Origin of the sequence: Pseudomonas sp. NBRC 111139 (assembly GCF_001753955.1) — a bacterium.
Lineage (GTDB): Bacteria > Pseudomonadota > Gammaproteobacteria > Pseudomonadales > Pseudomonadaceae > Aquipseudomonas > Aquipseudomonas alloputida.
Window position 1 is genome coordinate 1 of sequence record NZ_BCBP01000050.1, and the last position, 55,547, is coordinate 55,547.

Consider the following 55,547-nt stretch of genomic DNA (forward strand, 5'->3'; position numbering starts at 1 on the left):
TTCGATCTCACACGCACTACAACCCTCAAGGCATGCGCCAAAAGGCCTCAATCCGCATCCGAATCAAACAACCTTTCCAACTCCACCCGCGCCTCCTTGGCCGTCTGCATCACCTTGGCCCGGTCATCACGCACTTGCCCCTGGGCCTCCAGCACCTCTTCGTCATGCTGGGTGAACCGCGCAATACGGTCTGCCGCCTGTTCATCGCTCAGGCCCAACCCCACCAGTGCCCGGCGAGTCATTTCCAGGCTGGAATAAAACGTCTCGCGAATCGGCTCGGCGCCCACATCCGCCAGTTTGTGCACATGCTGGCGGTTGCGCGCCCGGGCCAGCACCTTCAGGTGAGGGTACAGACGCTTCACCCGTGCGGCGGTATGAATGGCGGCTTCAGGGTCATCAATGGTGATGATGAAGTACTCCGCTTCACCCACCTTGGCGGCATGCAACACCTCCGGGCGCAGCGGGTCGCCGTAGAACACCGGCACCTGTTCGAACATACGGGTCATCTCGATGGTGTCCACCGAGGTTTCCAAGGCAACGAACGGGATCTTCTGTGCCCGCAGGATGCGCGCGACGATCTGGCCCATGCGGCCCATGCCGACGATCACCACCCGCGGCGTATCCGTCTGGATCTGCTTGTATTGCTCGGGCACTTCACGCGCCGGTTGCGGGCGTTTGAGGGCGCGGGCGCAACCCAGCATCAGCAGCGGGGTGATGGCCATCGACAGGGTAATGGTCATCAGCAGCAGGTCGTAGGTCTGGGTGTCGAACAGGCCCTGGTCCTTGCCCAGCTTGAACACCACGAAGGCGAACTCGCCACCGGCCGCCAGCACCATGCCCAGGCGCAGGGCGCTGGCGCTGTTCAGGCCGCCGACCAAGCGGCCGACGCCTATCAGCAACAGCAGCTTCACGGCCACCAGCAACAGGGTCAGGCCCAGCACCACCAGTGGCATTTCCAGCAGCAGGCGCAGGTTGGCGCCCATGCCCACGCTGATGAAGAACAGCCCCAGCAGCAGGCCCTTGAAGGGTTCGATCTGCGATTCCAGCTCGTGACGGTATTCCGAGTCGGCCAGCAGCAGGCCGGCGAGGAAAGCGCCAAGGGCCATGGAGATACCCGCTTCTTCCATCAGCCAGGCGGTGCCAATCACCACCAGCAGTGCGGTGGCAGTAGACACTTCCGGCAGGCCGGTGCGGGCCACGGTGCGGAACACCGGGCGCAACAGGTAGCGACCGCCGATGATCACCACGGCGATGCTGGCGAATACCTTCAGGCCGTGTTGCAGGCTGTCGCCTTGGCTGGTGTCCGGGCCACTGGCGGCCAGCAGCGGTACCAAGGCGATCAGCGGGATCGCGGCGATGTCCTGGAACAACAGGATGGCGAACGCCAGACGGCCGTGCGGTGCATTGAGCTGCTTGCTCTCGGCCAGGCTCTGCAGGCCAAGGGCGGTGGACGAAAGCGCCAGGCCCAGGCCGAGCACGATGGCTGCTGGCAGCGTCTGGCTGAAACCGAACAGGGCGATGGCGCCGATGACTGCACCGGTCAGCACCACCTGGGCAGTGCCGACACCAAACACCGACTTGCGCATCAGCCACAAGCGTTTGGGCGACAGTTCCAGGCCGATGATGAACAGCAGCAAGACCACGCCCAGTTCGGAAATGTGCGCCACGCTTTCTGTGTCGCGGATCAGGCCAAGTGCTTGCGGGCCGATGACCACACCGGCGAGCAGGTAGCCGAGCACGGCACCCAGTTGCAGGCGCTTGGCCAGGGGGACGGCGAGGACGGCGGCAAGCAGGAAGATCACCGCGGTTTGTAGAAGGCTGCCTTCGTGTGGCATTGGCTCGTACTCCATGAGCTGCCGGGGCAGCGTTCGAACAGTTTGACGGACAATTCTGAGGGGTGGGGTGGGGTCAGACAATCATCTGACGGGAAGAAACATTGTCCTGTTCAGGGTGACAATCGGTGCCGGCGCCTACCCAGGCTTCAAGGCCTGTGCTGTCTCTGTGGGAGCGGGCGCGCCCGCGAGGAAGGCAGCGCTAATCCGACTGTTCACCGCCACCAAACTGTGCCCGATACTGCGCCGGCGTCATGCCAATTCGCTCAAAGAATACCTTGCGCATGTGTCGGTCACTGCCAAACCCGCACTGCGCCGCCACCACCTTCATCGGCAGGTCACCGCATTCGAGCAGCTTGCGTGCGCGATCGATGCGCGCATTCTGCAGGTACTGCAGCGGCGTAATGCCCACCTCACGCTGAAACGTCCGGGCAAAGTTGCGCCCGCTCATGGCCACCAGTTCGGCCATTTTCTGCACGGTGAACGCCTGCTCGATGTGGTCGACGATATAGGCCTGTACCCGGGCAATCGGCGAGTCATCGCGTGGTACCGCAGCCAGCAACGGCCCGTAGGGTGTCTGCCCGCCCTGACGGTGGCGGGCAACCAGCAGTACCTTGGCCACTTCCAGGGCCAGCGCCTTGCCATGGTCCTCGGCCACCACCGCCAATGCCAGGTCGATCCCAGCAGTGATACCGCCCGAGGTGATCAGGCAGCGGTCCATCACGTAGATCTGCTCGGTCTCCACCTTGGCCTCGGGGAACGCCTGTGCCAGGCGCTCCACGTAGTTCCAGTGGGTGGTACAGCGATAGCCATTCAGTAACCCGGCCCGCCCCAGCAGGAACACCCCGGTGCAGATGGCGCCGAAGCGCTTCGCCTGGCGTGCGGCCTTGGGCAGCCAGCGCTCGATCCCTGGCAGGGCGGTGTCATAGGCCCCTGGGCCGCCCGGCACCAGCAACAGGTCGACGGCCTCCGGCAAGTCTTCCAGGCGCTGGTCTGCCACCACCTTCAGGCCGCATGAGCCGCGCACCACTGCTTGCCCCTCGGCCAAGGTCAGCAGCCGATATTGCCGTGCTGCAGGCAAGAACCGGTTGGCGATGGCGAATGCATCCATGGGGCCGGTGACATCCAGCAGTAGCACATCGTTGAACAGCACCATGGCCACGGTGCGGTGGGCGGGTTTTTCCTGCATGCCTCTGTCGCCTTGAATGCCGGCCGCAGGTAGCGGCCAGAAGCTGAATACGAAACGCATCTTAAGATATCGGCAAAACGCCCAGGGCCAGCAGCGCACAATTAACAACAATTCAGGTTTGGCTCAGGACTTCGTCATGTGCCGGGGGCGAGACTTTCTGCATTGAACAGGAGAGTCGCCATGTACCCTGGGACGCCCGAAGCGCCGCTGCAACCCCCCGGCGCACTCACGCCCGCGCGGCTGCGCCGGGCCAAGGAGCTGATGTTGCACAGCCCGTTGTCGATCATTGAGATCGCTGCGGTATGCAACCTCACACGCAGCCACTTTTCCCGCGCCTTCAAAGTCAACACCGGCCTTTCGCCGCAGGCCTGGCGCCTGCTGGCGCGCATGGAAAAGGCCAAGCGCTTGCTCACCACCGAGGCGCCTATCACCCATGTGAGCCTGGAATGCGGTTTTTGCGACCAGGCCCATTTCACCCGCGCTTTCAGCCGCCTGGTCGGCCAGCCACCCAAGGCCTGGCGGCAGGCGCAGGTACTTTCTTAAGCCGAAGCTATCCACCGGTATAACCCCCTGCGGACAGTGCCGGCCCGTTATCCCAACCCAAGGAGTCACCCCATGAGCCAACCCGATTACAAGCGCCTGAACAAAGACGACGCCGTGGTGCTGCTGGTCGACCACCAGACCGGTCTGATCTCGCTGGTGCAGGATTTTTCGCCCAACGAATTCAAGAACAACGTGCTGGCCTTGGGCGACCTGGCCAAGTTCTTTGGCCTGCCGACCATCCTCACCACCAGCTTCGAGCAAGGCCCGAATGGCCCGCTGGTGCCCGAGCTGAAAGAAATGTTTCCGGATGCGCCGTACATTGCCCGTCCGGGCCAGATCAACGCCTGGGACAACGAAGACTTCGTCAAGGCAATCAAGGCCACGGGCCGCAAGCAACTGATCATCGCCGGTGTGGTGACCGATGTGTGCGTGGCATTCCCGACCCTGTCGGCGCTGGCGGAAGGCTTTGAAGTGTTCGTGGTGACCGATGCCTCGGGCACCTTCAACGAAACCGTGCAGCAAGCGGCTTGGGTGCGCATGACCCAGGCGGGTGCGCAGATGATGAACTGGTTCTCGGTGGCCTGCGAACTGCACCGCGACTGGCGCAACGACATCGAAGGGCTGGGCAACCTGCTGTCGCAGCGTATTCCCAACTACCGCAACCTGATGAACAGCTACGCGGCGCTGGCCTCGCGTTGATGTAATCCTGAATCGGCCTCTTCGCGGGTAAACCCGCGAAGAGGCCGGCACAGGCTATGCGTGACTCACAGGCAGACTGAAACGAATCCGGCATCCACCCAACTGCGACACCAGCGCCTGCAACTGCCCGCCGTGGGCCTGGGCCACCGAACTGCAGATCGCCAAGCCCATCCCCATGCCACCGGTCTTGGTGGAGTGAAAGGCATCGAATACACGCTCCCGCTCGTCCGCCGCGATACCCGGCCCGTTGTCGTCCACGCAGACCTCCACCCCATCCTCGACCACCGCCGACGCAATCTTCAGCACCCCGTCACTGCGATACCCCGACAACGCTTCCAGGGCATTGGTAATCAGGTTGAACACCAACTGCTGCAACTGCACCGGGTCGGCTGTCACGCACACCCCGGCCTTCAGCTGCGTCTGCACATCCACCTTGCCCTTGGCGGCGTCGGCCGAGGTCAGGCGCACCACCTCGCGGATCAATTCGTCCAGCTTCACCGCCTTGAGTTGCATCGGTGACTGCTTGGCCAGGGACCGCAGCGCCCGCACGATGTTGCCGGCCCGTTCGCTGTCGTTGCGGATGTCTTCCAGGCCGGCAATTGCTTCTTCCAGGTCGGGGTTGGGGCGTTTCAACCAGCGCAGGCTGGCCGCGGCATTGGAGGCGATGCCCAGTAGCGGTTGGCTGATCTCGTGGGCGATGGACGCTGACAGCTCATTCATCGCCTGCAAGTGCGCACTGCGCGCCAGTTCCGCACGCGAGCGGCGCAACTCAGCCTCCATCTGTGCGCGGATCTGGTTTTCTTCGGCCAGGCGTGTGTAGAACTTGGCCGTTTGTAGCGACACCGCTGCCTGTGAGGCGAGGATTTCCAGCATGGCCAGGCGCTGACCGCCGAACAGGTGGGGCACAAGGCGGTTTTCCAGGTACACCAGGCCGATCAGCACGCCCTGGATCACCAGCGGCAGGCACAGCACCGAGCGGGCGTTGCGCGCTTGCAGCTGTTGGCGGAAGGCCTCCGGGCACTCACTGAGGGCATCGTTGAGCACCAGCGGTTTGCGGGTGCGCATGGTGGTGTTGATGACTGACAGCGGTGCCTGGGTCATGAACTTCTGGCAGTTGTCCATGCTCACGTGCAGCCCGGCATCATCGATGTAGGCCAGGGCGGCCATCTGGAATTCGGCGCCGCTTACAATCAGCAGCGCGCCATGGTCGGCGCCGGAGTGCTGGGTCAGGTGGCCCATCAGGGTTTCGATCAGGCCTTCGAGCAGCACTTCCTCGGACAGCGCCCGCGCGGCTTCGATGCCGGCTTCGAGGTCCAGCCTGGCCTGGTGGGTGGCACGGTAGGTCTCCTGAATCGGCTGGGTGCGCAGAAACGGATGCAACGTCTCAAGCTGGTGCACCTTGCCGGTCGCGCCCCAGATATGGAAGCAGTCGCGGGCGATACGCAGGTGCAGGTTGGCGCCGGAGATCAGGCCGCTGGGGATGCACACCTCGGCCAGCTGTTCGTGGGCCAGTGCCTGCTCGTGGATGAAACCGGCAGCGGTGGCGGCGATTTGCGCCTGGTCAAAGCAGCGAATCGCGGCCAGGCCGTCGCCTTCGAGCTTGGCGATGACGCCCTCGATCAGCAACTGCTTGTTGCGGAAGGTGGCCGGGTTGAAGCCGGCCCAGCGGCTGAAGCGCTCGCGCAGGGCCTGCAACTGGCGCAGCTTGTCGGCAAGACTGCCCGGGGCCTCGGGGCTGCCCAGGGCCAGGGCGCGGAACAGATGATAGTCAGCCAGGTTGATGTGCGCCGGTGCCGCCCAGCTGTTGTCACCGGCCAATGCCAGGTCGCGCATGGCCTTCGGGATATTGCCCATGTAGAAGGCGCACATGGCGGCGAACAGGTGCTGGAAGAACCGCGTGGTGGGCGACCTCGAGGCGGTGGCCGGGGCGGGGCAGGGCGTGCCGCTCAGGTTGGCGACGAACGCTTGCTGGGCCAGCAGGATCTGCTCGATATCGCCGTAGCCGTGGCGACGCACAGTGGCCAGGCCTTGCGCCACTTCCTCGACCACGTCCGGCAGGTAGCGGCCCATGAACAGCGAATCTGAAACCAGGTGGTTGCAGGCATAGCAGCTCATCGCCAGGTCACCGCTCAGGCGCGCCGAGTCGACCGCGTCCAGCGCGGTACGTCGGGCGAATTCCATGGGCGAGGTCCAGGCGCTGACCTGGTCCAGGGCCAGCAACGCGCTGGTCAGATCAGCGTCGAAACCGTGCCGCTCGATCAGCTTGAGCGCGGCCAGGCAACAGGCATGGCCATCATGGTAAGCGCCAAAACGCTCGGCAATCATCACGCCGTACCAGGCCATGCCGTAGGTGCTGCCAGGGGCAACGCCGTGCAGTAGCGACATCTCCATGAGCTTGGCCAGGTGCAGGAAGCAGATGTCGTCCTTCACGAAGAAGGATGATGACAGAGTGGCCAGCAGGCTGATGGCAACCGTCACTTCCTCCGAATCGGTGCGCGGCAGTGACTCCAGGCAATGCCGGTCCTTCTGTTCGATCAACGCCTGCACATGGGCATGACTGGCCTCGACCTCTTGCCAGTCGATGCCCCGCACCGGGCTTATGCCCAGCAAGTCCAGGCCGTCCAGGGCGCTGTCGATAGCCGCCTGATAGTCACCGTGCAAGGTGTACAGCAGTGCCTGCAGCCGGCACGCCCGCGCCTGGTCCAACACCGAGCGGGCACGCTGGCGGCATTCAGTGAGGCGGGCCTGCGCTGCGATCGTTCGCGACAGTTGCATGTCGCACTCCGTCGCCATGCAGGCGACGGCAAAGCCATGCGTGGCGCGGCTTTCCAGCGTGGCGCTGTGGTGCAGCAACTGCTCGGCGGTGTGCAGGTAGCCAGCGGCCTGTTCGAAGGCGCCGGTGTCGCGTGCGCGGGATGCGGCTTCGCGTAAAAGCTGCAGGAACGCTTCGCAGTCATCCGCTGCAAACCCGCATGGGCTGGCGCGTTGCAGCTGGCTGGCGAGCTCGAACAACACCTCGTGCGTTCGCCCTGGCCAAGCCTGGCGCATGGCCAGGGCGATGCGTGCATGCAGCGAGGCGCGCTCGTGCACGGGCGTGAGTGCATAAGCGGCCTCCATCACCCGGTCATGAGTGCAGCCTAAGCCATTCTGGCCCGGTTGCAGGAAACCGGCGCGAATCAAGGCTTTCAAGGGTTCGCCTGGCGGTTGGGCGAGCACTTGCCGAAGCAGGTGTTCATCGCAGTGGCTGCCCGCCGCGCTGACGACCCGCAACAGGTCGCGTTGCGGTGCCGTCAGGCGCTCCAGGCGGTGGACCATCAGGTCGGCGACATTGTCGGAGTAGCAGTGCCGGGCCACGGCCTGCAGGCACCATGACCAGCGCATGGCCTGGGTGTCGAAGATGAACAGCTGGTCTTCGACCATGGCCCTGAGAATCTGGTTGATGAAAAACGGGTTGCCCGCCGTCTTGCCGTGCACCCGCTCGGCCAGTTGAAATGCGGCCTCGGGGGCAACATGGAAGCGCTCGCCAATCAGCTCGGCCACCGCTCCAACGGCCAGCGGCCGCAGGTTCAGCGTGGTGCTTCGCACTGTTGCGGGTATGGCCAACGGTGCGCTGGTGGTGGGCGTATCGTTGCACTGGGTGACAATCAGCAGCAGGTTAGCCGGCACGTTAGCCAGCAGTTGGGCCAGCAGTTGCCGGGTGGCGTCGTCGGCCCATTGCAGGTCGTCGAAGAACAGCACCAGCGGTTGGCCAGGCCGGCTGAAAACCTGCAGGAATTCAATGATCGCGTGCAGTTCCTTGTGCAACGCAAGGCGCGTGGGCTTGGCGGGTAATTGGGGCAAGGGGCCGAGAATCAGTTGCAGGTCCGGGGCCAGCTTGCCAAGCAGACGGCCATGACTTTTGATGCGGCGCTGGATTTCGCGACGCAGGGTGACGAGGTCCTGACTGTTCTTGGCCAGCAACTGGGTAGTCAGGGCACCGAGTACTTCGATCCAGGGCGTGTAGGGCACTGCTTGGGCGTGGCTGTTGCACGTGCCGACGGCCCAGTAACCTTCGGCGTTGGCCTTGAGAGCTGCTTTGACCAGGCTCGACTTGCCCATGCCAGCAGCGCCGTAGATGACCAGGGCTTGTGGTTTGCTGTCGCGATGCAAGGCCTTGAGCAGCAGGGCGATAGCCTTTTGCTCGGCGCTGCGGCCATACAGGCGTGCGTGGTCGGGCGCTACCGGGTCGGCGCAGCCTGGGGTGAAGGGTGCCATGGTTTTGTGGGCGGCCCACTGCCGTTGGCAGTGAGCCAAGTCCACTGCAAAGGCGCGCGCGCTCTGGTAGCGGGCGTCCGGCTCTTTGGTCAAGGCCTTTGCCAGGACCAGGCTGAGGGGGGGCGGCACCTTGCTGTCCACTTCGCCGGCCGCCCGCGGCTGCACACCAGCATGCAGCTGTCGCCAGTGCTGGGTGTCGCGCCCGGCCAGCGGCAGTTCGCCTACCAGTAACTGGTAGAGGATTGCCCCCAGGGCATAGATATCACTGCGTCGGTCGCTGCTGCTTCCGTGCGGGCAAACCTGCTCCGGCGCCAGGTAGGCCCAGTTGCCGAGCGGGGTGCCCTGTTCGCTGATCCGTTCTGCTGGGTCGGCGCGAAAGAAGCCCAGGCGCACCCGCTGGTGGGCACGCAGGCACACATGCTCGGGCTGCAGTGTACCGTGCAGCACATTGCGTTCGTGCGCTTGCGCCAACGCATGGGCAGCGTTCACCGCAATGTCGAGAAACGGCTCCAGCGCCGCAGGGCCTTCAGCAATCAGGTCGGCGACTGAGCGTCCGGCCGGGTACACCAGTAACGGGCCTTCGGCCGAGCGCACGAACGCCGAGGGGATCACCGCCCACTGCGGGTCCAGTTGCAGGCGGTAGTCACGCTCCAGGCGCTGACAGGCGGAAGGTGCCTCGAGCGGCGCGCGCACGGCGATCCAGGCTTGATGTGAAGCGGGGTCGCGCAGGCGGAAATAGCTGAGCTCACCTTCCTGGCCCAGCGCGCTGATTTCGCACCGGTTCAGCCAGCCCTCGTCGATTGACTGGTCGTAATCGATGGGCCTGTGGGCAAGGCGTTCATCGAGCATAAAGCACCCCCGCTAGCGACATCCTGAGGCGCGAGTATACGCAGCGGGCCCAGCGTGGATGCGGGTTACAGCCTGCTTGGCAGGAACGGGCACGCTGTTGTCCGTTATCGTCCCCTGAGGGCTGGCGGGCTTTTGTATAGTCCTTTGGCCAACCTATCCCTCGGGATAATTGTCTGAACGGGTACGCTGGCCTAGGCTGCCCAGGGCAGCGAAAACGCCTGTGCCCGCGCGAGGAAGCCATGATCCGAATAGGCAATGCCCAGGTGTCGCTGGAGCGGCGCGAAGTCTTTGTCGACGGCAAGCCGATCCTGTTGGGTGGGCGTGCTTTCGACGTGCTGGCCACGCTGATCAGGGCCAAGGGCCGCGTGGTCGGCAAGGACGAGTTGTTCAGCCAGGTGTGGTCCGGCACGGTGGTCGAGGACAATAACTTGCAGGTGCAGGTGTCCTTGCTGCGCAAGGCCTTTGGCGACCGTAGCCTGATCCAGACCGTGCCGCGCCGGGGCTATCGCTTGGCCGCGCAGATCAGCCTCGAGGTCCCTGGTCAGGCACTGGGCAGGTCATTGCTGCGCAGCCTGGCCGAGACTGTCGAGCCGCTCGATGAGCGCGTGAATGTGCCGGTGCTGGTGGTGGATGACGACCCGTCGGTGCGCACCGCGTTGGGCCGGCTGTTGCGCTCGCAGGACATCCCGCACCACTTGTTTGCCAGTGCCGAGGCGCTGTTCGAGGCCCGCCTGGAAACCCCCTGTGCCTGCCTGCTGCTGGACATGCACTTGCCTGGCACAAGCGGCCTGGAGGTACAGGATGCGCTGTGCCGGCTGGCGCTGCCCTGGCCGATCGTGTTCATGACTGGCTTCGGCACCATCCCGATGACCGTCCAGGCCATGCGCGCCGGGGCGGTGGAGTTTCTGACCAAGCCGTTCGATGAAGACCAGTTGCTGACCCTGTTGCAGGCAGTGCGCGCTCGGGCCGTGGCCGAAGGCCGCAAGTGGCTGCAGGCGCGGCAGGTCGAGGAAAAGTACCAGCGCCTGACTCAGCGTGAGCGCCAGGTCTTCTCGCTGGTGGTCGGCGGCTTGTCGCACAAGCAGATCGCCAGGCAGATCGGCACCAGCGAGGTGACGACCAAGGTGCATAAGAAGAACATCATGAACAAAATGCAGTCCCGCTCGCTGCTGGAGCTTGCGGCCATGCACAACCTCCTCGGAGCGCGGTCTGCGAGCCTGGGCGGCGCATGAGCAGAGGGGTGTGCATCGTCGACGACGATGCCTCGGTGCGCAAAAGCCTGGCTAACCTGCTGCGCTCGGCGGGGTTCGAGACCTTGTCGTTTTCCGCCGGGCACGCCTTCCTGGCCTCGCCACTGGCGGGCGAGGCGGGTTGTGTGTTGCTGGACCTGAAGATGCCGGGAATGAGCGGGCTGGAGGTACAGCGTGAGCTGGCACAGCGGGGGAGGCGCTTGCCGGTGATCTGCATGTCGGCACATTGGGATGATGGCTCGGTACGGGCAGCGATGGGCCTTGGGGCACTGGCCTGCCTGGGCAAGCCGTTTTCTGAAGAGGTGCTGCTGAAGGTGGTTGAAGAGGCTTTGGCCGGCGGTCAGTGAGGTATTGGCTGTGCCGGCCTCTTCGCGGGTAAACCCGCGCCTGCAGGGGGCATCACAGCCCTGGCAATCTAACTGCTCCCCGGCCGGTACTGCAGGGCCTCGGCCAGGTGCGTCCGGCCAATCGTCTCGCATCCCTCCAGGTCCGCCAACGTCCGCGCCACCTTCAACAACCGGTGCGCCGCGCGTAGCGACAAGGTCAGCCGCTCGCAGGCCCCTTCCAGCCAGACTTGGTCCGCCGCTACCAACCCACAGTGATGCCTTAAACCTTCAAGGTCGAGAAATGCATTCGCACACCCTTGTCGCCTGTGCTGCAGCTCCCGCGCTTCAGCCACCCTGACGGCGACATCGGCACTGGTTTCACCGCAAGGCTGGTTGTTCAATGTAGTGCTCTCGCGAGCCACGGTCAGGTGCAGGTCGATGCGGTCCAGCAGTGGCCCGGACAGCTTGTTGCGATAGCGCGCGATCTGCTCGGTGCTGCAACGGCAGCGGCCAGTGGGGTCGCCCAGGTAGCCGCAAGGGCAGGGGTTCATCGCCGCCACCAGCTGGAAGCGCGCGGGGAAACGCACTTTGTCGCGGGCACGGGCAATCACGATTTCACCTGACTCCAGTGGCTCGCGAAGCACTTCCAGTACGCGCCGCTCAAACTCCGGAAGTTCGTCGAGAAACAACACGCCGTGATGGGCGAGCGTGATTTCACCTGGTTGCGGTCGGCTACCGCCACCGACCAGCGCCGGGCCGGACGCAGAGTGATGGGGATGGCGAAAGGGGCGCTTTGGCCAGCTGTTCAGCGGCGCTTTCCCGCTGACCGACTGGATTGCCGCCACTTCCAGCGCTTCGTGCTCGTCCAGCGGTGGCAGCAGCCCGGGCAGGCGGCTGGCGAGCAAGGTCTTGCCGGTGCCGGGCGGCCCGGTGAACAACAGGTTGTGCGCCCCTGCCGCAGCCAGCAGCAAGGCACGCTTGGCTGCCAGTTGGCCCTGCACTTCGCTCAGGTCCGGGTAGGGGCGTTGCTGCAGGATCAGGCCGTTGGCTGCGTAGGGCGGCAGCGGCACCTGGCCGTTCAGGTGGGCGACCAACTCCAGCAGGTGGCCCACCGCATACACCACCAACCCGCCGGCCAGGCTGGCTTCCTCGGCATTTTCCCGTGGTACCACCAGCGCCCGGCCTGCTTCGCGTGCCGCCAGTGCCGCAGGCAGCACACCCTGCACCGGGCGCAATTTCCCCGACAGCGCCAGTTCGCCCAGGCATTCCATATCGGCCAGGGTGGCAATCGGCACCTGGCCGTCGGCGGCGAGGATGCCCAGGGCGATGGCCAGGTCATATCGGCCGCCATCCTTGGGCAGGTCGGCGGGGGCGAGGTTCTGGGTAATGCGCCGCTGCGGGTACTTCAGCCCGGAGTTGACGATGGCGCTGCGCACCCGGTCCTTGCTTTCCTTGACCGTGGTTTCCGGCAGGCCGACCAGGGTGAGATGAGGCAGGCCGTTGGCCAGGTGGGTTTCGACGCTGACCGCCGGTGCCTGCACGCCTACCTGGGCGCGGCTGTGGACGAGGGCTAGAGACATGAACACTCCGTTGTTGCTGGAAAATGCCGCTTCCTGCGGCTGGGCAAAGAATAGCCAGTGCTGCCATGGCAGGCGCAACAAGTGTGCGTCGTGGTTTTTCAGGGCAGGGGTTTTCCCTGCGCTTTCATGCGCTTCGGCAAAAATGGATCCAATAGGCTTTGCGCAGTCGTCAGGTATGACTTAGTGTTGTTGGGCAACCGCAGTTGCCATGGGATGGCACTGCGTCTTCTTTCAAATGGACTTGAGGTATTGCACCGTGCAAATGCTCACCCGCACGCACCAGGCAATTCGCGAACTGGTGCAGGCCAGTGCATTCGTTGAACTCAACCGCTTTTTCGACAAGCTTGAGGCTCAATGGCGCCAAGCCCCGCCCGGCGAGTTCCCGGCCTACCTGGCGGCCATTGAAGGGCACATGCTGCTCGACCAGGAAAACCAGGGCGACAGGGCCCTGAGCCAAGTGCTCAGAGCCTGGATTGACGCGTGCCCCAGGGCTTACCACCCACAAGTGGTAATGGGTATGCACTGCTTCCACCGGGCCTGCCAGGTGCAGGTTGATGGCCCACGCAACGCTGCACGCTTGCTGGCGGTCGCGCAAATTTGTGAATCCGCCACCGCGCACCTGTTGCGTGCAATGGACCGCTCTGCGCACCCCGTGGCAGCGGCCATTGGCATGCTGCGCATCAGTGCGCAGCTCCATGAGCCTGGTTGGTTGCTCCAACTGTTCCAGGGGGAGCCTGCACGCTTCAGGCCCAGTGCCCATGCCGATGTAGAGGTACAGGAAACTGCAGCGCCGTTGCTGGTGAGGCATGGGTTGTTGCCCTTGGCCGAGCTGCCACAGGCGCTACCGCACTACCTGGGCAAGCGGGTCGACCATGAAAACGAGGACCCTCGCTATTACTGGCTGCGCCATGCGCTGATCGCCCGCCCCGGTTGCTTCGAAGCGATCCAGGCCCTTGCTGTGTACTTGCTGCCCCGCTGGGGCGGCAGCCTCGATGCGTTCGAGCTGTTGGTCAATGGCCCGCTGTGCGCAACCTGGGACGAGCGTTTGCGTAATGCGCTGCGCTGGATGGCTGTCGAAGGCCGGCTGAAGCTGCCACAGGCTGACAAGGTGCAGGCCGTAGCCGACTGGCAGCACGTGTTCGAAGACTGGTCACAACGCCCGTTGAGGCCCAGGGAACGTGCTGTCGTTCTGGCATGGCGGGGGGCGCTGCACAGCAGGGCATTGGGCGACCATGCTGGCGCTATGCGCGACTTTGCCGCGAGCGTGGCGTGCAATGCCGATCTTGGCGCCATCCGCGCCATGGGCGTGCCGTTTCGCTGTTTGGTCGAGCTGATACTGCGCGATGGCATGGTAGATGAGAGGCAACTGCTACACGGCGCTATTGAGCGCCTGTGTGACGGCCGTTCACATGCTGCTGCCTGTGCATTACGCGCGGCCGGGCACCGTTTTGGGCTGTGGGCGCTGCCACGCTCGGCCGAGCAGGCAAGGCTATGGTTGCAACGGGCGGTGAATCGCCAGTGCGCGGGCCAGGCACCGGGGTTCGAAGTGCTTGAAGTGGCACGGGTGCTGTGGGCAGCCAACCGGCATGAAGTGGCCTGCTACCTGTACGAACGCTTCGCCGAACTGAACCTGCCGGGTGCTGCCCTGGCCTTGTACGAGCTGCACCATGGCGGCCTGGCCAACACCCCGGCGCATTACCTGGATGACGAGGCCGCCGGGTACTGGCTGCAGCGTGCGGTGGAGGCGGGCAGCAGGCAGGCCAAATACAACCTGGCCTGCCTGCGCATGGACGGCGATGAGGATTTGAACGAGCGCAGTGCCATGCTGGCGGTCAGGCGCCTGCTTGTCGACGCGCTGGGCAACCCGCAGATCAACGCGCGTGCGCGTTTGCATCTGGGGATTTTGTTGCGCCGGTTTGGTGAGGCGCAGGAGCGGACCGAGGCGGTTGCTTACCTGCTGAGCCTGGTCGAGCACCCGGACCCGTGGCTTGCAGGGCGTGCCAGCGCCGAACTGGGGCTGGCCTGGATGCAGGGGCGTGGCACCCGCAAGCAAAGCCGCTTTGCCGCCATCGAATGGGTCAACCGAGCGGCCAGCTTGCAACCAAGGGATACGGCCATTGGTGATATCCAGGCCCAGATCCTCAATTCGCACAACCGGGTGAAGACATTGTTTACTCAGTGCGGGGCGGCGTTGTTCCGCGGCACCTTGCATGCAAGCGAGCTACCACCGAAACAGGCCTTTACCCACGCCGAGTCGTTACGGGTTCAACCTGCATCGGAGGGGCTTAGGCGCGCACATAAACCCAGGCTGTCAGGCCCGATGCGAGGGTGACGGCGACACGCTTGTAGTCGGCAACTTCATAGCGGTCCGCCGCTGCCAGTTCGTCTTCGCTGATCTGGAAGACCATACCGGCCACGCTGTCGTTGGCCTGGCTGCTGGGGGAAACGATGGGGTGATGGGACTTGCCGCTGGTCGCCAGTACGTCCGGGTCAGTGATCTCGACCCAGTCCAGGCGGTAGCCCGGCATACGGTCGGCCTGGCCGTTCAGCTCACGGCCAAAGTTGGCCAGTTGCACGGCTTTATCCTGCAAGGTGCCGTAGGAAAACAACAGTACCGGGTATGCGCTGGAGGGCTGCATTCACTCATCCTGTGAAGTTGGGTTCAGCCGCGCTTCCAGCTCGGCTACCTGTTTTTCCAAGGCCTCGAGGCGTGCGCGGGTGCGCGCCAGCACGACCATCTGGCTGTCGAACTCATCGCGGCTGACCAGGTCCAGCTTGCTGAAGGCACCTTGCATCAACACTTTGAACTGGCTTTCCAGTTCCGCACGGGGCTGGGCGGCATCGCTGCTGAACAGGCGCGAGGCCTGGTCGCTCAGGGCATCGAGAAGGGCTTTGGGCGCGAGCATGGGGCTGTCCACTGAAACGGAGAAATGGCCGCCAGTGTAGCACGCACAAACCTGGCGCCTGAGTGCACATTGGCCTTTGTGGGAATGGCCTTGCGTGGCGATTGGGCTGCACAGCGGCCCCGGCAATATCGGCACCAAGGCACAAATCGTAGGGGCGCTTCGCAGCCCCATCGCGACGCAAGGCCGCCCCCACAAAGAGCGCGTGCGGTTTTCAATCAGTTGCACATTTTTCGCGCAGCTTGCCCCGCCTCGGCGCACCGAAACTGTGCATGTTTCCAATGCTGGCGACTGGCCAATCCCGACCAAATCACATAACGCTCTGTTTTTCGGCGCTTTGTCCGAACTGGCAAGGTTTCTGCAAAGACCTGTACGAGCCATGCACTGAAGCAGTTCCTTGTGACCAGGCAGTGCGCACGCGGAGCCGGATGCCGACGACGCGTTACAAAGCCAACCGCTGCGCTTAGACTTGAGACGGGTTTGTTTTCCTGGGGCAAGTCCACCAAATCGGGAGAGAGTTTCATGAAGCTAGTCACAGCCATCATCAAGCCGTTCAAGCTGGACGACGTGCGCGAGTCGTTGTCGGAAATCGGCGTGCAGGGCATCACCGTCACCGAAGTCAAAGGTTTCGGTCGGCAGAAGGGCCACACCGAGCTGTATCGCGGTGCTGAATATGTGGTCGATTTCCTGCCCAAGGTGAAGATCGATGTCGCCATCGATGACAAGGACCTTGATCGGGTAATCGAAGCCATCACCAAGGCAGCCAACACCGGCAAGATTGGTGACGGCAAGATTTTCGTGGTGAATCTGGAGCAGGCAATCCGCATCCGTACCGGCGAAACCGATACCGACGCGATTTAAGCAGCAACAAAGCCTCACCAAACCCAACGCCCCAGGAGAAAACAACATGACTCTGCGTAAGATCGCAGGGCTAGGAGCCCTATTGTCCCTCGTAATGCCCGGGCTTGCCCTGGCAGAGGAAGCTGCCCCAGCGCTGAACTCCGGCGACACCGCCTGGATGCTGACCGCAACGGCGCTGGTGCTGTTCATGACCATTCCAGGCCTGGCCCTGTTCTATGGCGGCATGGTGCGTTCCAAGAACGTGCTGTCGGTGATGATGCAGTGCTTTGCAATTACCGGCCTGATGAGCATTCTCTGGGTCGTCTACGGCTACAGCATGGCCTTCGATACCGCCGGTATGGAAAAGGGCGTGCTCAACTTCAACTCTTTCGTTGGCGGCTTCTCCAAGGCCTTCCTCAGCGGCGTCACGCCCAACAGCCTGACCTCGGCCACCGCGCTGTTCCCTGAAGCGGTGTTCATCACCTTCCAGATGACGTTCGCCATCATCACCCCGGCCTTGATCGTCGGCGCCTTTGCCGAGCGCATGAAGTTCTCGGCGATGCTGGTCTTCATGGGCATCTGGTTCACCCTGGTGTATGCGCCGATCGCACACATGGTGTGGAGCGGTGACGGTGCCCTGATGTGGGACTGGGGCGTACTGGACTTCGCTGGCGGCACCGTGGTGCACATCAACGCCGGTATCGCAGGCCTGGTCTGCTGCCTGGTACTGGGCAAGCGCAAGGGCTACCCGACCACGCCGATGGCCCCGCACAACCTCGGCTATACCCTGATGGGCGCAGCGATGCTGTGGATCGGCTGGTTCGGTTTCAACGCAGGCTCTGCTGCTGCCGCCAACGGTACTGCCGGCATGGCCATGCTGGTCACTCAGATCGCTACCGCCGCCGCCGCCCTGGGCTGGATGTTCGCCGAGTGGGTCGGTCACGGTAAGCCAAGTGCTCTGGGCATCGCTTCGGGCGTGGTTGCTGGCCTGGTTGCCATCACCCCGGCTGCGGGCACCGTCGGGCCGATTGGCGCGCTGATTATCGGCCTGGTATCGGGTGTGCTCTGCTACTTCTGCGCCACCACGCTCAAGCGCAAACTCGGCTATGACGATTCCCTGGATGCCTTCGGCGTGCACGGTGTTGGCGGCATCATCGGTGCCATCCTCACGGGGGTGTTCGCGGCCCCGGCGCTGGGCGGCTTCGGTACCGTCACCGACATCGGCATGCAAGTCTGGATCCAGGCCAAAGGTGTGATTTTCACCGTGGTCTACACCGCCATCGTCACCTACGTGATTCTCAAGGTGCTGGATGTGGTGATGGGCCTGCGGGTCAACGAAGAAGAAGAGTCGGTCGGCCTTGACCTGGCTCAGCACAACGAGCGCGGCTACAACCTGTAACTGCGACGCGGTAAAAACTTGCCCGGCTTGCCGGGCATTTTTTTGCCAGTTTTTCAGCATTTCCCGCACGGCAAACGGTTTATTCGACACGTTCGTGACGTAGGTAAAAAACTTACAAGCCATAGGGCGTTTATGGTGCTTTGCTTTTTCCACGGGCGCGCTAGAATGCGCGCCGAAGGGTGTTTGACGAGTAGTCCACACACTTCGCCAGCCTTTGCTAGGCTTGCCAATAGCGTGTGGCCAGCAGGGGCTAATGGATTTGTCAGGTCCTGCCAGGAGCAGGGCCTGCTGGGTGCCGCCTCCCATCAGGAGTGCCGACCCAAGGGCAGTGGCCTAACCCACGGCCAGTTGAATTTTCACTGGTGGCTGCCGGTCTACGGCTGCACTGGTCTATAACCAACCTGCTTTTCGCAAGTCATGAGGTAGAACATGAGCGACGACGATCTGGAAAATGATGACCTCGAAGTAGGCGACGAAGACGAGGGTGATGAGGTCCTTGAAGGGGCGGCTGATGACGGCGTTGAAGACGCTGGCGATGACGACAGCAGCCCGGCACCCGTTGCCAAGGGCAAATCCAAGGCCGCAGTCTCGGTAGACGAGATGCCGAGCATGGAAGCCAAGCAGAAAGAGCGTGATGCACTGGCCAAGGCGATGGAAGAATTCCTTTCTCGCGGCGGCAAGGTGCAGGAAGTCGAGGCCAACGTGGTCGCTGACCCGCCCAAGAAGCCGGACAACAAATACGGCAGCCGCCCTATTTGAGTGGCTGATCGCAAAAAAGCCCGCCGTCGCTGCGGGCTTTTTATTTATACAGGCCGCGCAGAATAAGGCTCCTGTCTTTTTGGCTAGATTTGTTCCCCCACTTGTTCCCCCACTTCGACGGCGACCACCTTGGGGTAATCTTGCTGCACCAACTACCCAGGGCTTGCCGTAATCTTGCCGACCATTGCCAGCGTCCAAAGCGATTTAATCTTAGGATTACTCAGGATTACTTAGCATTGGTTAACATGACGATTTCCTAGCGCGCATAAAAAAACCCGACACTAGGCCGGGCGGTGGGTATGTCTTTCCGTTGCGTCGATTGCGTCAGCGGTGATTGGCGCAGCGTCGATGATCGTTTAGCGCACTGACGCAAACTCCCTCCAGAGTGCGCTGCGTCGGCGCTGGGGGTATGGGGGGTGGCGCAGCGCACTATTTCAACTTTCCCCCTGTGGCATTTCAACTAGCTCAAAGCGCTCGCCAGCGTGGCGGTTGGGCTTACGATATGACACGCGCTGGATGCGTCCAGCACGAAGCAATGCCGAAATAGCCTGACCAGCCCGCTTACTGCCTGGCCTTCCCCCGAAAGATGTCCCGTACTCCGGCAACGGCTCTAAGGTTTTCATGGCGGAATGCGCACCAGCATTTAAGCTGCCGGACACACTAATGCCAGCCTCCCGTGCTGCTAGTAGCACACGAATCATCGCAGCTTGATCTGTATTCTCCCGCGTCTGCCCGTCGCTCTGCGCTTCGCGCTCAGGCATGGGAACACCATTCACGAATACGAAAGCCAACGGCTCAGCCTTCGCGCTCAGGTTGGCTTTCTCCTGCATCAGCATAATTCGCCCCTCCTGCTCCATTAGCGCCAGCCGTGAACGAGCACTGTTGTGCCAGGCAGTGCTACCGCTGTAGCTGTTCCCCCGTGCGCCCTCCTTCGCGGCACTCTTGTCGATATGAGCCAGCAGCACCACGGCGGCATTATGCTCGCGTGCGATATTGGCAAGCCCCCGCACAAAGGCGCGCACGGTTCGGCGGCTGTTCTCGTTTGCATCGAAGGCGTCAGAAGCATTGTCGATCACGATTAAGCCCGCGCCCTTGGCTGCCACTTCCAGTTCGTGGAAAGCCGGGGTAAAAATCGGCGCTGCGCTGTAGCCGTCGCTCTCGGTCATTAGTGCTGCGAAGGCTTGCGTACCATCCAGCACACGCAAGCCAGCCATCACGCTTTCGGCGGGCAGTTGGAATGCCTCGATTATGCCTCGAAGGCGAACGCGCACTATGCTGGCCTCATCCTCAAGACTAACGAACAGAACAGGCGATTGCTCAACCTCCAGGCCGGCGAATGGCTGGCCGCACGCAACATGAGCACCAATAGCCAGGGCTATGCTGGACTTGCCGATACCCCCGTGCCCACCTAACAGGGTTACATGACGGCGCGGCATCCACGGCTTCACGGCATAGCGCACCTGCTCCAGCGCAGCTCTCATCACGTCGCTCAGATCAATCGGTAGCAACAGGGGGCTGGCCCGCTGGTTTGTCATGGCAGGGAGCAGCATAACCGGCTCACCAGCAGCCGCGAAAGCTATCGCCGGATCGGGGGTTTGTTGCGCGGCAGTCAAACCGGCGTCATGCAGAAGGCTGCCCAAGGTACGAGCATTGGGCGCGCTGGAATTCCACGATTCCCACTTGTCAGCAAATGCGCCGTCATCATGGCGCGGATCTCCGGCGGACCACTCACGGCACAGCTCATAGCCCAGGCCGTCCGCCCCCTCGGTCGTGTCCTCCCAGTGCTTGATAGAAGCGATCACACCGACCCACTGGTGATACTCACAGTCCGGGCGGATGGCAGCCAGCGCCTGAGTAATGCGCGTTACGTCTGCCAGCGATCCGCCCCCACTCGCCACACGCTCGCGCACTGTCGCCTGTTTTACTAGGAATGTAGGGATTGGCCCCGGCGTGGCGTCGTGCCCATTGATCCACTCATAACGCTTGCCGTTGGGGTGCAGGCTCGGCGGCAGCACAGCATAGCCGTTATATTTGCCATCAATGCCGGTCGCCGGTGCGCCGCTGTACCCCTGCCCTGTATCTGCTGGCGCGGCAAAGTACAGGTGAAAGCCGCCACCGGGCGACTTAACATGCAAAGGGCTGGATAGGGGGCCATGCTGTCGCTCCAGTGCTGAAAAGCTGGCGTCGCCCCCATTACGAGGGTCCACGTCGAACACGTACAGACCGCCCATGCTGGCGCTGGGTTTGACTGCAATGTTGGCCTCGGGATGCGCAGCCCACCAGGCATCAATCTGCTCTAGATCGCAAGTGGCATCCTTGCTGCCAGATGAGCCAGCAAAAGGTGATTTAGTGCCCGGAACGAGGGGGAAGACCGCAAAGCCGCGACCGGCGTAGTGGCGAGCCCATTGGTGCATGTTGCCGTGCTCGCTCATACGCCCCCTCCCAGACCGATAACAGCTAGGTAATGCTTCACCTGATCGGGAGTAAAGCCGCGCTTTATCATCATGCGGCGCATGTTGCGTCGATCTTTAACGAGTGCCAGGGATGTAGCTGCGAAGCCGTACCCGGCGCGCAGGGATTCATCGACGATACGATGCAATATCGGGTCAAGAAGCGCATTCGCGGGAGTGCTAATATCAACCTTGCGCGGGCTGCTCTGTTCTTCGGGGCGGGCGGCCTTCATGCGCGGCCCTCCAGGCGATCAGTTACCCATTGCTCGATTTCATCGCTAGGCCAGCCCACGGCGCGGGTTCCAATCTTGCGCGCCTTGGGAAATTTGCCCTCCGCCATCAAGGCATAAATCCATGCGCGGCCAAAGCCGGTGGCAGCCTGGACATGAGGCAGGCGCATGATGCGGCGGGGGTGGTTGGTATTTACGATAGCAGACATAGCCAAATCTCCGTTGCGCTTGCTGGCGCGTAGTGGATGTGGCTTGCAGACTAAGCATACGAACGGGATGGGTCACTGTAACCAACCAGCATCACTTGGTTACTTTTTCCCCTGCCTCCTGCGGGGCGGTGACGGTTTCAGCAGGAGAGTTCCGGGAGCATCACGGTAGTAATGCGGCCCGTCCTTAACAACTCTCTCAACATGGTCACGATGGCGCATCCATATCTTTTCCAACATGTCGGCCTTTACTTTATGTCCGAGTTCGGACGCAATTTTGGCCACTGCCTCAATTGCCGTAGGCTCAACCTCACGGCTTTCCGTGCGTGCAAAACCCGCCGCTAAAAGGCTATGAATGGCCAGGCACAGCGGAAGGTCACGAGACAGATTGCCCCAGCTGTTTGCGTTCCCTCCAGGCCTTTTCCATTCACCACGAAGCACTGCGGCAGCGAACCCCGCAAGCTGGCGTGACATTGGCTCTCCCAAGTCTAATAAATTGACGACCAATATCTTTGCAGCATCCCAAGCAGCAGGATCTGTCTTTGCCACCTCCAATAACTGTTCGGGAAACTCCCCGCTTGGGCGGCGCTTGGCACTACTCACTTTTTTCCAGCCCGCAGATGCCCCCCAGTAACTAACAGCCATTCGGTGGGATGCCTCACGGGTTGCAGTTGGCAGCTGTTTTTGCAGGTACTCCTGCATCTCTTGTAATACCGCTTGCTTACTCTTATCCACCGAGATCTATCCTTATGCGCGCTTAAAGTCGCCTTGTATGACGTTGGGCGCTGGCGCAGTGGTTGCGTACCCAGCCCAATCGGCCATCAATGCGCGGCGCTTCTCAATGAAGTCGGAACGAGAATAAGCAGCCTCCGACTGGTCGCGTTCGTCGTGGGCTAGCGCCAGCTCACAGACTTCGCGAGGGTAGTGGGTGCGTTCGTTTGCCCAGTCGCGGAAGGTTGAGCGGAAGCCGTGCGCGGTAATGTCGGCCAGCCCCAAGCCGCGCAACAGAACGCGAAAGGCGTTTTTGTGCATGACTCCGCTTTGCCCTTGGCCAGGGAACAGGTAGGGGCTGCCATCGGTGCGCGGAATGCTTTCCAGCAGCTCGACCACTTTGGACGCCAGGGGAATATCGAAGGCTTGGCGCATCTTCATGCGCTCGGCAGGCAGCGACCAGACGCCGGCCTCTAGATCGAACTCCGACCACTCGGCAAAGCGAACCATGTGCGACCGGGCGCCCGTCAGGATCAGCAGGTGCAGCGCCAGGGCATCGCGGTCTTGGCTCTGCGCCAGCTTGGCCACCAGCTTTGGCACGCCTTGCCACTTCATCGCCGGCATGTGCTCGCTTTGGCGAGCCTTCTTCTTTTGCGCCTTGCTCAGCAGGCTTTCCAGATGCCCGCGCCAGCGTGCGGGATTATCGCCGTCACGCAGCTTTTGGGCCTTGGCGGCGTCTAGCACGCGCTCGATTTGCACGCGTACCTCATCGGCCGTCCGGGTCTTGGTGCCCCATATCGGTTGCAGCACGCGTAGGACATGTTCGGTTTCGATGGCGTTGGCCGACAGCTTGCCAATAACGGGGAAGGCGAAGCGTTCCAGCTTAGAGCGCCAGCCCTTGCGCCATTGATCCGACCAGCCAGCCCCGTGCGCGGTCATGTACTCCAGGGCCAACACCTCGAACGGGCGGCGGTTGGCTTCCTGCTCGCGCTGGGCTTCACGCTGGCGCTCGCGTTCGGCGTCACGGGCGGCCATCGGATCGGCGCCGGCTGCCAGCAGCTTGCGCTGATCGGCACAGGCGATGCGGGCGGCCTTCAAGCTCACCTCGGGGAAGCTGCCCAAGCCCATCTCCCGGCGCTTGCCGTTGAGCTGGAAGCGCAGCACCCATGATTTGCGTCCGGTGGCCTTTACAGTCAGGCGCAAGCCGTCGCCGTCTTCATAGGTGCCGGCTTCGGCCAGGTTCTCGATTTGCTTGGGGTTCAGCTTGCCCATGTTCGCCTCCACTGGTGTGGGGGGACAAATCCTGTCCCCCCGTTTGTTCCCCCACTTTTCGCCCGGATGGGACAGGTTGTTGGTGGGTGTCAGTGGACGAATAATAGGATTAAAGCCTTGTAGAATCTAGCATTGACTGGAAAACACAAGAATTGGCTAGATGCTGGAAAGCCCGCCGTCGCTGCGGGCTTTTTTACGCCTGTGGGTTTTGTGTTGCCCGTGCCGGCCTCTTCGCGGGCATGCCCGCTCCCACAGGTTCACCACAGGGTTCAGGACCTGCGCGGTCCCTGTGGGAGGGGGCGTGCCCGCGAATGGGCCGCAAAGCGGCCCCGTCAGCGCCAGCGTGCAAGCACGTCAGGTAGTTGCGACAGGCGCTGGATCTCGGCGTCCGGCGCCTGATCGCCAGCCCAGGCCTTGCCTTGCGGGTTGAACCACACCGCCCGCAACCCGGCGCGCTGGGCACCGGCAATGTCATCGCCAGGGTGATCGCCGATGTGCACTGCCGCACCCGCGTCCACCTCGCCCCGGCGCAACGCTTCAAGGAATGGTGCAGGGTCTGGTTTGCCGATGCCCAGGTCCTCGGCGCACAGGGCAAAGCGGAAGTAATCCGCCAGCCCTAGCCGGCTGACGTCGGCATTGCCGTTGGTGACCACGCCCAGGATGTATTGATGGCGCAAGATTTCGAGCACCGGCTGCACCTCTGGGAAGATCTCCACCTGGTGGCGGGCATGCAGGAACACTTCGAAGCCTTCGTTGGCCAGCGCCTGTGCGTGCTGCTCGCTGTAGCCGACCTCTTCCAGGGCATGAAACAGCACGCGCCTGCGCAGGGCACTGATGCGGTGCTTGAGGCCGGGCTCTGCTTGCACCAGGCGCTCGCGGATGGCGAACAGGTGTTCCACCGGCACACTGCCGAGGGTGGGTGCGTTGGCCTCGAGCCAGTCGCGCAGCACGACTTCCGCGGTAGCAATCACCGGCGCGGTGTCCCACAGGGTATCGTCGAGGTCGAAGGTGATCAGCTTGATGCTCATGAGTCTGTGCCTTTGCTGCGTTTGGCCCGAGGGTGGGCGCTGTCGTACACCGCGGCCAGGTGCTGGAAGTCCAGGTGGGTGTAGATTTGCGTCGTGCTGATGTCGGCGTGGCCGAGCATCTCCTGCACCGCGCGCAGGTCCTGGGATGATTCCAGCACATGGCTGGCGAAAGAATGGCGAAGCATGTGCGGGTGCAGGTGTTGGCCCAGCTCACGCTCACCGGCGGCCTTTACCCGCAGCCGAACTGCCTGGGGGCTGATGCGATTGCCCTGGCGGGTGATGAACACTGCACGGTCGCGTGGGTTGCCGATGCCGCGCAAGCGGTACCAGGCCTGCAACGCCTCGCGAGCCTTGCGACCCACCGGCAGTACGCGGGCTTTTCCACCCTTGCCCAGTACCTGCACCAGGCCGGCGGCGAGGTCGAGGTGATCAAGATCGAGGTTGGTCAGTTCCGATAGGCGTAGGCCTGAGGAATAGAACAGCTCGAGGATCGCCTGGTCACGCCGGGCAATGAAGTCGTCGTCGACGCCACCATCGAGCAGCTGCAGTGCGCGATCGGTATCCAGTACCTTGGGCAGCCGACGCTCACCTTTGGGTGCGCTCAGGCCGGTGGCCGGGTCGTGCTGGCACAGGCCTTCGCGGTTGAGGTAACGGTACAGGCCGCGTACTGCCGACAGCAGGCGTGCCAGGCTGCGCGGGGACTGGCCATGGTGGTGCAAGCGGGCGATCAGCTGGCGCAGTTGCTGGATTTGCAGCGCCTGCCACTCGGCAATGCCGTGTTCTTTGCAGTAGGCGATGACTTTTTCCAGGTCGCGACGGTAGCCCAGCAAGGTGTGCTCCGACACCTGGCGCTCGTTGCGCAGGTGTGCGCAATAAGCCTCCAGCTGGCGTTTCATCAGCGAACCGAGCGCAGTGTCTGGGTAACGCGTGGCACAACGCGGCCGAGCACTTCGGCGATATAGCCGAGGAAAAGGGTGCCGACGCTGCTCTTGTAGTGTTGCGGGTCGCGGCTGCCGATGGCCAGAACCCCATGCAGCCCTTGGTACTCAAGAGCTGCCACGGCGCTGGAGCCTACTTCCCGGCGCTGTTCTTCACCGAACAGGAAAGCCAGCTCGTGCTCGCGCAGGTTGCCACTGACGGTCTTGCCACCGCCCAGCAGGGCACCGATGGCTTGCTGCGCCTCGGCATTGCTGACCCAGCGCCCCACCGGCGCGACGTTGTCGCCGAACAGGATCAGGCTGACGAAGGGCACCTGGAATTCCTGGCGCAGGCTGTCTTCGACCGCCATTACCACTTCTTCCAGGCTGCCGGCATCGAGCAGGTCAAGGATCAGCCGGCGGGTCTTGTCGAACAGCCGGTCGTTGTCGCGGGCCACGTCCATCAGTTGCGACAGGCGATGGCGCATTTCGATGTTGCGGTCACGCAGCAGCTTGAGCTGGCGTTCCACCAGCGACACGCTGTCTCCTCGCTGGTGCGGGATGTGCTGTTCGATCAGCAGCTCGTCCTGCTCGGCGAAGAAGGTGGGGTGGGCGCGCAGGTAGGCGACCACCGCTTCGGCATCGAGCTCGGCGGACTGCTTGGGTACAACCTTGGGCTGATCGGTCATGGCGGTTACTCGTTTAGAGACGAACCTGTCCTTCGTAGACGCGTACGGCCGGGCCGGTCATCATCACGGGCTTGCCGGGGCCGGCCCATTCGATGTGCAGGCGACCACCGGGCAGGTCGAGGGACACCGGGGAATCCATCCAGCCCTGGCTGATCGCCGCCACGGCTGCGGCGCAGGCGCCGGTGCCGCAAGCCTGGGTTTCGCCGGCGCCGCGTTCCCACACGCGCAGGTTGGCGCGGTGGCGGTCGATGACTTGAATGAAGCCGGCATTCACCCGCTGTGGGAAGCGTGGGTGGTTTTCGATCTTCGGGCCCAGCTCATGCACAGGCGCAGTAAACACGTCGTCGACACGCAGCACGGCGTGCGGGTTACCCATGGACACGGCGGCTATCGAGTACAACTGGCCGTCAACTTCCAGCGGGTAGCTTGGCGCCTGTGCGTCGGCGACAAAGGGAATTTCGGCAGGGATGAAGCGCGGCGGGCCCATGTTGACACTCACCTGGCCGTCGTTCTGCACGTCCAGCACGATGATGCCGCTCTTGGTTTCCACGCGGATGCGCTTTTTCGCGGTCAGGCGCTTGTCCAGCACAAAGCGGGCAAAGCAGCGCGCACCGTTGCCGCATTGCTCGACCTCGGAGCCGTCGGCGTTGAAGATGCGGTAGCGGAAGTCCACTTCCGGGTTGTTCGGCGCCTCGACGATCAGCAACTGGTCAAAGCCGATGCCGGTGTGACGGTCACCCCATTGCTTGGCGTGCTTGGGCTGAATGTGCGCGTGCTGGCTGACCAGGTCCAGGACCATGAAGTCGTTGCCCAGCCCATGCATCTTGGTAAAACGCAGCAGCATGGGCTTACTCCGGCAGCAGGCTTTCGCCAGCATACAGTTCGGCGACGGTCTCGCGGCGGCGTACTTCGAACGCCTGGTCGCCGTCGACCAGGATTTCAGCGCAACGGCCGCGGGTGTTGTAGTTGGAGCTCATGACAAAACCATAGGCGCCCGCGGACTCTACGGCCAGCAGGTCACCTTCGGCCAGGTTGAGTACGCGGTCCTTGCCGAGGAAGTCGCCAGTCTCGCAGATAGGGCCGACCAGGTCATAGGCACGGCCTTCGCCTGCACGTGGCTTGACCGCGCTGACACCCATCCAGGCCTGGTACAGGGCTGGGCGGATCAGGTCGTTCATCGCTGCATCGATGATCGCGAAGTCCTTGTGTTCGGTGTGCTTGAGGTATTCCACGCGGGTCAGCAGCACGCCAGCGTTGGCGACGATGTAGCGGCCAGGCTCGAACACCAGGGCCAGGTCGCGCTCGCCCACGCGTTCGCGGATGGCCTTGATGTAGTCGGCCACCAATGGTGGCTGTTCGTCGCGGTAGCGCACGCCGACACCGCCACCCAGGTCCAGGTGGCGCAGGTGTATGCCGCACTCGGCCAGGCGGTCGACCAGCACCAGCAGGCGGTCGAGGGCGTCGAGGAATGGCTCGACGGTGGTCAGTTGCGAGCCGATGTGACAGTCGACACCGACCACTTCCAGGTTCGGTAGCTGTGCGGCGCGTACGTAGATGGCCTCGGCATCGGCAATGGCGATGCCGAACTTGTTTTCTTTAAGGCCGGTGGAGATGTACGGGTGAGTACCGGCATCGACGTCCGGGTTGACCCGCAGCGACACCGGGGCAACCTTGCCCATTTCGGCGGCGACTACTTGCAGGCGCTCCAGCTCGTCGGTGGATTCGACGTTGAAGCAGTGCACGCCAACTTCCAGGGCACGGCGCATGTCTTCACGGGTTTTGCCAACGCCGGAGAACACCACGCGGTCGGCACGCCCGCCAGCGGCCAATACACGCTCCAGTTCACCACCGGAGACAATGTCAAAGCCTGCGCCCAGGCGCGCCAGCACGTTCAGCACGCCAAGGTTGGAGTTGGCCTTGACCGCGAAGCACACCAGGTGCTCGGTGCCTTGCAGGGCGTCTGCGTAGCTACGGTACTGGGCCTCGATGTGGGCGCGCGAGTACACATAGGTGGGGGTGCCGTAACGTTCAGCAATGGCCGACAGGGCCACGCCTTCCGCGAACAGCTCACCGTCGCGGTAGTTGAAAGCGTTCATCTGGTTTCCTTACTGCGCTGGCGACTGCTCGGACTCGGACTCGGACTGCAGCTCGGGCTGCTGTTCTTGTGCCGGGGCCGGCTTGGCTTTTGGCTGGTGCTGGTGCGACGTGTGCGCTTTGCCGTTATCGCCATCTTCAGGCAGATACAGCGGGCCTTTCTGGCCACAGGCCGAAACGAGGCAGGCAACAGCGACCAGCGCCGCGAAGGAGGAAATCAGGCGCTTCATGGGTGAAATCCTTAGAAAAATGCAGTATTGCGCCCGAGTATACCGAGCGACCGGCGGCTTGCCTATGCAAGGACCGGTCCGCCGGGCGGGCTATGCTTAGCCTCTGCGCAGCCCCCGTAGGAGCGGGCTCGCCCGCGAAGAGGCCGGTGAACGCAACGGCTAAACCTTTGCATTCGGCGGCAAGCGCCCGTATCTTGCCCGGCTTGCCTGTTACGCAGCCAATTTCGAGGTTCCTGCAATGAGTTTGAGTGAAGCGCGTTTCCATGATCTGGTCGACGCGACCCAACAGGCCCTGGAAGATCTGTTCGACGAGAGCGGTCTGGACCTGGACATGGAGAACTCCGCCGGTGTCCTGACCGTCAAGTTCGAGGGCGGCGCCCAGCTGATCTTCAGCCGTCAGGAGCCATTGCGCCAGCTGTGGCTTGCCGACCGCTCCGGTGGTTTCCACTTCGATTACGACGAGGACAGCGGCAAGTGGGTGTGCGAAAAGAGCGAAGAGTTGCTGGGTGAAATGCTCGAGCGTATCGTCTGGGAGCGGGCCGGCGAGAAGCTGGACTTCGACGAAATCTGACATGAGTAGCGCCCAGGCCCGGTCGCCCAAGCCGCTTTACAGCAACGTCAGCCCTGCAGTGCCGTCACCGTGCATCAGCGTATGCCGGCTGGACGAACAGCGGGTGTGCACCGGTTGCCATCGGCATGTCGAGCACATTCGCGAATGGCGCTCGGCCGATGACGAACGGCGCCGTCAGATCTGCCGCGAGGCCCAGGTCTTGCGCGAGCAGGCTAAGGCACACTGAGCGCAGGGGCTTGAGTATTTGCCCGGCTGTGGTAGTGTCGGGTTCTGCGTCGGTGACGCCAAAGCCTTCTCAAACCCCGCCCTTGGGCGGGGTTTTGCTTTATTTGCACATTGAAAACTGCCTGTTCAAAGGAGTCTGACTGGATCATGAGCACCAAGCCTTCCCTCATCCTCACCCGATTGGACGTACAACGTCTGGAGCGTCTGATCGACAGCCTCGACGAGAGTACGCCGGGTGTGCTCGCCCTGCAGGACGAGCTTGACCGCGCCGAGCAGGTGGTCGGTCACGAGGAAGTGCCGGCGGGCGTGGTGACCATGAACTCGCGGGTGCACTGCCGTGAGGAAGCCAGCGGCAAGGACTACCACCTGACACTGGTGTACCCCAAGGATGCCGGGCCGGAAGGCAAGGTCTCGATCCTGGCGCCGATTGGCTGCGCTTTGCTGGGGCTGTCGGTGGGCGAGCAGATCGACTGGCCGGCACCGGGGGGCAAGACCCTCAAGCTGAAGCTGCTGGAAGTGGAGTACCAGCCGGAGGCGGCGGGCGATTACGACCTGTAAGGGCCAGGGGGCCGTTTCGCGGCCCGTTTGCAGCGCAAGGCTGTTGCTACAGAGAGATGCACTCTTTTGTCGCCGCCTTGTGCTGCGAGTTCAGGCGCCCTCCGCCAAAACCTGCTCCAACCCCTCATTCAAAGCCTGCTCCAGCACCCGCTTGTAGCTCAGGTAGGCCTGCGTTGCCCCCAGCCGGTCATCCAGCAACTCGGACAAATCCAGGTCGGTGATATAGCACCGGTACTGCGCTGTGCCACGGCGCTGACCGATGATCTGCCTGGCCACCACCGCATACAGCTGCTCACCATGTTCCAGCTCGGAAAACTCCTGCTGGTCGCAGTACAGCGTCACATGCGCCACGCCCGCTACACCCGCCTGGATAATCGCCTGTACCTCATAGTAAGGCTGGTCGCTGCCCTCGGCCGGGGCCAGGCGCGGCTCGATGTTGCGTGCCTTGCCTGGGCCGGTGGGCAGCAGCTGCGCGTAGTGGATATCCAGCGAGGCGGGTCGCAGGCTATCGAGGGGCAGGCGGGCATCGCGGCGCATCACCACCGAGCGCAGAAAACGTTGCAGTGGCAACAGCAGATGCGCTTCGTCATGCAGCGGCAGGCGTTGTTGCCACAATGCGTTGTATTCATCCAGCACATACACATCGGCCCAGCCGCCCTGCAGGCGGTAGAACACCTGAATGCAGGCTGGTCGGCCTTGCTCCAGCACCAGGCGCAGGTCGTGGTCCTGCAGCGCATTGGCATCCAGGTACAGCGGGCTGTAGGTGCCTCGCTCTTCGCCCAGGTAGGCCAGTAGCGCCTCATGCTCGGCCAGGGTTGTCAGGCTGACATGCTCGGGCAACAGCTCCAGCACATGGGTGTGGTGGGCCACTTGCAGCAGGTAGCGGTGGTGGAGCCCTTGATCCCGCAGCAGCTGGGCGGTGTCGAAAATTTCCTCTACGCGCTGGCCGATCGGCTGGGCGCGGCTTTGGCAGAAGCAGCGTACTCGCACCCTTGGCCGGTGGCCGCGCTGCGCCGGGCTGTTGAGGAAGTCGCGCAGGCAGCGCACCAGCGCGTGTTCACCGTCATAGCGCTGGACCAGCACCTCGTTCCAGCTGTTGACGGTGACCTGGTCCAGGGTCAGCACCAGGTTTTCGCGCACGCCAGCGTAGCTCAACGCGTCGGTGCGCTCTGTGGTCATCAAAACGTTCAGCTCGCGGTGGTGGCGCAGCGGGTCGACGCCGACGTTGACCAGCAACAACACCTCATCGGCAACGCTGGGCTGCAAAAGGCGCACTTCGCTGACGGTCGGCAAGGGCAGGGGGACACTTTGCCGCAGACAGCCCAGCAGGTTGAACAGCTCGAATTCCCCAAGGTCGCTGGCCCCTGGATGCAGCGCCATGCGGGTGCTGCTGTCGATCACTCCGTTGCGATGGGCCCAGGTCAGCAGTTCGAGTAGCTCGCGGCAGCGTTTGATCGGGCTGAAGTGCTGCACCTCATGGGTGCTCAGGTTGCCGCTGTACAGCTCCCAGTGGTAGCTGCCCGGCTCCTTGCGGTTGGGTGCCTGGACCAGCGTCAGGGTGCCTTCGGCGAGGTCAGGGGCGATACCGGGGTTAATCACTTCGACCTTGCCGGCGCGGCGCTCGAAGGCTGCGTACAGGCGCCGGCCCAGCACATTGAGGTCGCGCTGGTCGGCGCGGCTGCTGGCGTTCTGGGTGCGAGCGAACTGGCTGAGGAAGCGATAACTGAGGTTAAGCTCGGCCACCAGCTCACGCCGCTCGACGGCAACCTGCTGCACTTTCCATTGGCTGCGGCTGTCCAGCAGGGCCAACTGGCGCTGGTCCCAGCCCCACTCGTCGGTCAGGCGCTGCAGCAGCCGGCGTTGCCAGCCATGGCTGCGGCCCTGGTCGCTGAGCTTCTTGTTCACCTTCAGGTACAGGCTGCGCCGTACCAGCTCCAGGCGCGCGGGTTCGCCGCGTTGCAGCAGGTAACGTTCGATGCGCCGGTAGACCATCACGTAGGGGTCCAGCTCGTCGAGGTCGAGCTGGTTGGCAAATACTGCCTGCTTGTAGTCCAGGCTCAGGCAGCGCACCGCAGGGTGTTCGCCGGCGTAGGCTTCGGTCAGCAGCAGTTTGAGCAGCGATTTGTAGGGCGAGTCGATGCCTTTGAACAATTGCCACAGGCCAGCGCCGACGAACTCACCGGGCGGAATGTGCGCCAGGTTGCCGAGGTCAAGGGCTTCCTGGCTGCGGATAAAGCGCTTGGACAGCAACGTCTGGGTGTAGCTGTAGTAATTGTGTTCCTCGTACACCGGTACCAGCCACCACAGCGGCGTACGCCCGGCCAGCCACAGGGTGGTGCGGTAGAACTCGTCCAGCAGCAGGTAGTGCTGGGTGGTGCCGCAGTCGTCGGAGCCGAGCTGGCCATCGCGCTGACCCTGGGCGAAGCCCTGTGTGTCGATCAGGAAAAAGTGTGCTTCGGCGCCCAGGCTTGCCGCCCAGGCCTCCAGCAGCTGGCACTTGCGGCGTAGCTCACCCAGCAGCTGTTCGGGCAAGCCGGGTGCATGGCACACCCACAGGTCCATGTCGCTGTGCTCGGCCTGCGCCAGCGAGCCCAGGCTGCCCATCAGGAACAGGCCGTGGATCGGGCGTGGCGGGTTGCCATGCTGGGCCTTGTAGGTGAACGAGCGGGCCAGGCGTTGGGCATCGGCCACCAACTCGGCGCTTGGCTCGTAAGCCGATACGCCCGCAGGGGTGCTGCCGGAGACGTAACCCGGCAATAGCGGGTGGTTCACGTGAAACAGCAGCGGCAGCAACGACAGTACCTGTTGCTGGCGCGTTGACAGGCCTTCCTTTGCCCGCTGCAGTCGGCCCTGGTTGAGATGCAGGAAGCGCGCACGCAATGTCGCCAGGACCTTGCGGTCGATGCCTTCGTCCAGGTCAGGGCGGATTTCGTGAGGGTGGTTCATTGCGCGCTCGGGCAGGCCATTGAAGCTGTGGCGAGTTTAGCCTGAGTGGCGGGGTCGGATAAGCGGTAATTGAAAGTCTGGCGCCATTTTTCCAGCGCTGGCCTGCTCCAGCTTTCGCTGCGCTTCAGGCATGATGGGCGCATTGAGTTCATGTAGAGAGTGTCCAATGCGTGTATGGATCGATGCCGACGCCTGCCCCAAGGCGGCCAAGGATCTGATCGTCAAGTTCGCCCTCAAGCGCAAGTTCGAGGTGGTGATGGTGGCGGGGCAGGCTGTGGCCAAGCCGGCGTTCGCGATCGTGCGTCTGATCGTGGTGCCCAGCGGCATGGATGCGGCCGACGATTACATAGTGGAGCACGCCGTGCCTGGCGAGCTGGTGATCTGCAGTGACGTGCCGCTGGCCGACCGCCTGGTGAAAAAGGGCGTGGCCGCACTGGACCCGCGTGGGCGTGAGTTCGACGAGCGCAACATGGGCGACCGCCTGGCGGCGCGCAACCTGTTCACCGAGCTGCGTGAGCAGGGGCAGGTGGGGGGCGGGCAGGCGGCCTATGGCGAACGTGAGAAACAGGCGTTTGCCAATGCACTGGACCGGATCATTGCCCGCCTCTCGAAAAGCTGAGCGCTGACACGGTTCCTGTCGGCGACAGCCCAGCGTGGCGCGGTGGATGGCACCGGCTTTGCCGGTGTTCGCGGGTAAACCCGCTCCTACAGGTGATCGCGCAGGCTTTTCATGAGTTGCCCCCACAGGTACCGCGTGACCTTGAAGCCTGTGCTGGACCTGTGGGAGCGGGCATGCCCGCGAAGAAGCCAACGCAATAACTTACTCGTGCGTCAGCTCCAGCACTCGGTCTACCAGCTTGTAGATCCCGCCCGCCGCCTCGCTGATCGACTTGGCCTCCATGTACGCCGGGGTCGTCACGAGCTTGCGCTGGGTGTCTTCGACAATGTCGTGTACATCGCACGCTTCATGGGTGCCGCCCATCTTCTCGACAGCCGCCGCAGTGCCGGCATCGCTGCCGATGGTGCAGACCACGCCCGGCCCGTAGATCTTCGCCGCAAGCGCCGGCGAGATGCAGATCAGGCCAACGGGTTTGCAGGCGTCGGCAAAGGCTTCGGCCAAGGCCAGCACGTCTGGGTTCACGCTGCAGTTGGCGCCTTCCACGGCAAAGTTGGACAGGTTTTTAGCCACCCCGAAACCGCCCGGCACGATCAGTGCGTCGAAGTCTTCGGCCTTGGCTTCACGGATATCCTTGACCTCGCCGCGGGCAATGCGCGCCGACTCCACCAGCACATTGCGCGATTCGGGCATTTCTTCGCCGGTCAGATGGTTGATTACATGCATCTGTGCGATGTTCGGCGCGAAGCACTGCACCTGCGCACCGCGCTGGTCGAGGCGCAGCAGCGTGATCACGCTTTCGTGGATTTCGGCGCCGTCATACACGCCACAGCCGGAAAGAATCACCGCTACTTTTTTTGTCATGCTCATTACTCCAGTGTCGAGGCGCTAAATGTCCTCTAGTTTGGCAGATGTCGCCATAGGGATTCCTGCGGGGGCGGCCTAATCTTGGTGGATAACGCCTGAGGTCGCGCCCATGGACCTGATACTGCTGGCCGTGCCGTTCTTTTTTGTGCTGATAGCCGTCGAGCTGGTCGCCGACCGCGTGCGCGGCCAGCACAACTTCACCCTGGCCGACTCGATCAACAGCCTGAGTACCGGCGCACTGTCGACCAGTACCGGCCTGCTGACCAAAGGCGTAGGGCTGGTCACCTATGCTCTGGTCTTCGAGCACCTGGCGCTGTTGCAATTGCCGGCGCAGGCAGGGTGGGTCTGGTTGCTGGCCTTTGTCCTGTACGACTTCTGCTACTACTGGCTGCACCGCCTGGGGCATGAGCGCAACGTACTGTGGGCTGCGCACTCGGTGCATCACCAGAGCGAGGAGTACAACCTCACCACGGCGCTGCGCCAGACCAGTAGCGGGTTCCTCTTCTCGTGGTTGTTCTACCTGCCGCTGGCGCTGCTGGGTGTGCCGCCACTGGTGTTCATCACCGTCGCCTCGCTCAACCTGCTGTATCAGTTCTGGGTGCATACCCGGCATATCCCTAAACTTGGCTGGCTGGAGTGGGTGTTGATCACGCCGTCCAATCATCGCGTCCACCATGCGCAAAACCCTGCTTACTTGGATCGCAATTACGGTGGTGTGTTCATTCTCTGGGACCGTCTGTTCGGCACGTTCAAGGAGGAGGACCCGGCCGAGCCGGTGGTGTTCGGGGTGACCACGCCGCTGGCCAGCTGGAACCCGCTATGGGCCAACCTGCAGTTCTATGCCCAGCTCTGGCACGACGCCCGGCGCACCACCAGCCTGTGGGACAAGCTGCGTATCTGGTTCATGCCTACCGGCTGGCGCCCGGCCGATGTGGCCGCACGCTACCCACAGGCCAAACAGGACTTGGCGCTGTTTCGCAAGTTCGAGATTGCCCTGGGGCGCGGGCAGCAAGCCTATGTGGCGGCGCAGTTCGTGGTTTATGTGGCCTTGGGCAGCTACCTGATGGACGTGGCCGACCGCGTGCCGGCCGCCGCGCTGGTGCTCGGCTGGTCACTGATGGCGTTTGGTTTGTTCGTGCTGGGCGCGTTGCTGGAGAACCGGCCCTGGTCTGCACGCCTGGAGCTGGCGCGGTTGTGTCTGAATGCGCCGGCATTGTACCTGGCCGGCGCCTTGGGCTTAGCGGTGGTCGCCCCGCTGGCCTGGTTTCTGCTCGTGGCTTACAGCCTGCTCAGCCTCTGGGGGCTGGGCCTGGCTCGCCGCCCTGCGCTCCGCGCGCAGAGTACGGAAGCGCCGGCGCAGCCACAGCAGGCCGCCCAGCGCCACCAGGCCGCCAAGCACCCATAGCTCGTAACGTTTGACGTTGCCCAGCAAGCCTTCGAGGATGGCGCCGAAGTGGTAGGCGGCGGCGCCCAGGGCCACTGCCCAGATGCCCGCGCCAATCCCGTTCAGCAGCAGGTAGCGACGTGGCGGGTAACCCGACAGGCCGATGGCCACCGGCATGACCGTGCGCAAACCATAGACAAAGCGGAAGCTCAGCACCCAGATATCGGGGTGGCGGCGGATATGGTCCAGCGCCCGGTCGCCCATTGCCTGCCAGCGCGGCTTGCGCGCCAGGATCCTGCGCCCGTGGCGTCGGCCCATGAAGTACCACAACTGGTCGCCCGCGTAGCTGCCGAAGAAGGCCACCAGGCACACCAGATTGATATCCATGTAACCGCGGAACGCAAGGAACCCCGCAAGCACCAGAATGGTCTCGCCTTCAAAGAAGGTGCCTAGAAAAAGGGCGAAGTAGCCGAAATCCTGCAGGAATTGTTGAAGCATTTTCTGAGGTGCTGGCGAAATGAACGCGCAGCCTACCCCTTCGCGCGCGTTCGTGAAAGTGTCCAAATGTGTCTCGACGTGAACAATTCCAGCGCAGACAATGCCAGAGGCCCCTTGCCACGGCTTGCCCATATGTGTAACACGGGCGTCATAATGGGCGCTTATCTTGCCGCTCAATAGATGATAGGGCGTTAACGTCCTCAGGAACGCCAGATGAATAATGAAGTGCTAAGCCCTGTCGCGATCAAGGATGCTCAGGAGCTCCCAGAAGAGATGCTGCAGACCCCGCCAGACCTGCCTCCGGCGGCTGAGCCTGTAGCGGAGCCGGTGGCCGAGCCTGCAGCTCCGGTGCCCGCGCCGTCCCCGGCCATCGCCGTCCCTGGCCTGGACGACAGCAGCCTGTACATTCATCGCGAACTCTCGCAACTGCAGTTCAATATCCGGGTGCTGGAGCAGGCACTGGATGAGAGCTACCCGCTGCTGGAACGCCTCAAGTTCCTGTTGATCTTCTCCAGCAACCTCGACGAGTTCTTTGAGATTCGTGTCGCAGGCCTGAAGAAGCAGATCAACTTCGCCCGTGAACAGGCCGGCGCCGATGGCCTGCAACCGCACCAGGCGCTGGCGCGTATCAGCGAACTGGTGCACATCGAGGTAGAGCGCCAGTACGCGATCCTTAACGACGTGCTGCTGCCAGAGCTGGAAAAGCACCAGATCCGCTTCATCCGCCGCCGCTACTGGACACCCAAGCTCAAGACCTGGGTACGCCGCTACTTCCGCGACGAAATTGCCCCGATCATTACCCCGATTGGCCTCGACCCGACTCACCCGTTCCCGCTGCTGGTGAACAAGAGCCTCAACTTCATCGTCGAGCTCGAGGGGGTGGACGCCTTCGGTCGCGACTCGGGCCTGGCGATCATTCCGGCGCCACGCCTGCTGCCGCGGGTTATTCGCGTGCCGGAAGAGGTGGGCGGCCCGGGCGCAAACTATGTGTTCCTGTCGTCGATGATCCACGCGCACGCCGACGACCTGTTCCAGGGCATGAAGGTGAAGGGCTGCTATCAGTTCCGTCTGACGCGCAACGCCGACCTGGCGCTTGACTCTGAAGAGGTCGACGACCTGGCCCGCGCGCTGCGCGGCGAGCTGTTCTCGCGCCGCTACGGTGATGCCGTGCGCCTGGAAGTGGCCGACACCTGCCCGAAACACCTGTCGGACTACCTGTTGAAGCAGTTCAGCCTCAGCGAAAGTGAGCTGTACCAGGTCAATGGCCCGGTCAACCTCACCCGCCTGTTCAGCATCACCGGCCTGGACAGCCACCCGGAGCTGCAATACACACCGTTCACCCCGGCGATCCCCAAGCTGCTGGCGAACGCTGACAACATTTTCAGTGTGATCAGCAAGCAGGACATCCTGCTGATGCACCCGTTCGAGTCCTTCACGCCAGTGGTCGACCTGCTGCGCCAGGCCGCCAAGGACCCGCACGTGCTCGCCGTGCGCCAGACCCTGTACCGCTCGGGGGCTAACTCGGAAATCGTCGACGCCCTGGTGGATGCAGCGCGTAACGGCAAGGAGGTCACTGCGGTGATCGAGTTGCGTGCGCGTTTTGACGAAGAGTCCAACCTGCAGATGGCCAGCCGCCTGCAAGCGGCCGGTGCGGTAGTGATCTACGGTGTGGTCGGGTTCAAGACCCACGCCAAGATGATGCTGATTCTGCGCCGCGAGCAGGGCGAGATCGTGCGTTATGCGCACCTGGGTACCGGTAACTACCACGCCGGCAACGCCCGCCTGTACACCGACTACAGCCTGCTGACCTCTGACGATGCGCTCACCGAAGACGTCGGCAAGCTGTTCAGCCAGTTGATCGGCATGGGCAAGACCTTGCGCATGAAGAAGCTGCTGCATGCGCCGTTCACCCTGAAAAAGGGCATGCTCGACATGATCGCGCGGGAAACCCAGTTTGCCCTTGAAGGCAAGCCGGCGCACATCATCGCCAAGTTCAACTCGCTGACTGACGCCAAAGTCATCAAGGCGCTGTACAAGGCCAGTCAGTCGGGCGTGAAAATCGACTTGGTGGTGCGTGGCATGTGCTGCCTGCGCCCGGGCATTCCGGGGGTTTCGCACAACATCCAGGTGCGCTCGATCATTGGCCGCTTCCTCGAGCACACGCGGGTGTTCTACTTCCTCAATGGCGGCGAAGAGCAGATCTACCTGTCCAGCGCCGACTGGATGGAGCGCAACCTCGACAAGCGTGTCGAGACCTGCTTCCCGGTGGAAGGCAAGAAACTGTTGCTGCGGGTGAAGAAGGAGCTGGAAGGCTACCTGACCGACAATACCCACGCCTGGACCTTGCAGCCGGACGGGCGCTACGTGCGCAGCACCCCGACCGGCAACCAGAACCCGCGCAGCGTTCAGGCGACCTTGCTGGAGCGCCTGAGCAACCCGGTCCTCAACGTACGCTGAGGACGAAGCCGACCCGGGCCAGCCACTCCGCCTCGTTGGCGAAGTCGGCCTGGGTCAGCTGGTTCTGCTCCAGCCAACCGTCAGGGAAAGCTACATCCAGGCTGTTGTCCCCGCCGTGCAGTTCTACCTTTGGCATTTGCTGAGTGCCGCGGATGTGGTGGAACAGGATGGCAAAGCGCAGCAGCACGCACAGGCGCAGCAGCTTGACCCCTTCATCACCCAGTTCGGCGTAACGGTCCTTGGGGATGTTGCGGCGGTGGCCGCGTACCAGCAGGGCCATCATCTGCTGATCTTCCCGGGAAAAGCCTGCCAGGTCCGAGTGCTCGATCAGATAGGCGCCGTGCTTGTGGTAGTGATAATGGGCAATGTCCAGCCCGATTTCGTGCACTTTCGCGGCCCAGCCCAGTAGATCGCGCCAGTTTCCGTCTTTCAGGTTCCAAGCGTCGGCCACCTGGTCGAATGCGTGCAACGCCTTGCGCTCGACGCGCGCAGCCTGGCCCTGGTCCACGTGATAGCGCTCCATCAGCGAGTTCAGGGTGCGTTCGCGCACGTCTTCGTGGTGGTGGCGGCCAAGCAGATCGAACAGCACACCTTCGCGCAGGGCGCCGTCGCAGTGGTCCATGCGGTTCAGTTCAAGGGCATCGAAGATCGCTTCGAGAATCGCCAAGCCCGCCGGGAAGATAGTGCGGCGGTCTGGCTTGACGCCGTCGAAGTCGATCTTGTCGACCTCGCCCAGCTTGAACAGCTTGCGTTTGACCCAGGCCAGGCCTTCGGCGTTGACCTCGCCATTGCCCAGGCCACCGGCCTTGATGGCAGCGCCGATGGCGCGAATGGTGCCGGATGAGCCGATGGCCTCATCCCAGGTCAGGCGGTGCAGGGCATTTTCGATGCTCATCAGTTCCAGGCGCGCGGCCGTGTAGGCCTGGGCATAGCGGGCCGGGGTGATCTTGCCGTCGCGGAAGTAACGCTGGGTAAAGCTCACGCAACCCATCTGCAGGCTTTCACGCAGCAGCGGCTCGAAGCGCTGGCCGATGATGAACTCGGTACTGCCGCCGCCGATGTCGGCCACCAGGCGCTTGCCGGGGGTGTCGGCCAGGGTGTGCGACACGCCCAGGTAGATCAGGCGCGCCTCTTCACGGCCAGAGATGACCTCCACCGGGTGGCCGAGGATGGCTTCGGCGCGCTGGATGAATTCGTTACGGTTGCGCGCTTCGCGCAAGGCGTTGGTACCGACGATACGCACGGCGCCTGCCGGCATGCCGTTGATCAGCTGGGAAAAGCGCTTGAGGCAATCCAGGCCCCTTTCCATTGCCTCTTCACTGAGCATGCGCTCTTCGTCGATGCCGGCGGCCAGTTGAACCTTCTCGCCGAGCCGCTCAAGGATACGGATTTCGGTATGGTGGGCCTTGGCCACGACCATGTGAAAACTGTTGGAGCCAAGGTCGATGGCGGCGATCAGGGACAGGTTCTTCGCGATGGTATGCGGCATGATCTGGTTGTTCTCGGTCGTTAACCTGGCAATCGTGCCACGATAGCAGGCTATCGCCAACGCGTGACACTCAGCCGTTGTACTGGCCTTGATGCAAGGCAATGTGCCATTCGATTCTATGACGGCCATATGACAGTTTCGATTCGCGCCGTCTTGCGCAACTATAGTTACACTCAATCGTCCGTGGCTTCCTGTCCGGCGTAGGTGCGGCTATCATGGGCCACGTTTTTTGCTTACGACCCTGGAGATATCCATGAGCAGCGATCTGATCAAACATGTCACCGACGCCTCCTTCGAAGCCGATGTCCTGAAGGCCGAAGGCGCGGTACTGGTCGACTACTGGGCTGAATGGTGCGGTCCATGCAAGATGATCGCTCCGGTTCTGGACGACATCGCTTCCACCTACGAGGGCAAACTGACCGTCGCCAAGCTGAACATCGACGAGAACCAGGAAACCCCGGCCAAGCACGGTGTGCGTGGTATCCCGACGCTGATGCTGTTCAAGAACGGCAACGTCGAAGCCACCAAGGTTGGTGCACTGTCCAAATCGCAGCTGGCCGCATTCCTCGACGCCCACCTGTGATGTGAAAAGGCCCCGCAAATGCGGGGCTTTTCTTTTTCAGAGCACTAGACGCAGAAAAAAGCAAGTGTTACATTCGGCCTCGCACTGCTTTTCCAGTGCCCTCTACATGCCGTCGCCGAAGCATCCCTAATTCGAATCAGTACGCGATCCTGTCGCCATCCAGCGGCGCGGCCTCATTAAGCCAGAAGCTTAATTCTCCCTTCTTACATGATTACGTCATTCCCCTTATGAACCTGACTGAACTCAAGCAAAAGCCGATTACCGATCTTTTGGAAATGGCCGAACAGATGGGCATCGAAAACATGGCCCGTTCGCGCAAACAGGACGTGATTTTCGCCCTGCTGAAGAAGCATGCGAAAAGCGGCGAAGAGATCTCGGGTGACGGCGTGCTGGAGATTCTCCAGGATGGTTTCGGTTTCCTGCGTTCGGCTGATGCGTCCTACCTGGCCGGCCCAGACGACATCTATGTCTCGCCCAGCCAGATCCGCCGTTTCAACCTGCGTACCGGCGACACCATCGTCGGCAAGATCCGCCCACCGAAGGAAGGGGAGCGTTACTTCGCCCTGCTGAAGGTCGATACCATCAACTTCGACCGCCCGGAAAACGCGAAGAACAAGATCCTGTTCGAAAACCTGACGCCGCTGTTCCCGAACAAGCGCCTGAAGATGGAGGCCGGTAACGGCTCCACCGAGGACTTGACCGGTCGCGTCATCGACCTGTGCGCCCCGATCGGCAAAGGCCAGCGCGGCCTGATCGTTGCCCCGCCGAAAGCCGGTAAGACGATCATGCTGCAGAACATTGCGGCCAACATCACCCGTAACAACCCTGAGTGCCACCTGATCGTCCTGCTGATCGACGAGCGCCCGGAAGAAGTGACCGAAATGCAGCGCACCGTGCGTGGCGAAGTGGTTGCTTCCACCTTCGACGAGCCGCCAACCCGCCACGTGCAGGTTGCCGAGATGGTGATCGAGAAGGCCAAGCGCCTGGTCGAGCACAAGAAAGATGTGGTTATCCTGCTGGACTCGATCACTCGACTGGCGCGTGCCTACAACACCGTGATCCCGAGCTCCGGCAAGGTGCTGACCGGTGGTGTCGACGCCCACGCCCTCGAGAAGCCCAAGCGCTTCTTCGGTGCTGCGCGTAACATCGAGGAAGGCGGTTCGCTGACCATTATCGCCACTGCGCTGGTTGAAACCGGCTCGAAGATGGACGAAGTGATCTACGAAGAGTTCAAGGGCACCGGCAACATGGAGCTGCCGCTGGACCGCCGCATCGCCGAGAAGCGTGTGTTCCCGGCCATCAACATCAACCGCTCCGGCACCCGCCGCGAAGAGTTGCTGACCGCTGACGACGAACTGCAGCGTATGTGGATTCTGCGCAAGCTGCTGCACCCGATGGACGAAATCGCTGCCATCGAGTTCCTGGTCGACAAGCTCAAGCAGACCAAGACCAACGATGAGTTCTTCCTGTCGATGAAGCGCAAGTAAGCGAGCGTTTCAGGCTGGATTGATTGGGGCCGCCTTGCGGCCCTTCGCGGGCAAGCCCGCTCCTACACAGGTCACTGCGGCCCTTGTAGGAGCGGGCTTGCCCGCGAAGGGGTGCAAAGCGGCCCCAATGCATTTTCACCCCCAAACAAGGCCCGAACGGCGCTACACTCTGCACCCCGACCGATACGGCCAACACGAGGCTCCTGCATGCAGTATCGCGACTTGCGCGACTTCATCCGTGGCCTGGAACAGCGCGGCGAGCTCAAGCGCATCCAGGTACCGATCTCCCCCGTCCTGGAAATGACCGAGGTCTGCGACCGCACCCTGCGCGCCAAGGGCCCGGCATTGTTGTTCGAAAAGCCCACCGGCTTCGACATCCCAGTGCTGGGCAACCTGTTCGGTACTCCGGAGCGGGTGGCCATGGGCATGGGCGCCGAGTCGGTCAGCGAACTGCGGGAAATCGGCAAGCTGCTGGCCTTCCTCAAGGAGCCCGAGCCGCCCAAGGGCCTGAAGGACGCCTGGTCGAAGCTGCCGATCTTCAAGAAGGTCGTGTCGATGGCGCCAAAAGTGGTCAAGGACGCGGTGTGCCAGGAAGTGGTGGTCGAGGGTGACGATGTCGACCTTGGCACGCTGCCGATTCAGCACTGCTGGCCTGGCGACGTGGCGCCGCTGATTACCTGGGGCCTCACCGTGACCCGTGGTCCGAACAAGGACCGCCAGAACCTGGGCATCTACCGCCAGCAGGTGATCGGCCGCAACAAGGTGATCATGCGCTGGCTCAGCCACCGTGGCGGCGCCCTCGACTACCGAGAGTGGTGCGAGAAGAACCCCGGCCAGCCGTTTCCGGTCGCCGTGGCCCTGGGCGCTGACCCAGCGACCATTCTCGGCGCGGTGACCCCGGTCCCGGACACCCTTTCCGAGTACGCCTTCGCCGGCCTGCTGCGAGGCAATCGCACCGAACTGGTCAAGTGCCGTGGCAGCAACCTGCAGGTACCGGCAACCGCCGAGATCATTCTGGAAGGGGTGATCCACCCAGGCGAAATGGCCCCGGAAGGCCCTTACGGCGATCACACGGGCTACTACAACGAAGTGGACAGTTTCCCGGTGTTCACCGTTGAGCGCATCACCCACCGGCAAAAACCGATCTACCACAGCACCTACACCGGCCGGCCGCCAGATGAGCCGGCCATTCTCGGCGTGGCGCTGAACGAAGTGTTCGTGCCGATCCTGCAGAAGCAGTTCCCGGAAATCACCGACTTCTACCTGCCGCCGGAAGGCTGCTCGTACCGGATGGCGGTGGTGACCATGAAGAAACAGTACCCAGGCCACGCCAAGCGCGTAATGCTGGGTGTGTGGTCGTTCCTGCGACAGTTCATGTACACCAAGTTCGTTATTGTCACCGATGACGATATCAACGCTCGTGACTGGAACGATGTGATCTGGGCTATTACCACGCGCATGGACCCCAAGCGTGATACGGTAATGATTGACAATACCCCGATCGACTACCTGGACTTTGCGTCACCGGTGTCGGGGCTGGGTTCGAAGATGGGCCTGGACGCTACGCACAAGTGGCCGGGCGAGACTACACGCGAATGGGGCCGGGTCATCGTCAAGGATGAGGCCGTCACCCGCCGTATCGATGAGCTGTGGGATCAGTTGGGAATAGATTGATGCAGGTAACGTTGCAGCCGTCCGGGGCGGTGCTGGCGCTTGAACCCGGGGAACGGATCCTGGATGGAGCACGGCGGCTGGGCTATGACTGCCCAAACAGCTGCCGCAATGGCAATTGCCATGTTTGCGCCGCGTTGTTGGTTGAAGGACGGGTTCGCCAGGATGGCGAAGTCCGCGACCATGGTGAGTTGTTCACCTGCATTGCCGAACCGCTGGAGGACTGCGTGTTGCTCTGGGACGGTGTGCTTGCCTTGGGCGAGCTGCCAGTGCGCAAGCTGGCGTGCAGCGTCAGTGAGTGCGTCGACGTCGGCGGCGACGTCTGGCGGGTGCGCCTGCGTGCGCCTGCCGGTAAACCTCTGCGTTATCACGCGGGGCAATACCTGATGATCGAACGTGAGGGCGGCAAGCAGGCAGCTTTCTCGCTGGCGTCCGCGCCACATGCCGGGCGTGAACTGGAGCTGCATGTGCTGGCGCGTGAGCCCAGTGCGGTGCAACTGATCGACCAGCTGAGGCGAGATGGCCTGGCGCGCATTGAAATGCCGTTTGGCGACACCCACCTGGCCGAGCTGCCCGACGGGCCGCTGGTGCTGATTGCCGCCGGCACTGGCATGGGCCAGATGCACAGCCTGGTCGAGCACTGCCGGGCTCAGGGCTTCAAGCACCCGGTACACCTGTACTGGGGGGTGCGCCGGCCCGAGGATTTCTATCAGATCGAGCACTGGGACGAATGGCAGCGTCTGCCTAACCTGTTCCTGCATCAAGTGGTCAGCGACCTGTGTGGCTGGGAAGGCCGCTGCGGCATGCTGCATGAAGCGGTCTGCGACGACATTGCCGACCTCAATAGCGTGCATGTGTATGCCAGCGGCTCACCGAACATGATCTACGCCACGCTCGACGCCTTGGTCGAAGCCGGTATGGATGCGCACCGCATGCGTGCCGATGTGTTCGCTTATGCGCCGCGCGGTTAATAACCGAAGTTTGAAAGTGTCGGTATAAGGCGGTAATTGTTACCGCCTTGGCCAATAACTTTCACCGCTGCTGAAACAGTACTTCCCAGTCGTCGGAGCCGTGTATGAAACACGTGCTCAAGGGCTTGAGTATTCCTGCAATTCTGGCCTATGGTTACTGCAAGCGCCCTTGGTAAAGCGGCCTGGGGCCGCAGCGTAATCGAAGCTCGCTACATCCGTAGTTCACAGGAATAATGGCGGCAGCTTATGTCGGCACTTGAAAGTATGTCTTGGGAAGTTTCATACCCTCCGGCACTTGATTTCGGTCAGCAACATACTCGCGAACAGTTGTTCAGCTCCATGAAAACAACCATGTCCAGGCATCAGGGTGGGCCGGTGTGGCTGTTTGCCTATGGTTCGTTGATCTGGCGCCCGGAGTGCAATTCGGTGGAGCGCCAGCGCGCGCGGGTACATGGTTATCACCGTGGCTTGTACCTGTGGTCGCATGAACATCGCGGTACCCCGGAAACGCCCGGGCTGGTGTTTGGCCTGGACCGCGGTGGCTCCTGCAGCGGCTTTGCCTACCGGCTGGATGAACGCAACCTGGACGACTCACTGATGGCCCTGTGGCAACGCGAGATGCCCTATCCGGCATACCGGCCGCACTGGCTCAACTGTCGCCTGGGCGATGGTAGCAAGGTGCAGGCCTTGGGCTTTGTACTGGAGCGGCATCTGCCGTGCTATGCCGGTAACTTGCCGGATACGTTGCTCAGCCAGATCCTGGCCAGTGCCAAGGGGCGTTATGGCACCACGCGTGACTATGTCGAGCAGACCTTGAATGCACTGCGCAGTCACCAGATGCCCGATCGCAACCTGGAAGCGCGATTCAGGCGTTGCCACAATCTGCGCGAAGTGTGAGCAACCTGTTCCGGCCTCTTCGCGGGTAATCCCTGTAGGCGCGGGTTTACCCGCGAATACGGTGGTGCCGACAACGGTGAACGGCGGGTGGAATTGGCCGGCAGGCCCGGCCCTTTCGCGGGTAAACCCGCGCCTACAGGCGACCGCGCAGAGGCCCGTACTGCCTTACCTGGCCAGCACCACCAACTTACCCACAGCCTGCCGTTGCCCCAGCTTCTCGATAGCAGCCCCGGCTTCTGCCAGTGGATAAGTCCGCGACACCAGCGGCTTCAACTTGCCCTCGGCATGCCAGGCAAACAGCTGGTGGAAGTTGGCCGCGTTGTCCTCCGGCTGGCGCTGGGCAAATGCCCCCCAGAACACGCCCAGTACTGCCGCGCCCTTGAGCAGCACCAGGTTGGCCGCCAGTTGTGGAATGCTGCCGCTGGCAAAACCCACCACCAGCAGCCTGCCATTCCAGGCCAACCCGCGCACCGCTTGTTCGAACAGCTCGCCACCGACCGGGTCATAGATCACGTCCACGCCCTGGCCACCGGTCAGGCGTTTGATTTCTTCGCGCAGGTTGGCCTGGCTGTAGTCGATCAGCTCATCCGCCCCGGCAGCCTTGGCCACGGCCAGTTTCTCGGCACTGCTGGCCGCCGCGATCACCCGCGCGCCCATGGCCTTGCCGATCTCCACCGCCGCCAGGCCCACCCCGCCGGAAGCGCCCAGTACCAGCAGGGTCTCGCCGGCTTGCAACTGGCCACGCTGGCGCAGGGCGTGCATCGAGGTGCCGTAGGTCATGCCGAAGGCCGCAGCGGTGGTGAAGTCCATGCTCGCCGGGATCGGCAGAACGTTATAGAACGGCACCGCCACTTGCTCGGCGAACGCACCCCAGCCGGTGAGCGCCATGACCCGGTCGCCGACCTTGAACGCGCCGGCCTTTTCGCCGACGGCGGCCACCACGCCTGCTGCCTCGCCACCTGGAGAGAACGGCAGCGGTGGCTGGAACTGGTACTTGCCTTCGATGATCAAGGTGTCGGGGAAGTTGACCCCGGCAGCCTGCACGTCCAGCAGGATCTCGTTCTTCTTCGGCAGTGGGCTGGCCACCTCTTCCAGCACCAGGTTGCGCGCCGGACCCAGGGTTTTGCACAACACAGCTTTCATCGGGGCTATTCCTTTGCGGGTAGTGGCCGATAAGTGTAGGAGGGCCGCTTGGCAGGTCAACGAGCATGGCCCGCCCTGATGGGCCGGCATAAGCCCGGGCTTGGGTTTGAGCGGTGTGCTGGGTAAGCTGGCGCCAACTGTATTGAGGAGCGAATTCGTGAAAGCGTGGATCTTGATGGTGCTGGCGCTGCTGTTGCCGGCTGCGGCCATGGCCGAGGAAGCCAAGGAAGGGGTGCCCAAGGTCGCCTACATCAGTCTGAGCCCGCCCTTCGTTGGCAACTATGCGCTCGACGGCAGCCCGCGGCTGCGCGTGTACAAGGCTGACGTGGCCCTGCGCGTGACGGGCGACGAAGCGGCCAAGACGGTGAAGCACCACGAACCGCTGATCCGTAACCAGCTGGTGGCACTGTTCACCCAGCAGACGGTGGACAGCATGAGCAACGTCGAGGCCAAGGAGCATCTTCGCCAAGAGGCGCTGAAACAGGTGCAGCAGGTGCTGGAGGCGGAAGAGGGCAAGCCGATCGTTGAAGACTTGCTATTCAACAACCTGATCGTGCAGTGACCTGAAACAGGGTGAGGTCCATCACTGGTAAGTCGGATTGAATTCAGGCTTACCCCGTGTGTAGGACCCTTCTGTCTTTCCTGTAAGCCCGCCAGTTTTCAGTTTTTGGGGCCATGGCCAAGCTAGATTGTGCCTTGTCTTCAGTTGCTCGAGAGTGTTGGCAATGGCTTTGAAGTACCAGCCGAAAGAGGCGACTGTACTGATGTGCGACTTTTCAGGCTTTCAAGTGCCTGAAATGATCAAGGTGCGTCCCGTGGTCGTTCTTCGCAAGCACAGTCAAAATCGCCAGTTAGTGACGATAGTCCCGTTGAGTACCACGGCACCGGATCACATGGCAGGGCATCACGTTGTGCTGCCGAGTTATCTGCCTGGTTCGGCCCTGACATGCTGGGCCAAGTGCGACATGATCTACACGGTGGCTACCTCCAGATTGGACAGATGTCGGGTCAAATCGCGGCAAGGAAGTGGTCGGGAATACATGACCTTTACAATGCGGCCAGAGCATTTCGCCGCCGTGAGGGCTGCAGTTGGCTTTACGCTGGGTTTCACACATCCAGCAACAGAGCGGTCTGTTGTCAATGTTACGCTCGATGCGTGATAATCAGCCTGTTCCCGCAAGGGGCTTGTAAGACTCTGAGGATCCTGGTTCGACCAGCAATTACAGAGCCGGGCAGGTATATGGCGATGACAAGTCGACCTGTCTGTGAGTAGGGCGCCGAAAGGCGCCCTTTGTCTTTGTGCCAGTTTTCCAATTTTCGGCGGACGCTCGCGCATGCCTTCAAGACGCCAGGCTCCGACGAAACCGTGCCAGCGCCACGCTGAAGAACACCAGGCCGATCAGCGTCAGCGCCAGGATATCCGGCCATACCACCGCCCACCCGGCATCCCTGAACAGGATTGCGGCACTCAGGCTGACAAAGTGCGTTGAGGGTGACCCTTGCATCACCCACTGCAGCCACTGCGGCATGCTGTCCAGAGGTGTGCTGCCGCCGGACAGCAACAGCATCGGGATGATCACCGGGATCGCAAGCAGGCCGAACTGCGGCGTCGAGCGCGCCAGGGTGGCGAGGAAAATGCCCAGCGATGTACTGGCGAACAGGTACAGCGCGGTCACGGCCAGGAACAGCCCCATCGAGCCAGACAGCGGCACGCCCAGTGCACCTTTGACGACTACCACCAACGAAATCCAGGTGCAGATCACCACCACCAGCGCGTTGCTGCCGATCTTGGCCAGCATGATCTCCAGCGCGGTCAACGGCAGCACCAGCAGGTGGTCGAGGGTGCCATGCTCACGCTCGCGCAGCAGCGCGGTCCCGGTGAGGATGATCGCCAGGATGGTGATGTTGTTGACGATCTGGATCACGGCCAGAAACCAGCCCCCCTCCAGGTTGGGGTTGAACAGCGCCTTGGGGTTGATCAGCACCGGGCTTTGCTCGTTACCACGCTGGCTGTAGTCGAGCAGCTCGCGCTCGAAGATGCGGCCGATGTAGCCGGCGCCCATGAACGCTTGGCTCATGGCTGTAGCATCGACGTTGATCTGCAGCTCCGGCGAGCGCCCGGCCAGCAGGTCGCTCTGAAAGTTCACCGGTATGTTGATGACGAAGGTGTACTGGCCGCTGTCCATGGCCTGGTCCAGGCGCTGCGGAGGCAGCGGCACGGCTGGCTGGAACTCGGGCGGTTGCAGGGCTTCGCTGAGCTTGCGCGAGAGCAGGCTATGGTCTTCATCCACCACCGCCACGCTGGCGTTGTGTACACCGATCACCGAGCCGGCTGCCGGCATGTAGATCGCCACGCTGAAGGCATATAGCAGGAACAGCAGCAGGACGCTGTCATGGCGCAGGCTGGTCAGTTCTTTCAGGCCCAGGCGCAGGGTGTGGTTCAGGCGCGACATGTCAGGCCTCCTGCTTTTTCAGCATTGCCAGGCTCAGGCCGGTGAACGCGGCAAAGAAGCTCAGCAGGATCAGGCACTGCGGCCACAACTCGCGCAGGCCTAACGCCTTGGTGAAGGTGCCGACTGCGATGTCGAGGAAGTAGCCCGCCGGGAACAACTGGCCCATCACCGCTGCCGCGCCGTCCAGCGACGAGCGTGGCACGATCAGCCCGGAAAACTGGATGGTCGGCAGGCTGGTAATGATCATGGTGCCGAGAATGGCGGCGATCTGGGTGCGGGTGAATGCCGAAATCAGCAGGCCCAGGCTGGTGGTTGCCAGCAGGTAGGCCACGCCGCCACATGCCAAAGCCAGTACGCTGCCCTTGAGCGGTACGGCGAACAGCCAGCGGTTCATCGCCACCAGCAGCGCCAGGTTGACCAGGCTCACAGCCAGGTAGGGCATCTGCTTGCCAAGCAGGAATTCCAGGCGGGTGAGGGGTGTGGCGTAGAAGTTGGTGATGGAGCCGAGCTCCTTCTCGCGCACGATGCCCAGTGCCGTGAGCATGGCCGGAATGAAGGCCAGTATCAGTGCCATCACGCCCGGGCCGATGGCGTTCACGCTGACCACATCCTGGTTGTAGCGGAAACGCGTTTCCAGGCGCACCGGGTCCTGGCGTGGCTGCGGTTGTGGGCTGGCCTTTGCCAGTTGCTCCAGGTTGGCCTGGTGCACGGCTTCCACGTAGTTGCGGCTGGTTTCGGCGCGGAACGGCATGCCACCGTCGAGCCAGGCAGCCACCACCGGCTGGCGTCCTGCGTACAGGTCGCGACCAAAGCCGGGCGGAATTTCCAGTGCCAGTTTGATTTCCGAGCGTTGCAGGCGCTGGTGCAGCTCGCTGCTGTCGCGGATCGGCGCCTGTTCGGCGAAGTAGCGTGAGCCACGGAAGGCTTCGAGGTAGGCACGACTTTGCGGGCTCTGGTCCTGATCGTGCACGGCGAAGGCGAGGTTTTCCACATCCAGTGAAATGCCGTAGCCGAAGATCACCATCATGAACAGTGCACCCAGTAAGGCGAAGGCCAGGCGCACCTTGTCGCGCAGCAGCTCCTTGCCCTCACGGCCGGCCACTGCGAGCAGGCGACGCAGGCTGAAGCCCTGGCGCAGCGGTAGGGTGGGGGTGGACGCCTGTTCCAGCACGCTGCTGTCGGTGGCGGCTGGCGCCAGTTCCTGGGCCTGTTCCAGGCAGCGGACGAACGCGTCCTCCAGCGTGTTGCCCTGGTACTGGTGCTGCAGGGCATCGGGCGTGTCGCAGGCCAGCACCCGCCCGGCGTGCATCAGCGAAATACGATCGCAGCGCTGGGCCTCGTTCATGAAGTGGGTGGAGAGGAAAATGGTCACGCCCTGCTCGCGGGACAGCTCTACCAGCAGGCGCCAGAAGTCGTCGCGGGCGGCCGGGTCGACGCCGGAGGTCGGTTCGTCGAGGATCAAGACTTCCGGGCGATGCAGAACCGCCACTGCCAGCGACAGGCGCTGGCGCAAACCAAGGGGCAGGGCGCCAGACGGTTGGTCGGCGATAGCGGCGAGGTCGAAGCGCTCGATCAGCTCATCGATGCGCTGGGCGCTCTCGGCTTTGGGCAAGTCGAACAGGCGGGCATGCAGGGCCAGGTTCTGCCGGGTGCTGAGCTCGCCATACAGAGAGAAACTCTGCGACATGAAGCCGACCCGCTTGCGTGTGGCCAGGTCGCTGGCGTCCACCGAGCGACCCAGCAGGCTGGCGCTGCCCTCGCTGGCCGGCATCAGGCCGGTGAGCACTTTCATGGTGGTGGTCTTGCCGCAACCGTTGGAACCCAGGAAGCCGAAGATCTCCCCGCGGCCAATGGCGAAACTGACCTTGTTCACCGCTGTGAAGTCGCCAAAGCGCAGGGTCAGGTCGTGTGCCTCGATGGCGACCGGGCCGTCCGTGGCTTGGCGCGGCGGGATTGCCAGTGGTTGATGCTGCGCCTTGCCCGCGCCCTGGTAGTGGGTAAAGGCGTCATCCAGTTTGCCGCTCGGGGTGACTGCAGCCAGTTCGTGGCTAGGGCCGGCGGCCAGCAGTCGGCCGCCATCGAGCATCAGGCAATGCTCGAACTGTTCGGCTTCTTCCATGTAGGCGGTAGCCACCAGCAGGGTCAGTTGCGGGCGTTGTGCGCGAACCTGTTCAACCAGCTCCCAGAAGCGCCGCCGCGACAGCGGGTCGACGCCGGTGGTCGGCTCGTCCAGGATAAGCAGGTCTGGTTCGTGGATCAGCGCGCAGCAAAGGCCCAGCTTCTGCTTCATGCCACCCGACAGCTTGCCGGCCGGGCGCTGGGCAAAGCGCTGCAGGTCGGTGGCCTGCAACAGATTGGCCATGCGCTGTTCACACTCACGGCGGCCCAGCCCGAACAGGGTGGCAAAAAAACGGATGTTCTCGCTGATCGACAGTTCCGGGTACAGGTTGTTGCCCAGCCCTTGCGGCATGAATGCCACTTTGGGGTAGAGCGCCGTGCGATGGCGGCGTTGGCGGATCGAGCCACCCAGCACCTGCAGCTCTCCCTGCTGTAGGCGTTTCACGCCGGCGATCAGCCCCAGCAGGGTCGACTTTCCAGCCCCGTCAGGGCCTATCAGCGCGCAGCGGGTACCCACAGGGAGGCTGAAGCCTAGTGGGTGGAGGGCTATCACGTCGCCGTAACGGTGGCTGATGCCTTCGGCCAGCAGTGCCGGGGCGTTCATTGCAGGTTGGCCGGCCAGTCCACCTCAGCCGTGCGTACATAGCCGGCGCCTGGCATGCCTGGTTTGGCTTGCGGCACGGCGCCTGGGTCGCTCAGGCGCAGTTTGACCCGGAACACCAGCTTTTGCCGTTCGTCGCGGGTTTCCACCTGTTTGGGGGTGAACTGGGCCTTGGCTGCGACAAAGGCCACCTTGGCCGGCAGCGCTCGCTCGGGCAGGGCGTCGAGCACGATGCGCGCCTGGTCGCCTACGGTCAGCCGGCCGCTGGTAGAGGCCGGGAGGTACAGGTTCATGTACTGGTCGCTGGGGTCGATCAGCATCAGCACACGGCCGCCGGCACCCAGCACTTCACCGGGTTCGGCCAGGCGCAGCTGGATGATGCCGTTGATGGGCGCACGCAGGCTGCTGTCGTCGATTTCGCTGGTGAGCTGCGCCACTTGGGCTTCGGCGGCGCCAATGGCGGCCTTGATCGCTGCCAGTTGGGCGCGGGCAGCGACTACTGCTGCGTTGGCCGTGTCAAAGCGCGCCTGCTGTTGGTCGAGCAACTGCTGGCTGGCGAACTTGCGCTGGAAGATTTCGCGTACGCGCTTGAGCTCCTGGCTGGCCAACAGCAGTTCACTCTGGCGCAGTTGCACGGTGGCCTGGGCGGCGGCGTAGTTTTCTCGGGCGCGCAGCACTTCGGCTTCGGCCTGGCTGCGCTGGGCTTCCATGGTGCGTGTGTCGATGCGTGCCAGTAGCTGGCCACGGGTCACGTTGTCGCCTTCATCGACCAGTACTTCGGCCAGGCGACCGGGGATCTTGCTGGCGATCTGCACTTCGGTGGCTTCAAGGCGGCCGTTGCCCATGCTCAGGCCTTCGGGCAACTGGTCGTGAAGCGACTTCCAGTACCCCAGCCCGCCTGCTGCAGCGAGCAGTGCGATCAGTGCAGTGGCGAAGATTCTAGGGGCGTATCGGTTCATCGTTCTGCATCCTTGCGGTCATGCACAGTACATCATGCCTGGCGGCCATGTGTGGCGTGTTGATATCGGTCAAGCCCTTGACCTTAGCTGCGTATTCAGCGCAACGCGACAATCACCGCCCATTGCTCGGGCGTTACCGGCATGACCGACAGGCGGCTGCCTTTTTGCACCAGGGGCAACTCGACCAGACCGGCCTGCTGTTTCAGCCACCCCAGTTCCAGCACCCTTGGAAAGGTTTGTACGTGGGCCACATCCACCGCGCTCCACGGGTTCTTGTCGATCGTGGCCTTGGCATCGTGATAATGGCTTTCCGGGTCCAGCGCGGTCGGGTCCGGGTAGGCCGCGCGGGTGATTTTGGCAATGCCGGCGATGCCGGGTTGCGGGCAACTGGAGTGGTAGAAGAAGAACTCGTCACCCACGCTCATGGCCCGCAGAAAATTACGCGCCTGATAGTTACGCACGCCGTCCCAGCGCGCTTCGCCCAAGCGTGCGAGGGCTTCGATGGAGAGCTCGTCGGGCTCGGATTTCATCAGCCAGTAAGCCATGGATGCTGCTCCTGAAAAGGTTTGAAATAACCTGTTGCACGAAACCGACAGCCGGTTGGCGTCAAGGTTTGCGTGCGGACGCATGTTGTCGGAAAATGCGCCCCGTTTAAAGCGCGTGCGCCGGCGGTGCCCAGAATATCGCCGAGTACTGAACAGTTTGCCTGGGGGGCAATCTTCGATGAATCAACGTAAAAAGCCGGATCTGCTGTGGATCCTGGTGTTCATTTTTGGCCTGGGTGTGGTCACTACCGGTTATGCGCAAGGGTTCTGGGAGCGCAAGCTGGACAACGCCTATCAGATGCCGGTCGACGCCAGCCAGCCACAACGTTGATACCCCCCGCTGGCGCCGCTCAACGTGGCGCCAGGTACCAGCCACGGTCCGAGACCGTGCCCTTCAGCGGTACATCCCAACTGGCCTGCGCCAGCCGCTCGACCTTCTGGCATTCATGCGCCAGCCCCAGCAGCAACGGTTTTTTCCAGGTTTGCCGACGCGCCTGGTAGGCCAGGCTGCGATCATAGAAGCCACCGCCCATACCCAAGCGGCCGCCCACTTCGTCAAAACCGACCAGCGGTAGCAGAATCAGATCCAGCGCCCAGATCGGCCGCTGGCGTTTGCGATCGATGATCGGCTCTGGAATACGGAAGCGGTTGGGCTTGAGCTTCTCACCCTGCTCAAAACGCTGGAACACCATGCGCGTGCGCGGCCAGGCGTGCAGCACCGGCAGGTAGGTGCACTTGCCGCGACGCTGGGCTTCGCGCATCAGCAGGCGAGGGTCGATTTCACCGTCGTTGGGCAGGTACAGGGCGATGTGGCGGGCGCGGCGGAACAAGGGGTGTTGCGCCAGTTGGCGGTACAGGCCGAGGGTGGCCTGGCGTTGCTGGGCAGGGGTAAGGGCGCGGCGGGCATTGCGAAGCAGGCGACGAAGCTGGGGGCGGGTGAGCGGCACGTTTTCGGTCATGGCACGGGCAATCCCAGATGTGCTGGCTTGGTACGAACAGTGCCTGCGCGGTGAATCGTCGTACAAAGCTTGAATAAAGTCGGCCAAAACGAATTGCCCGCCTTGGGGGGCGGGCAAGAAAATTCAGGCTCCCCGATAAGACCGCTATCGGTGTAGCCCTTGAACCCGAAAGTTCAAGGTGGAGATTGCAGGGGGCGTTAAGGCTTTCCGTCGGGCGGACATGCACACCGGCCCCAGCGTGCAACCCCCGTGGTTGTGCGTATCGGCTCAGGGACATAACCGACTGGCGCATCCCCCAGGGAGTGGCGCCAGTATACCAATCTCAGCCGATTTTGGTATCCGTGTCGTCGGACAAAGCCTTATCTACCCGATCCAGCAGGTCGCGCACCTGTTCGCGGTTTGTGCCGCTGACCGGCGCATCGTTGCGGTCTTCCTGGCGGTGCAGCATTTCGTGGGTAATGTTCAACGCCGCCATCACCGCGATGCGGTCGGCACCGATCACCTTGCCGCTGCTGCGGATCTCGCGCATCTTGCCGTCCAGGTAGCGCGCAGCGCTGACCAGGTTGTTGCGCTCTTCCGGCGGGCAGATGATCGAGTATTCCTTGTCGAGGATCTGCACGGTGACGCTATTGCTTGAACTCATGAGTCTTGCTCCAGAGCCTTGAGGCGTAAAATCATCGACTCGACTTTGCGCTTGGCGATCTCGTTCTTTTCGATGAGGTGGGCGCGCTCTTCGCGCCAGGATTTTTCCTGAGCTACTAGGAGTGCATTTTGCCGTTTTAGTTGCTCGACGCGTTCGATCAGCAACTCGAATCGGCTCATCAGTGCCTGCAGGTCGTTCTCTTGCGTGGGTTGCACTCGATTCGCTCCGTCGTTGAGTCACCTGGCGATGATGCCTCTCCCTGGGCGGCAACGGCCAGTGCCGATGGTCTTGGCGCGCCTGCCGGTGCTAGGATACAAGGTCTTCATTCTAGACATTGCGCCGTCTGGCGCCTAGCTGCCCATGCCCAATACTCAATCGCCCTACAACGCTTTCGCCATACTGCTCTCGAGCAATGGCCATCCTGTCACCCCGGCCGAACTGCACGGCCTGCTGATTGGCCGCAGCTGCGCCGGCGCCGGCTTCGATGCCGATGCCTGGTTGGCCGATGCCGCCCAACTGCTGGAAATCGAGCCTGGTGACAGTGTCCGCAACGCCTTGGTCGGCTTGCAGGAAATGGTCAAGGGCGAGCTGACCAGCGACGACATGGCGATCGTCCTGCTGCTGCCTTCCGATGATGCTCCACTGAGCGACCGCGC

The 55,547-nt window shown here is 62.7% G+C and carries 51 protein-coding genes, 1 other RNA gene and 1 pseudogene (1 of these 53 running past the window's edge); 23 read left to right on the plus strand and 30 right to left on the minus strand.

Annotated features, from left to right (window positions below; translation table 11 throughout):
* Positions 1–47: 47 nt before the first annotated feature.
* Positions 48–1,835 (minus strand): monovalent cation:proton antiporter-2 (CPA2) family protein, encoded by a 1,788-nt coding sequence (locus tag BJQ17_RS19910; protein WP_070096541.1) that lies wholly within the window; start codon positions 1,833–1,835, stop codon positions 48–50.
* Between the two features lie 199 nt (positions 1,836–2,034).
* Positions 2,035–3,021, minus strand: coding sequence for a GlxA family transcriptional regulator (locus BJQ17_RS19915; protein WP_019752770.1), 987 nt, complete (start codon positions 3,019–3,021; stop codon positions 2,035–2,037).
* A 180-nt stretch (positions 3,022–3,201) separates the two neighbouring features.
* Between BJQ17_RS19915 and BJQ17_RS19920 the strand changes: the two genes are divergently transcribed.
* The gene (locus BJQ17_RS19920) at positions 3,202–3,564 is read left to right on the plus strand and encodes a helix-turn-helix domain-containing protein (RefSeq protein WP_060544902.1); all 363 of its coding nucleotides are present in this window, start codon (positions 3,202–3,204) and stop codon (positions 3,562–3,564) included.
* A 72-nt stretch (positions 3,565–3,636) separates the two neighbouring features.
* On the plus strand, positions 3,637–4,263 hold the full coding sequence (gene ycaC / locus BJQ17_RS19925; RefSeq protein ID WP_003253573.1) for an isochorismate family cysteine hydrolase YcaC: 627 nt from the start codon (positions 3,637–3,639) through the stop codon (positions 4,261–4,263).
* 54 nt (positions 4,264–4,317) lie between these two features.
* Here ycaC and BJQ17_RS19930 read toward each other — a convergent pair whose 3' ends face one another.
* The gene (locus BJQ17_RS19930; protein ID WP_070096542.1) at positions 4,318–9,366 is read right to left on the minus strand and encodes an ATP-binding sensor histidine kinase; all 5,049 of its coding nucleotides are present in this window, start codon (positions 9,364–9,366) and stop codon (positions 4,318–4,320) included.
* A gap of 239 nt (positions 9,367–9,605) precedes the next feature.
* Between BJQ17_RS19930 and BJQ17_RS19935 the strand changes: the two genes are divergently transcribed.
* Both BJQ17_RS19935 and BJQ17_RS19940 read left to right on the plus strand, forming a co-directional pair.
* The gene (locus BJQ17_RS19935) at positions 9,606–10,598 is read left to right on the plus strand and encodes a response regulator (protein WP_004575820.1); all 993 of its coding nucleotides are present in this window, start codon (positions 9,606–9,608) and stop codon (positions 10,596–10,598) included.
* Positions 10,595–10,963, plus strand: coding sequence for a response regulator transcription factor (locus tag BJQ17_RS19940; protein ID WP_173881306.1), 369 nt, complete (start codon positions 10,595–10,597; stop codon positions 10,961–10,963). The genes BJQ17_RS19935 and BJQ17_RS19940 overlap by 4 nt, the downstream gene beginning before the upstream one ends.
* Before the next feature lie 68 nt (positions 10,964–11,031).
* Here the strand turns inward: BJQ17_RS19940 and BJQ17_RS19945 are convergent, their stop codons facing one another.
* Positions 11,032–12,522: a YifB family Mg chelatase-like AAA ATPase gene (locus BJQ17_RS19945; protein WP_070096555.1), complete on the minus strand. Its 1,491-nt coding sequence runs from the start codon at positions 12,520–12,522 to the stop codon at positions 11,032–11,034.
* 262 nt (positions 12,523–12,784) lie between these two features.
* Here BJQ17_RS19945 and BJQ17_RS19950 point away from each other — a divergent pair, with 262 nt between their 5' ends.
* On the plus strand, positions 12,785–14,854 hold the full coding sequence (locus BJQ17_RS19950; protein ID WP_004575823.1) for a DUF4034 domain-containing protein: 2,070 nt from the start codon (positions 12,785–12,787) through the stop codon (positions 14,852–14,854).
* Here BJQ17_RS19950 and BJQ17_RS19955 read toward each other — a convergent pair.
* The gene (locus BJQ17_RS19955; RefSeq protein ID WP_004575824.1) at positions 14,808–15,161 is read right to left on the minus strand and encodes a gamma-glutamylcyclotransferase family protein; all 354 of its coding nucleotides are present in this window, start codon (positions 15,159–15,161) and stop codon (positions 14,808–14,810) included. The genes BJQ17_RS19950 and BJQ17_RS19955 overlap by 47 nt on opposite strands.
* Positions 15,162–15,428, minus strand: coding sequence for an accessory factor UbiK family protein (locus BJQ17_RS19960; protein WP_003253640.1), 267 nt, complete (start codon positions 15,426–15,428; stop codon positions 15,162–15,164).
* A 519-nt stretch (positions 15,429–15,947) separates the two neighbouring features.
* Here BJQ17_RS19960 and glnK point away from each other — a divergent pair.
* The 3 genes from glnK (at position 15,948) to sutA (ending at position 18,423) form a co-directional block, all read left to right on the plus strand.
* A complete protein-coding gene (gene glnK / locus BJQ17_RS19965; protein ID WP_002555808.1) occupies positions 15,948–16,286 on the plus strand; it encodes a P-II family nitrogen regulator in 339 nt (112 codons plus the stop codon).
* Between the two features lie 46 nt (positions 16,287–16,332).
* Entirely contained in the window at positions 16,333–17,664 is a 1,332-nt protein-coding gene (locus BJQ17_RS19970) for an ammonium transporter (protein ID WP_003253642.1), read from the plus strand.
* Between the two features lie 429 nt (positions 17,665–18,093).
* The gene (sutA, locus tag BJQ17_RS19975; RefSeq protein WP_003253643.1) at positions 18,094–18,423 is read left to right on the plus strand and encodes a transcriptional regulator SutA; all 330 of its coding nucleotides are present in this window, start codon (positions 18,094–18,096) and stop codon (positions 18,421–18,423) included.
* A 434-nt stretch (positions 18,424–18,857) separates the two neighbouring features.
* Here the strand turns inward: sutA and BJQ17_RS19980 are convergent, their stop codons facing one another.
* From BJQ17_RS19980 to BJQ17_RS20030, 11 genes are all read right to left on the minus strand, one after another.
* Positions 18,858–20,855 (minus strand): bifunctional DNA primase/polymerase, encoded by a 1,998-nt coding sequence (locus BJQ17_RS19980; protein ID WP_070096543.1) that lies wholly within the window; start codon positions 20,853–20,855, stop codon positions 18,858–18,860.
* Positions 20,852–21,106: a hypothetical protein gene (locus tag BJQ17_RS19985; RefSeq protein ID WP_070096544.1), complete on the minus strand. Its 255-nt coding sequence runs from the start codon at positions 21,104–21,106 to the stop codon at positions 20,852–20,854. The genes BJQ17_RS19980 and BJQ17_RS19985 overlap by 4 nt, the downstream gene beginning before the upstream one ends.
* On the minus strand, positions 21,103–21,312 hold the full coding sequence (locus BJQ17_RS19990; RefSeq protein WP_070096545.1) for an AlpA family transcriptional regulator: 210 nt from the start codon (positions 21,310–21,312) through the stop codon (positions 21,103–21,105). Before BJQ17_RS19990 ends, BJQ17_RS19985 begins: the two co-directional genes overlap by 4 nt.
* A gap of 99 nt (positions 21,313–21,411) precedes the next feature.
* Positions 21,412–22,044 carry a hypothetical protein gene (locus tag BJQ17_RS19995; RefSeq protein ID WP_070096546.1) on the minus strand — a complete coding sequence of 211 codons (633 nt, stop codon included), beginning with the start codon at positions 22,042–22,044 and terminating at the stop codon, positions 21,412–21,414.
* Between the two features lie 12 nt (positions 22,045–22,056).
* Positions 22,057–23,292 (minus strand): integrase arm-type DNA-binding domain-containing protein, encoded by a 1,236-nt coding sequence (locus BJQ17_RS20000; RefSeq protein WP_070096547.1) that lies wholly within the window; start codon positions 23,290–23,292, stop codon positions 22,057–22,059.
* Between the two features lie 332 nt (positions 23,293–23,624).
* Positions 23,625–24,320, minus strand: coding sequence for an HAD family hydrolase (locus BJQ17_RS20005; RefSeq protein ID WP_003253644.1), 696 nt, complete (start codon positions 24,318–24,320; stop codon positions 23,625–23,627).
* Positions 24,317–25,216, minus strand: a complete 900-nt coding sequence (gene xerC / locus BJQ17_RS20010) for a tyrosine recombinase XerC (RefSeq protein WP_003253645.1) — start codon at positions 25,214–25,216, stop codon at positions 24,317–24,319. The genes BJQ17_RS20005 and xerC overlap by 4 nt, the downstream gene beginning before the upstream one ends.
* Positions 25,216–25,926: a DUF484 family protein gene (locus BJQ17_RS20015; protein ID WP_070096548.1), complete on the minus strand. Its 711-nt coding sequence runs from the start codon at positions 25,924–25,926 to the stop codon at positions 25,216–25,218. The genes xerC and BJQ17_RS20015 overlap by 1 nt, the downstream gene beginning before the upstream one ends.
* Before the next feature lie 13 nt (positions 25,927–25,939).
* The gene (dapF, locus tag BJQ17_RS20020) at positions 25,940–26,770 is read right to left on the minus strand and encodes a diaminopimelate epimerase (RefSeq protein WP_003253647.1); all 831 of its coding nucleotides are present in this window, start codon (positions 26,768–26,770) and stop codon (positions 25,940–25,942) included.
* Between the two features lie 4 nt (positions 26,771–26,774).
* Positions 26,775–28,022, minus strand: coding sequence for a diaminopimelate decarboxylase (gene lysA, locus BJQ17_RS20025; RefSeq protein WP_070096549.1), 1,248 nt, complete (start codon positions 28,020–28,022; stop codon positions 26,775–26,777).
* Between the two features lie 9 nt (positions 28,023–28,031).
* Positions 28,032–28,250 (minus strand): lipoprotein, encoded by a 219-nt coding sequence (locus BJQ17_RS20030; RefSeq protein WP_003253649.1) that lies wholly within the window; start codon positions 28,248–28,250, stop codon positions 28,032–28,034.
* A 238-nt stretch (positions 28,251–28,488) separates the two neighbouring features.
* Here BJQ17_RS20030 and cyaY point away from each other — a divergent pair, with 238 nt between their 5' ends.
* From cyaY to rnk, 3 genes are all read left to right on the plus strand, one after another.
* Positions 28,489–28,821, plus strand: coding sequence for an iron donor protein CyaY (cyaY, locus tag BJQ17_RS20035; RefSeq protein ID WP_004575827.1), 333 nt, complete (start codon positions 28,489–28,491; stop codon positions 28,819–28,821).
* 1 nt (position 28,822) lies between these two features.
* The gene (locus BJQ17_RS20040; RefSeq protein WP_070096550.1) at positions 28,823–29,047 is read left to right on the plus strand and encodes a DUF1289 domain-containing protein; all 225 of its coding nucleotides are present in this window, start codon (positions 28,823–28,825) and stop codon (positions 29,045–29,047) included.
* 146 nt (positions 29,048–29,193) lie between these two features.
* Complete coding sequence (gene rnk / locus BJQ17_RS20045; protein ID WP_003253652.1) at positions 29,194–29,604, plus strand: nucleoside diphosphate kinase regulator; 411 nt, start codon at positions 29,194–29,196, stop codon at positions 29,602–29,604.
* A gap of 90 nt (positions 29,605–29,694) precedes the next feature.
* Here the strand turns inward: rnk and BJQ17_RS20050 are convergent, their stop codons facing one another.
* The gene (locus tag BJQ17_RS20050; protein WP_070096551.1) at positions 29,695–32,550 is read right to left on the minus strand and encodes a class I adenylate cyclase; all 2,856 of its coding nucleotides are present in this window, start codon (positions 32,548–32,550) and stop codon (positions 29,695–29,697) included.
* A gap of 166 nt (positions 32,551–32,716) precedes the next feature.
* On the opposite strand from BJQ17_RS20050, the gene BJQ17_RS20055 reads away from it, so the two are divergent.
* Positions 32,717–33,169 carry a YaiI/YqxD family protein gene (locus BJQ17_RS20055; RefSeq protein ID WP_003253654.1) on the plus strand — a complete coding sequence of 151 codons (453 nt, stop codon included), beginning with the start codon at positions 32,717–32,719 and terminating at the stop codon, positions 33,167–33,169.
* Between the two features lie 201 nt (positions 33,170–33,370).
* Here BJQ17_RS20055 and elbB read toward each other — a convergent pair whose 3' ends face one another.
* Complete coding sequence (gene elbB, locus BJQ17_RS20060; RefSeq protein WP_003253655.1) at positions 33,371–34,030, minus strand: isoprenoid biosynthesis glyoxalase ElbB; 660 nt, start codon at positions 34,028–34,030, stop codon at positions 33,371–33,373.
* Between the two features lie 112 nt (positions 34,031–34,142).
* On the opposite strand from elbB, the pseudogene BJQ17_RS32190 reads away from it, so the two are divergent.
* Positions 34,143–34,769, plus strand: a pseudogene (locus tag BJQ17_RS32190) (sterol desaturase family protein); the annotation flags it as partial.
* A 501-nt stretch (positions 34,770–35,270) separates the two neighbouring features.
* Here the strand turns inward: BJQ17_RS32190 and BJQ17_RS30305 are convergent.
* A complete protein-coding gene (locus BJQ17_RS30305; RefSeq protein ID WP_017148020.1) occupies positions 35,271–35,915 on the minus strand; it encodes a DedA family protein in 645 nt (214 codons plus the stop codon).
* A gap of 213 nt (positions 35,916–36,128) precedes the next feature.
* On the opposite strand from BJQ17_RS30305, the gene ppk1 reads away from it, so the two are divergent.
* On the plus strand, positions 36,129–38,372 hold the full coding sequence (gene ppk1, locus BJQ17_RS20075) for a polyphosphate kinase 1 (protein ID WP_003253658.1): 2,244 nt from the start codon (positions 36,129–36,131) through the stop codon (positions 38,370–38,372).
* Here the strand turns inward: ppk1 and ppx are convergent.
* Complete coding sequence (ppx, locus tag BJQ17_RS20080; protein WP_003253659.1) at positions 38,359–39,861, minus strand: exopolyphosphatase; 1,503 nt, start codon at positions 39,859–39,861, stop codon at positions 38,359–38,361. The two genes, ppk1 and ppx, sit on opposite strands and share 14 nt — an antisense overlap.
* Positions 39,862–40,114: 253 nt before the next feature.
* On the opposite strand from ppx, the gene trxA reads away from it, so the two are divergent.
* The 5 genes from trxA (at position 40,115) to BJQ17_RS20105 (ending at position 45,470) form a co-directional block, all read left to right on the plus strand.
* Entirely contained in the window at positions 40,115–40,444 is a 330-nt protein-coding gene (gene trxA, locus BJQ17_RS20085; protein ID WP_003253660.1) for a thioredoxin TrxA, read from the plus strand.
* A 227-nt stretch (positions 40,445–40,671) separates the two neighbouring features.
* Positions 40,672–41,931: a transcription termination factor Rho gene (gene rho, locus BJQ17_RS20090; RefSeq protein ID WP_003253661.1), complete on the plus strand. Its 1,260-nt coding sequence runs from the start codon at positions 40,672–40,674 to the stop codon at positions 41,929–41,931.
* 207 nt (positions 41,932–42,138) lie between these two features.
* Positions 42,139–43,605 (plus strand): 4-hydroxy-3-polyprenylbenzoate decarboxylase, encoded by a 1,467-nt coding sequence (ubiD, locus tag BJQ17_RS20095; protein WP_003253663.1) that lies wholly within the window; start codon positions 42,139–42,141, stop codon positions 43,603–43,605.
* Positions 43,605–44,573 (plus strand): CDP-6-deoxy-delta-3,4-glucoseen reductase, encoded by a 969-nt coding sequence (locus BJQ17_RS20100; RefSeq protein ID WP_003253665.1) that lies wholly within the window; start codon positions 43,605–43,607, stop codon positions 44,571–44,573. The genes ubiD and BJQ17_RS20100 overlap by 1 nt, the downstream gene beginning before the upstream one ends.
* Before the next feature lie 246 nt (positions 44,574–44,819).
* Complete coding sequence (locus BJQ17_RS20105; protein ID WP_012054059.1) at positions 44,820–45,470, plus strand: gamma-glutamylcyclotransferase; 651 nt, start codon at positions 44,820–44,822, stop codon at positions 45,468–45,470.
* A 165-nt stretch (positions 45,471–45,635) separates the two neighbouring features.
* Here BJQ17_RS20105 and BJQ17_RS20110 read toward each other — a convergent pair whose 3' ends face one another.
* The gene (locus tag BJQ17_RS20110) at positions 45,636–46,613 is read right to left on the minus strand and encodes an NADPH:quinone oxidoreductase family protein (protein WP_070096552.1); all 978 of its coding nucleotides are present in this window, start codon (positions 46,611–46,613) and stop codon (positions 45,636–45,638) included.
* A gap of 157 nt (positions 46,614–46,770) precedes the next feature.
* Here BJQ17_RS20110 and BJQ17_RS20115 point away from each other — a divergent pair, with 157 nt between their 5' ends.
* Positions 46,771–47,175, plus strand: coding sequence for a flagellar basal body-associated protein FliL (locus BJQ17_RS20115; RefSeq protein WP_003253671.1), 405 nt, complete (start codon positions 46,771–46,773; stop codon positions 47,173–47,175).
* A gap of 163 nt (positions 47,176–47,338) precedes the next feature.
* Entirely contained in the window at positions 47,339–47,773 is a 435-nt protein-coding gene (locus BJQ17_RS20120; RefSeq protein ID WP_060489058.1) for a type II toxin-antitoxin system PemK/MazF family toxin, read from the plus strand.
* 180 nt (positions 47,774–47,953) lie between these two features.
* Here the strand turns inward: BJQ17_RS20120 and BJQ17_RS20125 are convergent, their stop codons facing one another.
* The 4 genes from BJQ17_RS20125 to BJQ17_RS20140 all read right to left on the minus strand — a co-directional run bounded on the left by BJQ17_RS20125 (position 47,954) and on the right by BJQ17_RS20140 (position 53,289).
* Positions 47,954–49,066 (minus strand): ABC transporter permease, encoded by a 1,113-nt coding sequence (locus BJQ17_RS20125; protein ID WP_003253673.1) that lies wholly within the window; start codon positions 49,064–49,066, stop codon positions 47,954–47,956.
* 1 nt (position 49,067) lies between these two features.
* Positions 49,068–51,788, minus strand: coding sequence for a ribosome-associated ATPase/putative transporter RbbA (gene rbbA, locus BJQ17_RS20130; RefSeq protein ID WP_060546271.1), 2,721 nt, complete (start codon positions 51,786–51,788; stop codon positions 49,068–49,070).
* On the minus strand, positions 51,785–52,744 hold the full coding sequence (locus tag BJQ17_RS20135) for an HlyD family secretion protein (RefSeq protein ID WP_003253678.1): 960 nt from the start codon (positions 52,742–52,744) through the stop codon (positions 51,785–51,787). The genes rbbA and BJQ17_RS20135 overlap by 4 nt, the downstream gene beginning before the upstream one ends.
* 95 nt (positions 52,745–52,839) lie before the next feature.
* Positions 52,840–53,289 (minus strand): EVE domain-containing protein, encoded by a 450-nt coding sequence (locus BJQ17_RS20140; RefSeq protein ID WP_003253680.1) that lies wholly within the window; start codon positions 53,287–53,289, stop codon positions 52,840–52,842.
* Between the two features lie 178 nt (positions 53,290–53,467).
* Between BJQ17_RS20140 and BJQ17_RS31755 the strand changes: the two genes are divergently transcribed.
* On the plus strand, positions 53,468–53,620 hold the full coding sequence (locus tag BJQ17_RS31755; RefSeq protein ID WP_003253683.1) for a hypothetical protein: 153 nt from the start codon (positions 53,468–53,470) through the stop codon (positions 53,618–53,620).
* A gap of 19 nt (positions 53,621–53,639) precedes the next feature.
* On the opposite strand, the gene BJQ17_RS20145 is transcribed toward BJQ17_RS31755, so the two are convergent.
* The 4 genes from BJQ17_RS20145 to BJQ17_RS20160 form a co-directional block, all read right to left on the minus strand.
* Positions 53,640–54,248 carry a 5-formyltetrahydrofolate cyclo-ligase gene (locus BJQ17_RS20145; RefSeq protein WP_003253685.1) on the minus strand — a complete coding sequence of 203 codons (609 nt, stop codon included), beginning with the start codon at positions 54,246–54,248 and terminating at the stop codon, positions 53,640–53,642.
* A gap of 125 nt (positions 54,249–54,373) precedes the next feature.
* Positions 54,374–54,553: non-coding RNA, 6S RNA (ssrS, locus tag BJQ17_RS20150), on the minus strand.
* A 17-nt stretch (positions 54,554–54,570) separates the two neighbouring features.
* Positions 54,571–54,891 carry a cell division protein ZapA gene (locus BJQ17_RS20155; RefSeq protein ID WP_003253687.1) on the minus strand — a complete coding sequence of 107 codons (321 nt, stop codon included), beginning with the start codon at positions 54,889–54,891 and terminating at the stop codon, positions 54,571–54,573.
* Positions 54,888–55,070, minus strand: a complete 183-nt coding sequence (locus tag BJQ17_RS20160) for a TIGR02449 family protein (RefSeq protein WP_029886233.1) — start codon at positions 55,068–55,070, stop codon at positions 54,888–54,890. The genes BJQ17_RS20155 and BJQ17_RS20160 overlap by 4 nt, the downstream gene beginning before the upstream one ends.
* 181 nt (positions 55,071–55,251) lie before the next feature.
* Between BJQ17_RS20160 and BJQ17_RS20165 the strand changes: the two genes are divergently transcribed.
* A protein-coding gene (locus BJQ17_RS20165) for a YecA family protein (protein ID WP_003253690.1) crosses the window boundary here: on the plus strand, positions 55,252–55,547 show its 5' portion. It continues 259 nt past the right edge of the window; only the first 296 of its 555 coding nucleotides appear in the window; its start codon is at positions 55,252–55,254; its stop codon lies off the right edge, out of view.

What these genes read in the sequence shown, in the direction of transcription:
- rnk (WP_003253652.1), top strand. Translation starts at nt 29,194, where the DNA reads ATGAGCACCAAGCCTTCCCTCATCCTCACCCGATTGGACGTACAACGT.
- BJQ17_RS20015 (WP_070096548.1), bottom strand. Translation starts at nt 25,926, where the DNA reads ATGACCGATCAGCCCAAGGTTGTACCCAAGCAGTCCGCCGAGCTCGAT.
- BJQ17_RS19950 (WP_004575823.1), top strand. Translation starts at nt 12,785, where the DNA reads ATGCTCACCCGCACGCACCAGGCAATTCGCGAACTGGTGCAGGCCAGT.
- BJQ17_RS19960 (WP_003253640.1), bottom strand. Translation starts at nt 15,428, where the DNA reads ATGCTCGCGCCCAAAGCCCTTCTCGATGCCCTGAGCGACCAGGCCTCG.
- BJQ17_RS19990 (WP_070096545.1), bottom strand. Translation starts at nt 21,312, where the DNA reads ATGTCTGCTATCGTAAATACCAACCACCCCCGCCGCATCATGCGCCTG.
- lysA (WP_070096549.1), bottom strand. Translation starts at nt 28,022, where the DNA reads ATGAACGCTTTCAACTACCGCGACGGTGAGCTGTTCGCGGAAGGCGTG.
- BJQ17_RS19910 (WP_070096541.1), bottom strand. Translation starts at nt 1,835, where the DNA reads ATGCCACACGAAGGCAGCCTTCTACAAACCGCGGTGATCTTCCTGCTT.
- elbB (WP_003253655.1), bottom strand. Translation starts at nt 34,030, where the DNA reads ATGACAAAAAAAGTAGCGGTGATTCTTTCCGGCTGTGGCGTGTATGAC.
- sutA (WP_003253643.1), top strand. Translation starts at nt 18,094, where the DNA reads ATGAGCGACGACGATCTGGAAAATGATGACCTCGAAGTAGGCGACGAA.
- cyaY (WP_004575827.1), top strand. Translation starts at nt 28,489, where the DNA reads ATGAGTTTGAGTGAAGCGCGTTTCCATGATCTGGTCGACGCGACCCAA.
- BJQ17_RS20005 (WP_003253644.1), bottom strand. Translation starts at nt 24,320, where the DNA reads ATGAGCATCAAGCTGATCACCTTCGACCTCGACGATACCCTGTGGGAC.
- BJQ17_RS20155 (WP_003253687.1), bottom strand. Translation starts at nt 54,891, where the DNA reads ATGAGTTCAAGCAATAGCGTCACCGTGCAGATCCTCGACAAGGAATAC.
- BJQ17_RS20140 (WP_003253680.1), bottom strand. Translation starts at nt 53,289, where the DNA reads ATGGCTTACTGGCTGATGAAATCCGAGCCCGACGAGCTCTCCATCGAA.
- BJQ17_RS20000 (WP_070096547.1), bottom strand. Translation starts at nt 23,292, where the DNA reads ATGGGCAAGCTGAACCCCAAGCAAATCGAGAACCTGGCCGAAGCCGGC.
- BJQ17_RS20110 (WP_070096552.1), bottom strand. Translation starts at nt 46,613, where the DNA reads ATGAAAGCTGTGTTGTGCAAAACCCTGGGTCCGGCGCGCAACCTGGTG.
- BJQ17_RS30305 (WP_017148020.1), bottom strand. Translation starts at nt 35,915, where the DNA reads ATGCTTCAACAATTCCTGCAGGATTTCGGCTACTTCGCCCTTTTTCTA.
- glnK (WP_002555808.1), top strand. Translation starts at nt 15,948, where the DNA reads ATGAAGCTAGTCACAGCCATCATCAAGCCGTTCAAGCTGGACGACGTG.
- BJQ17_RS20160 (WP_029886233.1), bottom strand. Translation starts at nt 55,070, where the DNA reads ATGAGCCGATTCGAGTTGCTGATCGAACGCGTCGAGCAACTAAAACGG.
- rho (WP_003253661.1), top strand. Translation starts at nt 40,672, where the DNA reads ATGAACCTGACTGAACTCAAGCAAAAGCCGATTACCGATCTTTTGGAA.
- BJQ17_RS19940 (WP_173881306.1), top strand. Translation starts at nt 10,595, where the DNA reads ATGAGCAGAGGGGTGTGCATCGTCGACGACGATGCCTCGGTGCGCAAA.
- BJQ17_RS20100 (WP_003253665.1), top strand. Translation starts at nt 43,605, where the DNA reads ATGCAGGTAACGTTGCAGCCGTCCGGGGCGGTGCTGGCGCTTGAACCC.
- dapF (WP_003253647.1), bottom strand. Translation starts at nt 26,770, where the DNA reads ATGCTGCTGCGTTTTACCAAGATGCATGGGCTGGGCAACGACTTCATG.
- BJQ17_RS19930 (WP_070096542.1), bottom strand. Translation starts at nt 9,366, where the DNA reads ATGCTCGATGAACGCCTTGCCCACAGGCCCATCGATTACGACCAGTCA.
- ubiD (WP_003253663.1), top strand. Translation starts at nt 42,139, where the DNA reads ATGCAGTATCGCGACTTGCGCGACTTCATCCGTGGCCTGGAACAGCGC.
- BJQ17_RS19980 (WP_070096543.1), bottom strand. Translation starts at nt 20,855, where the DNA reads ATGAGCGAGCACGGCAACATGCACCAATGGGCTCGCCACTACGCCGGT.
- BJQ17_RS20030 (WP_003253649.1), bottom strand. Translation starts at nt 28,250, where the DNA reads ATGAAGCGCCTGATTTCCTCCTTCGCGGCGCTGGTCGCTGTTGCCTGC.
- ppk1 (WP_003253658.1), top strand. Translation starts at nt 36,129, where the DNA reads ATGAATAATGAAGTGCTAAGCCCTGTCGCGATCAAGGATGCTCAGGAG.
- ppx (WP_003253659.1), bottom strand. Translation starts at nt 39,861, where the DNA reads ATGCCGCATACCATCGCGAAGAACCTGTCCCTGATCGCCGCCATCGAC.
- BJQ17_RS19920 (WP_060544902.1), top strand. Translation starts at nt 3,202, where the DNA reads ATGTACCCTGGGACGCCCGAAGCGCCGCTGCAACCCCCCGGCGCACTC.
- trxA (WP_003253660.1), top strand. Translation starts at nt 40,115, where the DNA reads ATGAGCAGCGATCTGATCAAACATGTCACCGACGCCTCCTTCGAAGCC.
- BJQ17_RS20105 (WP_012054059.1), top strand. Translation starts at nt 44,820, where the DNA reads ATGTCGGCACTTGAAAGTATGTCTTGGGAAGTTTCATACCCTCCGGCA.
- BJQ17_RS20040 (WP_070096550.1), top strand. Translation starts at nt 28,823, where the DNA reads ATGAGTAGCGCCCAGGCCCGGTCGCCCAAGCCGCTTTACAGCAACGTC.
- BJQ17_RS31755 (WP_003253683.1), top strand. Translation starts at nt 53,468, where the DNA reads ATGAATCAACGTAAAAAGCCGGATCTGCTGTGGATCCTGGTGTTCATT.
- ycaC (WP_003253573.1), top strand. Translation starts at nt 3,637, where the DNA reads ATGAGCCAACCCGATTACAAGCGCCTGAACAAAGACGACGCCGTGGTG.
- BJQ17_RS20120 (WP_060489058.1), top strand. Translation starts at nt 47,339, where the DNA reads ATGGCTTTGAAGTACCAGCCGAAAGAGGCGACTGTACTGATGTGCGAC.
- BJQ17_RS20055 (WP_003253654.1), top strand. Translation starts at nt 32,717, where the DNA reads ATGCGTGTATGGATCGATGCCGACGCCTGCCCCAAGGCGGCCAAGGAT.
- BJQ17_RS19985 (WP_070096544.1), bottom strand. Translation starts at nt 21,106, where the DNA reads ATGAAGGCCGCCCGCCCCGAAGAACAGAGCAGCCCGCGCAAGGTTGAT.
- BJQ17_RS19955 (WP_004575824.1), bottom strand. Translation starts at nt 15,161, where the DNA reads ATGCAGCCCTCCAGCGCATACCCGGTACTGTTGTTTTCCTACGGCACC.
- rbbA (WP_060546271.1), bottom strand. Translation starts at nt 51,788, where the DNA reads ATGAACGCCCCGGCACTGCTGGCCGAAGGCATCAGCCACCGTTACGGC.
- BJQ17_RS19915 (WP_019752770.1), bottom strand. Translation starts at nt 3,021, where the DNA reads ATGCAGGAAAAACCCGCCCACCGCACCGTGGCCATGGTGCTGTTCAAC.
- xerC (WP_003253645.1), bottom strand. Translation starts at nt 25,216, where the DNA reads ATGAAACGCCAGCTGGAGGCTTATTGCGCACACCTGCGCAACGAGCGC.
- BJQ17_RS20145 (WP_003253685.1), bottom strand. Translation starts at nt 54,248, where the DNA reads ATGACCGAAAACGTGCCGCTCACCCGCCCCCAGCTTCGTCGCCTGCTT.
- BJQ17_RS20125 (WP_003253673.1), bottom strand. Translation starts at nt 49,066, where the DNA reads ATGTCGCGCCTGAACCACACCCTGCGCCTGGGCCTGAAAGAACTGACC.
- BJQ17_RS19945 (WP_070096555.1), bottom strand. Translation starts at nt 12,522, where the DNA reads ATGTCTCTAGCCCTCGTCCACAGCCGCGCCCAGGTAGGCGTGCAGGCA.
- BJQ17_RS20135 (WP_003253678.1), bottom strand. Translation starts at nt 52,744, where the DNA reads ATGAACCGATACGCCCCTAGAATCTTCGCCACTGCACTGATCGCACTG.
- BJQ17_RS19935 (WP_004575820.1), top strand. Translation starts at nt 9,606, where the DNA reads ATGATCCGAATAGGCAATGCCCAGGTGTCGCTGGAGCGGCGCGAAGTC.
- BJQ17_RS20050 (WP_070096551.1), bottom strand. Translation starts at nt 32,550, where the DNA reads ATGAACCACCCTCACGAAATCCGCCCTGACCTGGACGAAGGCATCGAC.
- BJQ17_RS19970 (WP_003253642.1), top strand. Translation starts at nt 16,333, where the DNA reads ATGACTCTGCGTAAGATCGCAGGGCTAGGAGCCCTATTGTCCCTCGTA.